The organism is Paenibacillus vietnamensis (assembly GCF_020169515.1).
In the GTDB taxonomy this organism is placed as follows: domain Bacteria; phylum Bacillota; class Bacilli; order Paenibacillales; family Paenibacillaceae; genus Pristimantibacillus; species Pristimantibacillus vietnamensis.
In genome coordinates this window covers 230,686-288,356 of record NZ_JAHMHW010000005.1, presented here as the reverse complement: position 1 = coordinate 288,356, position 57,671 = coordinate 230,686, and the positions used below count along the sequence as shown (strand labels likewise).

Sequence of the window (57,671 nt, the reverse complement as noted above, 5' to 3'; positions counted from 1 at the left end):
CGAAGCGATGACCCGGGAATGGCGGGAAACGGACGACAACAGCTTGAGCGAAAAGGATTTGAACGAGAAAAAATCGATGAACACCCACCTCCATATCATGGAAGCCTATACGAATCTGTACCGAGTATGGAAGTCGGAGCAGCTGCACGGGAAGCTGAAGGAGCTGATCGAGGTGACGGTCAAGCATATTGTTGACGCGGATACCGCGCACTTCATCCTCTTCTTCGACGAGCAATGGAGCGGCAAATCGGAGCATATTTCGTACGGCCACGATATCGAAGGCAGCTGGCTGCTTGTCGAAGCGGCCGAGGTGCTCGGCGATGAAGCGCTTCTGGAGGAGGTAAAAGCCGTCGCGCTCCGCATGGCGGAGGCAGCTTTGAACGAAGGCATCGACACGGACGGCGGCATGTTTAACGAGGCGGACGGTGACGGCACGCTAATCGATTCGCACAAGGACTGGTGGCCGCAGGCCGAGGCGGTCGTCGGCTTTTATAATGCCTATCAGATGACGGGCGACGCCAAATACCGCGAAGCGGCCGAGCGGTCCTGGCGTTTCATTGAAAGCTTCATCGTTGACAAGGAGTTCGGCGAATGGCATTGGAGCGTGACCCGCGACGGAAAGCCGAGCAGCAACGAGCAAAAGGTCAGCCCTTGGAAATGCCCGTACCATAACGGGCGTGCATGCTTCGAAATGCTTGAGCGCCTTGGCGGCGTGACGGCAGCACATTAAATCATAATGGAGGATTGGATTTCATGAGTCTATTTCAACAGCGCAAGCAGCAGTTGACAGAGCGCTACGAGGCGCTAATCGCCCGTAAAAACAAGCCGGCAGAGCTCGGAAACGGCATTTTCGACCGGTACGAGCATCCCGTGCTGACAGCGGGGCATGCCCCGCTGGAGTGGAAGTACGATTTCAACCCGGAGACGAACCCCTATTTCATGGAACGCCTTGGCGTCCACTGCGTCTTCAACCCGGGAGCGATCTTCCTGAACGGAAAATACTACCTCGTTGCAAGAGTTGAGGGCAATGACCGCAAATCGTTTTTTGCCATTGCCGAAAGCGACAGCGGCGTAGACGGCTTCCGGTTCCGGGATTTCCCGGTTCTTCTGCCCGAGACGAGCGATCCGGATATTAACGTTTATGACATGAGACTCGTTCAGCATGAGGACGGCTGGATCTATGGCTTGTTCTGTACGGAAAGAAAGGACCCGAATGCTCCGAAGGGCGATTTATCCAGCGCCGTTGCGCAATGCGGCATCGTAAGAACAAAAGATTTGAAGCAGTGGGAGCGTCTCGCGGATTTGAAGACGGCTTCGAACCAGCAGCGCAACGTCGTGCTGCATCCCGAGTTTGTTGGCGGCCAATATGCGTTCTACACCCGCCCGCAGGACGGCTTCATCGATACGGGCTCCGGCGGCGGCATCGGCTGGGGATTGTCGGCTACGATCGAGAACGCGGTGATCGAAAGCGAGACGATTATCGATGAGCGCCATTATCATACGATCAAGGAAGTCAAGAACGGCCAGGGTCCCGCTCCGATCAAAACGGATAAAGGCTGGATCCATATCGCTCACGGAGTGCGCAATACTGCTGCCGGGCTTCGTTACGTCCTGTATGCCTTCCTCTCCGATCTGAAAGAGCCTGACATGGTCACGCATCGCCCGGGCGGACACCTGCTTGCGCCGGAAGGCATCGAGCGGGTTGGCGACGTCTCCAACGTAGCGTTCTGCAACGGCGTCATCGCCAGAGAGAACGGAGACGTCTACATCTATTATGCGTCGTCGGACACCCGCTGCCACGTAGCGGTAACGACGGTCGGCCAGCTTCTTGACTATTGCATTAACACGCCGGAGGACCCGCTCCGCTCTTACGCCTGCGTGGAGCAGCGCATCGCTTTGATCGAGCGGAATATGTCTTTAACGGTTTAATCGTCCGAATATCGACGTCTAACTTATAAAAAGCGGCGGCCCAGGAACGGTCATGCATTCCTGGGCTTCCGCTTTTTTTGAGCTTATTGACCTTGTACGGCTTGTCCTGACATTTCTCTGCTGATGCCGGACATCAGGCCTTAGGCTATAGGACCAATTTGCGCTGCAATTCGATCCAATGCTTCTTGTACGGTCGTCGGATCAGGATCCACCCAGTTCGCCGGGTTGCCAGACGTATAGGCTAGTCCAAATGCATCGTCCACTCTAATTAGGGTAGTATTCGTGCCAGTGAGTATTACCCGGGAACGAATCGGAATCGAATCGACAGTCGCTCTGACTCTTGTGATTACGTTATTGACTCCATTTACGATAAGCTGCCCCGAATTCGGGAACGGGTTGAAAATATTTTCTGTAATCGCAAAGCTGGTTAGATTCAAAGGATCGATCGGAATATGGCCGGATTGAACGTTGATGATCACATTTCCGTTGATGCCGCCGCCGACCAGATTGACTTGAGCATCTGTCGTCGCTTGAGAGTTGATTACGATATTGCCGCTGGAAACAAAGGATGCGAACATAACCATGTTAATCCCGTTTTGCGTGTACCCGGAGGACAGCATGCAATCCCGGATATTGACTTGGTTGACGGAGGTCGTTAGAGCAGTAAAGGTCGGAGACGGTGTTATATTGACGCTGACAAAAAACAACTTGCCGCTAAAGCTGCTGGCTGTTACAAAGTTAAAGTCAAGCGGGCCTGTGAGCAGGGTCAGATCAACGAAGCCGGAACGGTTATCATTCACAAAGCCGGTTTCAAACCAAGTCGGATCGTTGATATCGAACGGAATAGACAATCTTGTCAATAAAGTGCTGGCTCCGACTAATTGAACGTTTGCTTTAAGATGAACCAGCGGTTCGGAATAGTTGCCGGGACCGATGACAATCGCATAACGCTTCGTTGGCGTAGCGTCCACAATGGAAGCCATCGCCGCCGTAACCGTCAGAAACGGATGGCATTCGGAGCCGTCTGCCGTCGCGTCATTACCCGCTTTATTGACATACACGATTTGAGTGGCGACAGGCGGCGGCTCTATACAGCCAGGTCCCGCCGGCCCTTGCGGTCCTTGCGGTCCGCGAAGTCCCCTTGGCCCTGCAGGCCCTTGAGGACCGACGGGTCCGCGCTTCCTCTTGCATTTCCTTTTTCCTTTAATCACCTTCTCGTGGAATTCCATCCTCATGATAGTCTTCTCGACTTCAACACTCTCTTCACATTTTTTGCAAATTTTTTTGTATGGTGCAGCATGAAGCTTCAGGTCTTTTAATTTGGATAAAACATTCTTTTTTTCATTAGGAGGAATACAATTACTCACTCTTAGCCACCTCTCCTTATAGGCTGGTCAATGTAAAGCTGACAGGAGCCTGCTGACTGATCTGTTCCCGTGTCCTACCATCATATATCTGCTAGGGCAAGAATGACTGCGCTCTTTCCTCAGGTACAAGCGCGCATTTATCGGCTATCGCCTATATTTTGTAAAAAAAGATAATATCATAAAAATTTCAATAAAGTCATATGCATATACTTGAAAATCGTATTTTGACCCGGAGGTATGCGCTATGGACTCTGTTTTTCCTGCATGTCCGCTGCCCTTCCCGGAAACACCGCAGGATACCTGGATTCCTCTCGTTGGATTGGAACAGATGGAGCGTACCCGGTATGACGTGCTGGTAGTAGGTACAGGTGCAGGGGGAGGCGCGGCGCTGTGGCGGCTGTGCAATCAATGGCGCGGAACCGGACGAAAAGTCGGCATTATCGATGCGGGCGGCTTGATGACTCCGGGACATGCATGGAACGTGCCGACATTGAACCGGGGCCGATGGTTTGACTACATCTATAACCCGCGCATATTAAGGCCGCTTGGGCTCACGCTTCCCGAATTTCCCGGTGCCCGGCAGCTGTTTGCGCTGGGCGGCAGAACCCTGACTTGGGGAACGGTCAGCCCCCGAATGCCAGCCTCCGATATGCGGCAATGGCCGATTCCGCTGCGGGAAATGCAGTTTTATTACAAGCTGGCAGAGCAAGCGATGCATGTTACGCAGGCTTATGCCGCCGGGTCTTCAATCACGCAAATTTTGCTGGAAAGACTATGGAATACGGGTTTTGACGATGCCGTGGAGATTCCGATGGCAGTTGATTTGACCGCAACCCGGTATGGCGAAGTCCGCTCGGATGCGTTTTTCAGTTCGATTTCCTTTTTTGCCGAGGCGTTAAATTTGATGTCTTTCGATTTTGCGGTTAAGGCGCGCGCCGTGCAGGTTCACGTCGAAAATGGCCAAGCGCTGGGCCTTACGGTCATGTCAAAGGATTTAAAACCGTATGCGCTCGAAGCAAAAAATATCATATTGTCCGGCAGCACCTTCGAGACTCCGCGGCTTCTTCTGAATTCGGGTATTCAAGGGCCGGCGATCGGCCGTTATTTAACGAACCATTCCAGTTTAACGGGGGTTTTAACGCTGAACGTCGAAGGGTTCCCGGAGGTGCTCGGCACGTTAGGCATTCTGTATCCGGCTTCGGAGGGGCGGCCGTTTCAGCTGCAAATCCAGGGGCCGGGATCGTTTGCCTGGTATCCCCAATATGAGCAAAAACCGGTCCGAGAGGATTGGGAGGTGCGTATTCTTAGTTACGGAAGGGTCGAATCGAGGTTTGAAAACAGGGTAATGCTGGACAAAAATCGGAGGGATCTTTATGGAGTTCCGGAAATCCAGGTTCAATTCTCTTATAGCGACAAAGACCGGGAAGTGATCGATCGGATGGCGGATTTCATCCGGCAAGCGGCAGCCGCCATTACGGGCAAATCTTCGTCGTTTATGCTCCCCCTATGCCTGTCGCTCCCGGGAAACGACAATCACGAGTCGGGAACGTGCCGGATGGGAGAGGATCCTTTGACTTCAGCGGTCGATCCTTTCGGCCAGCTCCATGGCGTTCGAGGTTTGTATGTTGCCGACAACAGCGTTCTGCCTTCAAGCGGTGCGGCGAACCCGACGCTGACGACCGTGGCCCTGGCTATACGCACAGCGGATTATTTGAGTGAGAGGATCGATGGATGACTGCGACTTAAAAAATTTCTCCGGCTACCATTACGTTTTCCGGGCTTGCGGCACTCTTTTCATAAACCGATCCGGTTCTCTTTGAAACTCAAACTGCTCATACAGCCCATGCGCATCCCTGGTTCCCAGAATACCGGTCATCCATTCAAATTCGGGAGCATTCGTGATGAACCCGATAAGTTCTTAGTAAACGGAAATTAATGTAAGATATAGATTCGCTATAGATTATGCTCCTCCTCTCAAACATCATAAAAAAGGCGCCTGTACCTCTACGAAGCGCCAATACCTATCCTTTCATTGACTCATAGAATGAGTATATGCAGCATTATGAATCTAATAGAGCCGATGAAAGGATTGCTGATGATAGATGGGATGCCAGATCGGAAGGATCATCATCGAAAACAACGAAGGAACGATTATTTTCGGCAATGTAGGCACGATTAATATTACTCAAACCACCGTTTCCTCCGGCGGAAGCGGCACATCCAGCGACAGCGGTTCATCCGGCGGCGAGAGCTCAGCCCGAAACGGAGCTAACGGCACGGATACGTCAATGGACAACGGCGGCGCTTCACCCGCCAAACGCCCCAATGGCAACAAAAACAAAAAACGATAGCGGCTGTTAGAAATTTGTAGCCTATTATGTAAGTTACTCACTATACGGTAGATTACAGGGAATGTTGTCCCTTTGCTGGTCAGCTAGAATGCACTTTTTGCAGCAGAATGTTTCTTTACCGTCTCGCCCACCTTCTACCATGCACTTTTTGCAGCAGATTGGGGGGAATTCCCCAGTTTTGGCCAGGTAAGAGTGGATTCCGGTGCATTTGTGCAGCAGAAGTCGCGGGAGTGCGCCTCATGTCAGGTTTCTGCTGCAGTTTCTACAGCAGAAGTACATTATGCAGATGAGCAGACCGCATGCAGATGAGCAGACCGCGGACGATCTAGCCTGAGAGAAATGTGGCTTCGATCGAGAGAGAAAGAATAGCTTATAGACATGCTAGAATGCACTTAATACAGTAGAATGTTAGTTTACTCTCCCGCCATCCTGCTGCCATGCACTTTTTGCAGCAGATTGGGCGGAATTCCCCAGTTTTGGCCAGGTAAGAGTGGATTCCGGTGCATTTGTGCAGCAGAAGTCGCGGGAGTGCGCCTCATGTCAGGTTTCTGCTGCAGTTTCTACAGCAGAATGGTTGCGGCAGCAGAAAGACTGCTTCCAGCAGACGGGTTGCGGCAGCAGAAAGACTGCTTCCAGCAGACGGGCTGTCGCCAGCAGACGGGCGGCGGCACTGCAGGGCAACTGCAGGGCGGCGGCGGCAGCCCCTATTCCTTCACCGGGGCTGTCGACTCCCTGTACAGAAGCTCGCCTGCGAGCAGCAGCTTCTCCATAGGGTCCGATTTGCTCGCGATACGCCCAAGCAGCCGCTCAATCGCTCGGCGGCCAAGCTGCTCCTTCGGCACGTGGACGGTCGTGAGCGCCGGTGTCATTCTGTAAGCGGAATCGATGTTGTCAAAGCCGGTTACCGAGACGTCGCCCGGCACCGAAATGCCGAGCCCCGCGAGCGCCTGCACCGCGCCGATCGCGATCATGTCATTGGCGCACAGCAGCGCCGTCGGCAGCGCTTGGAGCTTCTGTTTCTTGGCGGCCCAATTGCTGACCGACTCCTCGAATTGCTCGTGCGTAAGGCCCTCTACCGGAAGCAGCCAATCCTCCGCGCTGACGGCCGTCCCCTCTTCCTCCAGCGCGCTCCGGAAGCCGAGATATCGGTCCTTGAAGCTTCTCGAGTAGCTGATATCTCCAACGAAGCACAGCCGCTTATGGCCGTTCCCGATCAGATGTTTCGTAAGCCGGTACATCGATTCGTAATTGTTCGCGAACACCGTGTCGCTCGGGATCAGCATATCCTCGTGATCGACGAGAACCATCGGCAAGCCGATCCGGTGCACCTCCAGCAGCTGCGCGCTCGAAATTTCACCTACGCCGATCAGCCCCAAAATGCCGTTCGGATTCAACACATGCATAAAATGCTCGACACTTTGCTCGGATACGATGACCATGCCGAAGCCGTCCTCCTCCAGCCGGGCGGCGATTCCGTCGAGGATGCGTCCCCAATACGCCGACTCCTTCGTCTGAAAGCGGATGTTCGGCATAAGCACCAGCACGGATTGCTTGCCCGCCGCAGGCGCCGTTTGCAGCTGCTCCAGCTTCATCGGCTTGACATAAGCGTTTTTTTGCGAAAAATAACCAAGCTGGGACGCGGCCTGAATGACCCGCTCCTTCGTCGTCTCGCTGACGCCGCCTTTCCCCGACAGCGCCTTCGAAACGACAAACTTGGATACGCCGATATAATCGGCAATTTGCTGCATGGTTACTTTTTTGGACATGAGGACTCCACCTTAGCTTTCGGTAATGGTTCTTGCTTCCTTCCAGCGCTCGTTGTATTGATCAAAGATGGCCAACAGATCGGGAGCGGCGATCCAATCCTGAATATAATCGCCCGACCAGAAGGCGATCTGCGCCGCGGCGGAAATTTCCAGCAGCCTGTCGCTCGGTGCGCGCCGTTCGAGAAATTCGCTGTTGAAGGATAAAAACTGCTGAAACTGAGGCAGCTCCGGCTGCTTGTTCACGTCCACCGGCAGGAAGCCGGAATCGTCCACATAGCCTGACTCATGCACAAAGAACGAAACCCATTGCTCCGCAAGCACCTTGTTGCCGCTGAATTTGCTGACGCCGACGAACCAGTCGGGGCTTATCGGGGCGTAACGCTTGTCCGAATTGTCGTATGGGAACGGGAAAAAACCGATGTCGCCGGATTCCGCGCCCGCCGCGACAATCTGATTAATGACCCAGTTGCCCATCAAATACATCGCTGCCCTGCCGCCCGCCAGCTCCGTCTTCGACGTTTCCCATTGGTTAGTGAGGAGCTGCTTCTCGACATAGCCGCGGTCGATTAAGGTTTTGACGATAGAAATCGCTTGCCCCCATGCACCGTCGACGGTCCACGGCTCATCCGTATTCGCCATCTCGTTCAAGTATCCGGGATCGCCCGTCATATAGCTCACCAGATCCTCGCCCCACGACATGAGAGGCCATTGCGCCCCGTAGTTCAAATAGATAGGCACGATTCCGGCCTGCTTCAGCCGCTCGCAAGCCGCGTAAAATTCGTCCAGCGTCACAGGAACTTTCTTAATTCCGGCAGCCGCAAATGCCTTCTTGTTGTAGACGATGCCCGACGTCGAAGAGCCTGTCGCAATGCCGTAACGCTTACCCGAGAACGCTTTGAAATCTGCGAAGCGGATATGCTCGAACAGACGGTCGTCAAGCGGCTCGAAGTAATCCGGCAGCGCTTCGTTTTTAATATTGTTCGGAAGCAGCAGCACATCACCTAAATTCTGAGTCGACAGCCGGACCATAATATCGCTGGCGTAATTTTGTATGCCCTCGAACCGTACCGTAACCGACGGATGATCCTGCGCGAACCGGTCCGCATACGATTGAAAAACGCCGTTCTCGATCAGATCGATCCGGTTCGTCAGCACATAGAGCACGACGGGTTGTTCCGCACTGTCCGCGTTTTTCGCCGGCTCCGTTTCTGCCGGCTCGCCCGCCGGCCCCTTCTCGCAGCCGGCGGCAGCGACGGCGCAAACCAGACAGGCGAACAGAAGAAATCGAAGGATTTTGTTCATCTTGCTCCTCCTCCTGCCTCGATTGGAAGATGTAACACAACCTCGGTACCCTGACCGGGCACACTGTTCACCTTTAAGCCATATCCGTTTCCGAAGTGTAGCTTGATTCGTTCGTTCACGTTTTTCAGCCCGATTCCGCCGGTCTTCCGCTTTTCACCCGCATGAGCGTCCTCCGCGCCCGCAAGCTTCCGGCTAAGGCGCATCAGCGCCTCCTCGTTCATTCCGGTGCCGTTGTCCCGAATCCGAAGCAGCAGCGAGGTACGCGTCACTTCACTTTCGATCGAAATGAGCATTACCGGCTTGGACTCGTCCATTCCGTGATAAATCGCATTTTCCACGATCGGCTGCAGAACAAGCTTAATGACCGGATAGCGATGCAGCTCAGGAGCTACGCGGCTTTCCAGGCGGAACCGGTTCGGATAACGGTAATTCAGCATTTCCACGTAATTGCGCACATGCTCCAGCTCGTTCTCCAGCGTCACTTCCTCATGCAGGTCGCTAATGCTGTAGCGCAGCAGCTTCCCTAGAATCGCCAGCATATCGGCTGCGATCCGGTCATCGTTAAGCTCGGCCGCCATCCGGATCGACTCCAGCGTATTGTACATGAAATGAGGATTGATCTGGCTCTGGAGCGCATGCAGCTCCGCTTCCTTCTTCTTTGTTTCCATTAAATAAATATCCTGAATAAGCTGGTCGATCCGCACGATCATCCGGTTAAACTGATTGCCGAGCTGGCCGACCTCGTCGCGGTATTTCACCTGGAACTGGACGTTAAAATCGCCTTCCTGCACATTTTTCATCAGCCGCATCATTTTGCGCAGCGGATTCGTTAAGGCATACGAGAAAACGAAGGAAATCAGCAGTGCGACAAGTATCGTAACGCTCGTAGCGATCAGCGTCACGTTGCGGATAATGTCGGCATCCCTCGTCAGCACGCTGACGGGAATCGAGGTTATCACCTTCCAGCTCGTGTTCGGAGATGTCGTATAAATGTAGAGCCGGTTCACCCCGTCGCGCTCAAAATAAAAGCTGCCCTTCGCTCCCGCCGCCCGCACTATTTCAGGAGCGTCTTTAATATTCGTAGCTAGCAGAGCCCGCTCGCTGTCGTAGACGACATTGCCAAGCTCGTCTATAATAAGCGATTTGCCGCCCGTGACCTTGTCCAGCTCGCTAATCTGATCCTCGATGACGCTCACGTTAGCATCCACTGCGATCAGGCCGATCGGCTTCAGCGATTTGTCGATGACCTTCCTCACTACCGTAAAGGCATACCGCACGCTTTTCAAATTGCTCGTATATTTTTGCGTACTGAACAGCTTGGCTTCGCCGCCCGACGCGCTGACGCTCTCCACCCAGCTGTCGTAGCTTTCCTTCACGTTCAAACGGATGCCGCCGGCGCCAGCCGAGTAGTAACCGTTTCCGTATTGATCAAAAATATAAACCGAATTGGCCCCTCTTTTGATCGTGTTAATGAACGAGATGTTGCCCTCGATTCCCCGCTGGATCGACAGCAGCAAATTAAAATCCTCCGGAACCTGTGAGGCGCCTTCGCCCGGAGTGGACTGCCGCCTCTGTGCGTAATAGCTGTTGGAGCGGATCAAATTTTGCTTGATATCGTCCTGATAAGCGGGAATCGAGGAAATACGCACCATATCTTCGATATAATCGTCCACTCTCACCATCATGTTTTCGAGCATTTTGGTCGAGTAGACGATCGTTTTCTCCTCGATGGACCTGGAGTAGTTGCTGTAGGAAAGATACCCGATAAACGATAGCGGCAGCGTGATCAGAAGCAGAAAAACCAGAAACAGCTTTCTCTCCATTCTCATGCTGCCGATGGCCGCCCAAAGGCGCCAAAGCCGTTTTCTTGCGCCCATTGGCCGGTTGCTCCTTAAGGCTAAATAGCAGGCATGACGTTGCCGCCATTAACGGGAATGTAGGCTCCTGTGATAAAGCCGGCCAAATCGGACGCCAAAAAAGCAACGGCATTCGCGATATCCTGATCGGTGCCTCTGCGCTTCAGGGGAACGTTTTTCGAGTATGCCGCGTTCTCCTCCGAGCCTGCGGCCCGGTCGCGGTCGCTGATCGTCCAGCCCGGCGCCACCTGGTTCACCGTAATTTGATGCTCGCCGGCTTCCTTAGCCAGCACGCGGTAAATGCCGTCCATTCCGCGCTTGCCCGCCACGTAGGCCGATTGGCTGGGAGCATTCTGCATCGCGCATTCCGTGTTAATGCCGATCATTCTGCCCCATTTGCGCTCGATCATCGCGGGAACGAACGCTTTGGCCAAATAGACGTTTTGCATGACGCAGGACTCGAACTGGCTCACGTAATCCTCCGGCGCCTGCTGCAATATGCTCGTCCATTTATATTGAACGACCGCGTTGGCGACTACGATGCTGACATGACCGAGCTCCGCCTCCGCCTTTTCCTTCATTGCGGCGATTTCGCGCTCATTCGTAATATCGGCCTGCACGATAATCGCCCGTCTGCCGAGAGCCGTAATTTCCTGCTGCAGCTCCTTCGCTTTCGTTTCATTCCGAAGGTAATGCAGCACGATGTCGGCGCCGCAGGACGCCATCGTCCGCGCCATCACCCGCCCCAAATCTCCGGAAGCTCCGGTTATTAAAGCCGTTTTGTTGGACAAATCAATTTGCATGTCGGTATCACCCTTCTATGTTTATGGGAATGATTTCACAGGAAGCTTCATTCGTTTGAGTTGTTATATATTTTATTATTTATTATGCTACCAAAAAGTCAACTATTTTACATCTCCGATGTAAATTTCCTCGGAGGCTCCAGATGCATAACCAGGCTTCATACGACATCAGGGCTGTCCCAGTCATCGTCGATGACACTCGGGACAGCCCTGTTCTTACGGGTAAGTGTATGTTACTCCTTCTCCTCCGGAGGAAGCAGCACGATTTTCCCCTCGGCAAGCTCGACGCGGAGCTTGTTGGAATTTTTGACGCCGATCGATTCCAGATAACCCGCCGGCACTTGCAGCCTGCCCGCCTTATCGAGCACGGCGTATTCGACATGCGTGCCTTCCTCGTCCTCCTCCTGCTCCAGCTCGGCCAGCTCTTCGGCGTAGGAGCGCCTGCGCAGCATCTCCGAGGAAATTTTGCCGTCCCGGATCGCCGCAACGCGGTCTACCTTCTTCGCCAGCTCCGGATCGTGCGTGACGATGACGACGGTTATGCCGATCGACCGGTTCAGCTCGCGGAACAAATCAAGGATTTGGCCCGCCATGCGCGAATCGACCGAGCCGGTCGGTTCGTCGGCGAGCAGCAGTTTCGGATGGTTGGCCAGCGCAATCGCGATCGCGACGCGCTGCTGCTCTCCGCCCGACAATTCATACAGCTTGTTGGAGGCGCGGTGGCTTAGGCCGACCGCATCGAGAAGCTCCTTCGCCCGCCAGCGCTTGCGCGCTCCCGTCAGCAGAATCGGCAGCTCCACGTTCTCCAGTGCGGTCAAATACGGAATCAGGTTGCGGGCGTTGTTCTGCCAGACGAAGCCGACGCTCTCCCGTTTGTAGCGGACGAAATCGCGCTCCTTGAATTTCAGCATGTCCTTGCCGTCGACAATCAGCTTGCCTGCGGTCGGGCGGTCGAGGCCGCCAAGCATGTTCAGCAGCGTCGATTTGCCGCTTCCGCTGTTGCCGATAATGGCCATCAGTTCGCCGGTATCGATTTGGAGGTCCAAACCCTGCAGGGCAAACACTTCCAGATCCGCCGTTTTGTATATTTTGACTAATCCTTCGCAATGTATCATCCGTCAATCCTCCCCGAGCTTAATCGCTTGATGGATGCGAAGCCGCGACAGCATAAAGGCCAAAATGCCGAGTCCGGCCGCGAGCATAAATCCGACCAGCACGTAAATGCGCATGAAGTCCCCGGCTTCGAACATCACCTTAAACGGCGGCACCAGGCTGCTCGGATTAAAGGCGATTTGGAAGTTCGGCACATATAGCAGGCTGGCGGCGTTGCCGACAAGGATACCGATCAGCACCGCGACGCCGGAGGTGAGCAGCTGCTCGATAGCGAGCATTCCGATCAGCTGCTTTAGGGATAAGCCGACCGCCCGCAAAATGCCGTTTTGCAGCGTTCTTCCACGCAGCGACAGCACCCAGTACAGGAGGAAGCCGATAAAGCTCACCAGAATCGACAGGACGAAGCCTAACGTCAAAATCCCGTTCAGAGCCATGAGGAACGGATCGTTTTTGGCTGCGGTCAGCTCCTCTCGCGCGTTCGTAATTTCCGTAACCGGCAGCTTGGATTCGGCAAGCCCCTCGTAAAATTCGGCAGTCGTCGCTTCCGGCTTCAGCTTGATCCACACCTCGTAAGGCTCCAGCGCGAGCTGCACCTGGATCCGCGGGAGATGTCCGACGATCAGCATCGGTGCGTTCGAGGCCGATTCTTCGTCGCTCACATCGACGCTGCCGACCGCAGGATTCGGGTTAAAGGTCGGAAAATAATCGATAACGCCGTACACCTTGAACGGCTGCTGAGGGACGTCGTCCCACCCTACCCAAATCGTATCGCCGGCTTTTGCATCTTTCTGCTCGGCCAGCGTCCGCGAGATCAGCACCGCCTGCGGATCCGTTGCGATCAGATTCAGATAGTCATTGATCGGATGATCGAGCAGACTGTCCCGGAACCACGTCGTGGCCCCGAATTCATCGGTATCGATGCCGATGAGGGAAGCCGTGCCGTTGCCTTCGTTAATGCTGAAGCCCGCTTCCTTTTTGAACACTTTTGCAGTCGACTCTACGCCTGGAAGCGTGCGGAACGGTTCGAAAGCCGGCTCCAGGTAATGAATGACCGACGGAGCTTCGACCGTCTGCTCTCCGCCCGGCGCTCCCGGCATCGGAGGAGGCGGAGCATCGTTAATCCACTCTGACTTCAGCACGATATCTGCGCCGTTGCCGTAAAGGATCCGGTCCTCGGTATTATTGTTGATCGTCCGCGCGGCTGAAGCGCTGAACACGCCCGTCGCGATCGTCATGATGAGGAAAATCATCAGAAACTGATACTGCGAGCTTGAACGGCCGACCTGGATTAAAGTCGCGTAAACGGAAGGCGGCCACCAATTTTTCCCGATCCAATAGACGAGTCTAAGAATCCATGGGTACAGCCTCAGAAGCAGCAGGCCCGCTCCCATCACGAACAATGCCGGGATAACGAACTGCAGCGGGTCGATGTTCAGATCCATTGCGTTAAGCCCCAGGCTTTGCAGGTCCTCCATCCGCTTTCTGAAGGTGTAGAGCCCGTATATCGCCAAGGCAAGCGCGAGAACATCGAGAAACATTTTGTGCCAAAGCGGCGTTTTCAGCAATCTTGCCAGCTGCTGCTTATGTCCGACGATGGTAACCCGGGTCGCCATTACGATCGGGATCAGCATAATGATGAAGCAGACGCCTGCTGCGATCGCGCCGTAACGATAGGCCTCCGCCGTCAGCCGCACCGGCAGCCGCACACGCTGCACGAACTCCAGGAAACCGTTCGAAGCGCCAAGCACCTCCGTAAGCAGAGCTCCGAGCAGCGGTCCGATACCAAGGGCAAGTCCGCACAGAAAAAGTCCCTCAACCGCATAAGAGGTGACGACCTGCCAGCGCGCGGCGCCCCGGCTGCGCAGCACGGCAATTTCGTTTTTCTGGCGGTCTGCGATCAGGTTGGACACCATGAACATATAGAAGCCAAGCATAATCAGAACCGGCACGTTCAGGGACCACATCAGCGTTCTCAGCTGATCCGCCCGCTCCAGATAGGACGAGATCGTGTCCAGCGCAGGCGTCTCCGACACGGACTGATAGATCGTGACATAATTCAGCAGCACGTTGTGGATTTTACTCGTCGTCGTAACAAAATCGTCCACAAACCGCAGCTCCAGCTTCGAGTAATCAAGCACAAAAAACCATCCAATGGAAACTAGCGGAATTTGCCCTTCCTGAAGGAGCCGCTGCCTCGCCGTCTGATCGCTGATGACGAAGCTGCCCGACAGCTCGCTCAGATCGGTATCCTTGAAGTAGGGATCGTCATCCTCCTTTTTCTCGAAAACGCCGACCGGTTTGAGCTTTATTTCCCCGGCAATTTTATTGTCGCTGACAACAAATTCCGAGCCGATCACCGTTTTGTATTGAATGAGCGCCCGCTCCGTGACGAGCACCTCGTATACGCCGTCCACAGGCTGCGTCTCGGCCGGCATTCTGCCGTCCGTCAGCTTGATATGGTCCTCCAATCCGCTGAAGGAGCGGAGCGAAACGGTTTTGACCGACCTCGTCGAAGTCGGATCGGGGTCGTTCACCGGTCTGATTTTCATCGTTCTGGATTGAAAATCGGTGACCAGCTCCTGAACCGGAATTTGAAAATTGCCCGAAGCCGTGCCTTTTATATAGCCGTCCACCTTCGAATAAATCTCGCTCATCCGCTCCGGCGTTTCTTTGGTGAAAAACAGCTTGCTGTATTGGGAGCCCGGATAAACGCTGCTGTTCTCCTGCATCTTCTCCAAATCCTTGACCAGCATCCGCGACAAGACGGCTTCCGAATAAATCGGCATGCTGCTGACCAGGGCGACCGATATCGAGAGTCCGATAAACAAACTGGCGACCAGCCATTTGTTCTGCATCATTTTGCGAATAATCATGACAAACAAAGCCACGCGAAAACCTCCCAAGCTTATTGCACCATGCTTTCTATTGAAGCACGACGACGGCCCCTTCTTCCAAGCCTTTCGTTATTTCGATATCGGTAGAACCTTTGATGCCGGTTTCCACGTCGATTTCGCGGACTTTATTGCCGTCCTCCAGCGTCCTTACGAACGTCCTGCCGAGGAAGCTGCGCACGCCGCTGCGCGGAATGGTCAATACGTCCTCACGCTTCTGCAAAATGATTTTGACATCGGCGAACGAGCCGATCTCAGCGTCCGCCGGCACCTTCGGGACCTCGATGTAAAGCGTCTTGGAGTAACGCTCCTGCAGCTGCTCGTTCATAGTGGCCGGAGCCGACGAAGGCGTCTGAACGACTTTGCCTTCCAGCTCGCTCTGCCCGAACGTCACCAATGCGGGAAAACCGACATCGACGCCGCTGATTTCGGCGGAGTTCTCGACGCGAAGGGCAACCCGCAGCTTCGAAGGATCCGAGATCGTGACAAGCGTCTGATACGGCTCCACGAAATCCCCTTCCTTCAGATCCTCGACGAACGTCACCTGGCCGTTCATGCCGGCGACGAGCTGCTTGCTGTTGAAGGTCGTCATCAGCCGCTCGAGCTTCAGGTTCTCAATATCCAACTGCAGCTGGGCGATATTTACCGCATCGGCGTCGCCTGCGCCTTTGGCCTGCTTGAGCGCCAGCTTCGCGCGGGCCACCCCAAGCTGCTGCTCCTTCAGCTGAATGTCCAGACCGTCTACGTTCAGCTGGACGAGCACGTCGCCCTTCTTCACCGTATCTCCTGCGGTGACGAGCATTTTGGCAAGGCGTCCGCCTTGTCCCGTGAACTGGGCCATCTCCCATTCCGTCGATTCCAGCGAGCCGTTCCCCTTAATTTCCTGTGAGATGGTGCCTTTTTCTACCGTTACCGTACGGTAGTTTTCCTGAGCGGGCTTGACCAGCGGGGGCTTCAGGGCGTTCTCCTCCGCAGGAAGCAGGGAGCAGCCTGTGAGCGAAGCTCCGAGCAGCAGTGCGAATGACCAGCCTAATATCGGTTTAAGCTTGTGAGACAATTTGTCCATCCTCCAATTCATACACTTGGTCAACGATCTCCATAATGGCGGGATCATGCGTGGTCATAACGATCGTCATGCCGGTCGTTTCCACCAAATCCCGAAACACCTTCATAATCTGAAGGCCCGTCCGGCTGTCCAGCTCGGCCGTCGGCTCGTCTGCAAGCAGCAGCTTGGGCTGATGGGCGATCGCTCTGGCGATGGCCGTCCGCTGCTGCTCGCCGCCGGAAAGCTCGAACGGGCGGTGATGCATGCGGCTCTTTAACCCGACCTGCTCCAAGGCCTGGACCGCCGCATCCTTGCGGCCGCTCCCCGCGGCTCCCGCCACTCGCAGGATGAACTCTACGTTCTCGTAAGCGGACATAAGCGGAATAAGCGCAAAGGATTGAAAAATAAGGCCCATCTCCTTGCGCCGCACCTGATCTCTCTCTTTGCCCGTCAGCGCCGTCAAATCTATGCCGTCAAACATAATTTGGCCTTCGGTCGGCCGGTCCAGCGCGCTCAGCAGGTTGATCAGCGTCGTTTTCCCCGAGCCGGACCTTCCTTTTAAAGCGATGAGCCGTCCCGATGAAATGGACAAATCCACTCCCTTCAGCACCGTCACGGCGGCGGCACCCTTTCCGAATGTTCGTTTTAAAGCGCTTGCACGAATGATTTCGCGCTCACCCAGCTGCATGCATCTTCCCCCTCCGTTCCTAGTCAAGCAGCACTAAAAATCTATCTTTGTTAATCGCTTTCATTCATGCCTTTTTTCATTTTAACCCCGACTCTATCGATGTACAAGCATTATTAATAGCCAAAAACAAAATTAAATAAGGGAAATGTTAATCAATTGCAAATGATGTCTGCATCCTCGCCTCCAAGCTCTCTGCTAAAGCAGCGGAATGAATCCGGCCGCATAACGCAGCGAAGGGCCGCTCTCTCGCTTCTGCAGCGAGGGCGACCCTTTAAGGCAATTAGATGTCCAGCCGGAGGAAAAAGATAACCGCCGTCACCGTCAATATGCTTACGATCGTCGAGACGAATACGGACTGGGAGGCGAATTCCGCCTCGTTGTCGAACTCGACGGCCAGCAGTACGCTGCTGAGCGACGTCGGAACCGCGGACGACACGATGAGCGCGGCGGCCGTCAGCTTGTCCATCCCGAGCAGCGATACGATCAGCCAGGCGAGCAGCGGACCGGCGACGAGCCGCAGCGTGGCGGAGATGCTGACATCGATCAGAAGCGAGCGTTTGATTTTCCACTCCATATTGCCGAGCTGTACGCCAAGCGTAATCAAAGCCGTTCCGATGAAGGCGTTTGACAAATACTCGACCGGCGTCATGATCGACTGGGGAATCGGCACTTCTAACGCTCTTAGCGACAAAGCGACCGGTATGACATATATGACCGGCATCGACGAAATCGTCTTCATGATCGCCCGGAAATCGGCCTTATGCGCGTTGACGTTGTAGATGCCATAGGTGTTCGGCACGAGCGACTGCACCATCATAACGACGATCTGAACGGCCAGCGTCGCCGTGTTGCCTGCGAATGCCAGCTGGTTCAGCGGGATGCCGTAATTTGCGCTGTTGTAGAAGAGCACGCTGTTGCGCATCGCGCTTTTCATCCCCGGGCTATAACCCCGCAGGCGAATGACGAGCTCTACGACGATGTACTGCAAAATCATAAACAATAGGACAAAAAATAAGATGTTCCCGATCACCGATGCCGAAATGCTCGTATTGTACAATAAATCGAACATGATTGCCGGCGAAAACAAATAGAAGTTCATCTTCGAAAGCGTTTTTATATCCAGCTTGAAGGCCCGCTGAATGGTGACGCCGATCCCGATCATAATACCCATCGGCAGCACGTTGTTCAACAAAATATGAAAAAAAATACTCATTGCTGCATCTGCTTCTTTCTATTATCAATTAATAGAGCCGTCGCGGACTCTATCGGGTCATCATCTCATTTTAGATTCAGTCGTCAAATAAAAGCAACCCTTTTTCCGCCCGCGCCCGGTACATGATGCACCTGCTTAGGGGAAAAAGGGCGAATGGTGGCGAATCACTAACGAATCCCAGTCACTCTATCACCGAGAAAATGGCAGCCGTTCTACTCTAACGATCTTCAACGGCTTTATAAGGCTGCCGGCAGCTCAAACAACGGCCAAAAATCGGTAATAGCGCCAGTGGAGTTCGTTAAACTTTCAAAACCGCACATTTAGAGCATATAAGAGTTACTGAGTTCGTTAGCCGAATGCGCCGCGTGATAAGTTGCTATGTCCGTAATCCGAATGAGCGCGCGATAAGTTACTGATTGCACAATCCGTACATTCCAGCGAAGGTCCATACCGCAGCCGCAAGCCTCCTTCAGCTGCAGCAGCTACAACTGCTGCTCCTGCTGATAAAGCACGGTGGACAAATACCTTTCCCCGTTACTCGGGATGACTGCCACGACACGTTTGCCCGCTCCAAGCTTTTGCGCGAGCTGAATCGCCGCATGGATAGCCGCGCCCGAGGAAATGCCTCCGAGGATGCCCTCCTCCTTCGCGACCCGCCTTGCCAGCTCGAACGCCTCTTCATTGCTGACCTGAATAATCTCGTCGTAAATGTCCGTATCCAGTATGGACGGCACGAAGCCCGCACCGATGCCCTGAATTTTGTGCAGTCCGGGCGAACCGCCGGAAAGCACCGGCGACGAAGCCGGCTCGACGGCTGCAATGCGGATGTCCGGATATTGCTGCCGCAGCACCTCGCCCGCTCCCGTAATCGTGCCGCCTGTCCCGACCCCGGCGACGAAGCCGTCAAGGCCTCCACCCAGCGACTCGATCGCTTTCACGATTTCAGGACCGGTCGTTTCGCGGTGGATCTTGACGTTCGCCGGATTATCGAACTGAAGCGCCTGAAAATATTCCGGATGCTTCTCCGCCAGCTCCTGCGCCGTCCTGATCGCCCCCTTCATCCCTTCGGGCCCCGGCGTCAGCACCAGCTCCGCGCCGTATGCCCGAAGCAGATTGCGGCGCTCCAGACTCATCGTCTCCGGCATAACCAGAATCGCTTTATACCCTCTGGCCGCCGCGACCAAAGCGATCCCGATGCCGGTATTGCCGCTTGTCGCCTCGATAATCGTATCGCCGCGCTTCAAACGGCCGTCCTTCTCCGCCTCCTCGATGATGCTGATCGCGATACGGTCCTTGACACTGCTGCCGGGATTAAAAAATTCCAGCTTCAAATAAATCTCGGCGCTGTCCGGGGGAACGACGTTGTTCAGTCGGACGAGCGGAGTGCCGCCTATCAGATCTGTAATGTTGTTAACGACCAAGCTCATACTCCCAGCCTCCTTGTCTCTATATAAAGTGTCCTTGCGGCACGTGCCGACTATTGGTGCGGGAGCTTATCGCGGCTACACCGCGACATGCCCCTGCGAATGCTCGTAAAGCTCGCGGTAATGACCGCCGCGCTCCAGCAGCTGCCGGTGATTGCCCTGCTCGACGATTTCGCCGCGGCTCATGACGATGATCCGGTCGGCGTTCATAATCGTAGACAGCCGGTGCGCGATGACGATCGTTGTACGATTCTTAGATACAATATGGAGCGCATTTTGAATCAGCTGCTCCGTCTGGGAATCGAGATTCGCGCTGGCCTCATCGAGGATGAGCACCTTCGGCTTGAATACGATAATTCTCGCGAAGGAAATCAGCTGGCGCTCGCCTGCGGACAGCCCGCTGCCCCTTTCGGAAAGCATCGTATCATAGCCGTCCGGCAGCTTCTTGATAACCGAATCGGCGCCGACGAATTCGCATGCCTGGATAACCTCTTCGCGGGTGATCGTCTCGTCGAACATTCTTACATTTTCAATGATGCTGCCCGAATAAAGGTACGGCTCCTGCTGGACAAGGCCGACGACCCGGTGCAGCGTCGCCTGCGGGAAGTCCTTCACGTCCGTCCCGTCGATCCGGACGCTTCCTTCCCGCACGTCGTAGAAACGGCAGAGCAGACTGATGAGCGAGCTTTTGCCCGCGCCTGTCGTGCCGACGACGCCGATCATCTCCCCGGCCTTAATATGAAGATCCAAATTGCGGATAATCGGAATGCCCTCTTCATAGGAAAACGAGATTTCGTCGAAATCGATGCGTCCCTTGATCTTGTCCGGGCTGATCGCCTTCAGCTCATGGTCGGATTCGCTGTCGGTAACATCCGGCTTGCTGGCGAATACCGACCAGATCCGGGTTACGGCAACGGTTGCCGACTGCAGCGTGTTCCACTGCTGGGTGATCGTATTGATCGGCTGGAAAAACTGGCGGATGTAAGTAATGAACGCGTACAGCACCCCGAACTCCAGATCCTGGCCAAGCACCGCTCTGCCTCCGATCCAGGTCACAAAGGCGATGGACAAATTGCTCAATATATCAAAGGTACGGCCAAACAGGACGTTCGTCCGTATTTCTCTCAAATTCGCTTTAAAGTAAAGCCCGTTCCGTTCGTCGAACTGCTTCTCCTGCTCCTTCTGCTGATGAAACACCTGAACCAGGTTCATGCCCGACAAATTTTCGGCGACAAACGCGACCATCCGCGACAATCTCGTCCTGGCGAGCTGATAGGTAGCCCTCATGAACGAGCGGAACGCGATGGCGATCAGGAAGATGATCGGCAATAAGATCATGCAATACAGCGCCAATTGCGTATCGAGCTGGAACATCAGCACGATGATGAAGACGAGTGTTAGGCCGTCGCGGAACAGACTGAGCAGCACCTGATTGAAAAATTGGTTCAGCGCCTCGGTATCGCTGGACACGTGCGTAATGAGGCTGCCGCTCGACATCCGGTCGAAATACCTCATCGACTGCTTCAAAATGTGGCCGAACAGCTGCTTGCGGATGCGGGCAACGATGCTTTGGCCGATATTTTGCAGCAAATTGTTCTGCAGGTAAGTGAACGCGAAGCTGGACACCGACAGGCCGAGATAGACGGCGCATATGGTCAGCAGGCCCTTGTAGTCGTTTTTGCCCGCCAGCAAATTGTCGTCAATTGCGATTTTCATCAGGAACGGCTGCAGCAGATCCGATAAAATCGCAATGACGGTACAGCAAAGCACGCCGACGAACGCCCAAATATGCGGTCTTACATAGCCCGACAAGGCCCGGAAGGCCGAGACGTATTGCGGCTTTTGATCGGCCTGGCTAAGGTCGGACTTCTGGTCCGCCTGCCAGTTATGAATGGCTTGTGCCGGTCGCATGCTGACTTCCCTCCTCTTGTATGGCATGGAGCTCGGCATAAAGACCCGGCTCCTCAAGCAGCTCTGAATGTGTGCCGCGCTGAACGATCGTGCCGCCATCCAGCACGATAATTTCGTCCGCATGCTTGATGGCGCTGATCCGGTGGGCGATAATAATCGTCGTTTTGCTTTTGCGCTCCTTTTGGATCGATTCGATAATTTCCTTCTCCGTCACGGCATCGACCGCGCTGACGCTGTCGTCGAGGATCATGACCGGAGCGTTCTTGATGAGGCCGCGAGCCAGGCTTGTGCGCTGGCGCTGCCCCCCGGAAAGCGTCAAGCCGCGCTCGCCGAGCCTCGTTTCGAATTTTTCCGGCAGCTCTACGATATTGTCATAGATCCGGGCATTGCGCGCGGCGGTCTCGACCGTCTTAAGCTCCGTATCGCGCTTGTAGAAGGCGATATTTTCCCGGATGGTTGTGCTGAACAGGAAGCCGTCCTGCGGAACGTAAGCGATCTGCTCGCGCAGGCTTTCGAGCGTCAGCTCCCTGATGTCCGTACCTCCGAAGCTAATCGTGCCCGGCGGCGGATCGCATGTACGCAGCAGCAGCTTCATTAAAGTTGTCTTTCCGCTTCCCGTCCGGCCGATGATGCCGAGCGTCTTGCCCGGCTGAAGCTCAAGGCGGATATCCTTCAGCACTTTATTGGACGAATTTCCGTAGGAGAAGGACAGGTTTTCAATGCGGATAGCCGCCGTGCCGAAATCGGCCTCCTTCGCATTGTCCAGCTCCACGATATCCGACTGCTGGGACAAAAGCTCGTTCAGCCGCTGCAGGGACGCCCTCGAGCGCTGAATCGAATTGATGACGTTGCCGATCTGCTGAAGAGGGTTCATCAGCATCCGTACATAAAGTGTCAGCGCAACGAAATTACCGAGCGACATCTGCTTCGCAATGGTCAAATAACCGCCGAAGGCCAGTGCGATAATAAGTGCGATAGTACCCAGAAACGGAATGAGCGCCTGGAAAAAGGAAGACACCCGCACCAGCCGAAGCTGGTTCCGGCGGATTCGCTCAACCGTATTCCCGAACCGCTCGTTCATAATGTCCTCGACCGCGAATTTCTTCGTCACGCGGATGCCGCCGAACTGCTCCTCCGCCGTTTCGGTCATTTTGCCCAGCGCCTCCTGCACCTCAAGCGAGCGCTTTCTGATAATAGGCCCCAGATAAACGACGATGAACGGGATCAGCAGCAGCGGGAGCACCGACGCCAGGATCAGGTAATAAGGAATGCCGCTTACGATCATCATCGTCATAGTCGCCACCAGCAGCATCGAGGCGTTCGCCGTCTGGTTAAAGCCCATGGAGATCGACTCCCGGACGGCCGTCACGTCATTCATGAAGTAGCTGAGCAGCTTGCCGACGCCGTTTCTCGAATAAAATCTCTCGCTCATTTGGGTGAAGTGGCGGAACAAGCCCCCGCGCACGAGAAATTCGAATCTCCTGCCCACGTACATGACCAGATATTGAGCAGCTCCGTTGAAGAGGACATGGCCGACGCCGATCATCAGCAGCAGCAGGCTGTAATCGACAATCAGGCTGCTCGTCAGCTCTTTCAGCTGCAGCTTATCGGTGAACTGCCCCAGCACCTTCGGGTAAAACACGTTGATCAGGTTCGAAATCAAATGAAATAAGAGCGAGAACATATAGATGTACCACGTTTTGCGAAAAAAATCGGTTAATATGCGTTTCGGTTTCAAGCAACGATCACTTCCATTCGTGATAGTCTGTCATCCCGCCGCTTCCGTCTGCGGAAACTGCAATTCGTAGAGCTGGCTGTAGCGGCCCTGCAGCCTCAGCAGCTCCTCGTGCGTTCCATGCTCTTCGATACGGCCGTGCTCGAGCACATATATTTGATCCGCCTGCTGAATCGTCGAAAGCCGGTGGGCGATGACGAGACAAGTGCGCCCCTTCAGCAGCAGCGACAGCGCTTCCTGGATATGCTGTTCCGACTCGGTGTCGAGGGAAGCCGTCGCTTCATCGAGAATGATGATGCGGGGATTTTTCAAGATAGCCCTTGCTATGGAAATGCGCTGCTTCTGTCCGCCGGACAACTTGACGCCGCGCTCGCCGATCTGGGTGTCGTAGCCGTTCGGGAAGGACTCGATGAACTTGCTGGCGTTCGCCGCCTTCGCCGCGGCTCTCACTTCCTCATCGGTGGAGCCAGCGCTTCCGTAACGGATGTTCTCCGCAATCGTGCCGTTGAACAGAAAGATGTCCTGAGACACGATCCCGATCTGCTCCCGGAGCGAAGTGAGGGTGACATCTTTTATCGAGTGGCCGTCGATCGTAATATCTCCGGCCTGCGCATCGTAAAACCTTGGAATCAGATGCGCGATCGTCGATTTGCCGGAGCCGGAGGAGCCGACCAATGCCGTCACCTTGCCCGCTTCCAGCTCCAGGCTGAACTGCGACAGCACCTCCGAGTCCTTCGAATACGCGAAGCTGACATGATCGAAATGGATGTGCCCGCGTACCGGCGGCAGCGTAACCGCGTCTTTCTTCTCCGTAATTTCGGCCTTTGTGTTCATGACCTCCATAATCCGCTCGTATGCGGCTGCCGCTTGCTGAATCGTATTCAAAATGCGGCTGAAATGGCGAACAGGATTTTGCAGAAGGCGCAAATACGCGATAAAAGCGACGATCGTTCCTACCGTCATTTGATCCTTCATCGCCAGCCATGCTCCGAATACGAGCACGATCGCAAGTCCCAGAAAATTCAGAAAATCGATAATAGGCTCATAGGCTGCCCGCAAGCGGACGACCTGAATATTCGCATCCATATTTTTCTGCGTGCGCTCGGAAAAGCGGCCGGACTCGTAACCTTCCGCCGTAAACGACTTTATGAGCCGGATGCCGGTGAGCGCGTTCTGGAGATGGTCGCTGACATCCGCTACCGACTCCTGCACCTTGCGGAAGGAGGCGCGCATCCGTTTGCCGAACAGCCTCGTCGTCATAATCATAAAAGGAAAGGTAGCAAGCAGAAGCACCGTCAACTTCCAATCGATCCACAGCATATAAATGGCGATAGACGTGAAAGTGAAAAAATCGGTGAACAGCTGCATCATGCTGGAAGAAATCAATTGCTGAAGAATGCCTACGTCGTTCGTGACGCGGGACATTAAATCCCCCGTGCGGTTGCGGTCGAAAAAGGAGACGTCCATGCTTTGCATATGCCGGTACAAATCGTTGCGAAGATTGTAGAGCACTTTCTGCCCGATAGCGGCCATAAACGTCGAGCTGACATATTTCAGCAGTCCTAGTGCGATTGCCGAGCCAAGAACGCCGGCTCCGATCCATGGCAGCAGGCTGAAGCGTTTATCGGGAATGAGGTGGTCAATCGTGTAGCGGGTAAGCTGCGGCACGATAAACTCAAGCAGCGAAACTGCGGTGATGCAGACAAGAGTGATGACAAGTGAAGGCCACTCCATCTTCGCATGAGAGTATATTCTTGCGAACATGCCGTAAATGCTGGCCGGCTTTGCTTTTTCCCCGGTGCCGAATTTTTTCATGCCGCCCATCCCGCCGCCCGCTCGTACGGTACCGGCCGGATTATAGTTATCGCTCATTTCCGCTCTCCTTCCCTGGCGCGCATTCCTGCCCCTCCGTAAGCTGGAGCAGCGATACCCGAAGCTGTCCGACGATTTCCCTCAGCTGTACGGCTTTATCCGCATCGGCGAGCGCCGCGCGTTCCGCCGCCTTCAGCAGATGCAGCAGCTCCTTGCCCTTAGGCGTCAGCCTGCGGTTCCGCTTTACGCCGCCCGGCTGCGCGCCCTCCTCCTGGCCCTCCGGCTCCTGCTCCGGTTCCGGCTCAGCTTCGGCCGACTCCGGATGCTCCTTCTCTTCCTTCAGGTATTCGCGGCCTGCATCGGTAATATTGAAGATCTTCTTTCCTTCGATCTTGCTGGCTTCAACGAAGCCCTGATCGCGCAGCATCTGAAGCGTCGGATAAATGGAGCCCGCGCTCGGCTTATAGGTGCCGCCGGACTGCTCCTCGAGCGCCTTCATCATCTGGTAGCCGTGCATGTTCTCCTGTTCCAGCAGCTCGAGAAGCGCAAACTTTACGCCGCCGCGGCTGAAATACCGCCGGCCCGAGCCAAGTGTCTCCCTCTCGTTGCCGAGATGCAGAAACAACCGCTCCTCCTGCTGCCACACTTTTTTCATTCCATAACCGCCTCCTTTAACGATATATCGTATTGTAATTTATTCTATACGATATATCGTTAATTGGCAACGACCGCAAAAAAATATGCTTGCGAATCCCTGTTTTTTTCAACAAAAAAACCAGTAAATGAACGTCCTTTACTGGTCATTTGTATGAAAGGATTATTCGCGATCAGAACCCGGCTCTTACAGGAACCGGATTATTGTCGATAATTTCCGATATACGCTGAAGCACATCGGCATCCAGGTCGATCCCCGACGCCTTTACATTTTCCTCCACCTGCTCCGGACGGCTTGCTCCTACGAGCGCGCTCGATACGTTCGGCTGCCGCAAAATCCAGGCGAGCGCAAGCTGACCCACCGTTATGTCCAGCTCGGCGGAGATACCCTTCAGCCGCTCGACCTTAGCCAGCTTTTCTTCCGTTATTCTGTTTTTGAAATTTTCGTGCTTGGCCGCGCGCGAATCCTCCGGAACTTGGCCGTTCGCCGTATATTTCCCGGTAAGCAAGCCCTGCGCAAGCGGCGAGAACACGACTTGTCCAAAGCCCTTTTTCAGGCCGAGCGGAATAATTTCCTTTTCGATATAACGGTCGAACAGATTGTAGACCGGCTGGTTAACGACAATCCGGTCCAGCAAATATTTATCGGCAATGGCGAAGGCTTCCGTAATTTGGGCTGCCGTCCATTCGCTGACGCCAACGTAAAGCACCTTGCCCTGCCGCACCAAATCCTCGAACGCGCGCAGCGTTTCCTCAAGCGGCGTTTCCTGGTCAAAGCGGTGGCTGTAGAACACATCGACGTATTCCAGTCCCAGCCGCTTCAGGCTTGCGTTCGCCGATTCGATAACGTGTTTGCGGGACAAGCCGCGGTCATTCGGACCGTCGCCGATTTTGCCGTATACCTTGGTGGCCAGCACATAGGATTCGCGCGGATAGGCACGCAGCGTTTCGCCTACAACCTTCTCCGCTTCGCCTTTGGCGTAAACGTTGGCCGTATCGAAAAAATTCACGCCCAGCTCATACGCCTTTTGAATGGATTGCACGGCATTTTCGCGCTCCACGTAGCCGCCGTAGGTCAGCCAGCTCCCAAGGCTGATCTCGCTTACTTTCAAACCGCTTGCACCTAATTGTCGATATTTTACGGACATTTTCATTTCCTCCTCTAATGGCCCGACGGGACCTGCTTTTCTTCTTTTCTGAGCGCCCAAATCGCTTTGTTTTTATTTTCCGGCCGGGCGAGGCCGAGGTTTTCACGCAGCGTCTTTCCTTCATATTCCGTACGGAACAGGCCGCGGTTCTGCAGCTCCGGAACAACTTTATCGACGAAGGTTTCAAGCCCGCTGAAATAAATATGAGGCAAAATATTAAAGCCGTCCGCCCCGTTCTCCTTGATCCACTTCTCGATAAAATCAGCGGTTTGCAGCACGGAGCCGGTGAAGGACACATGGCCGTGCCCGGCCGCGCTTCTGGCAATGAACTGGCGGATCGTCATCCGGTCGCGGCGTGCCGCGTCAACGACCACCTCCTGCCGGCTCGTGATGCCTGTCGTGATCGTGCCGTACGGCTTGGCTTTGTCGACCGGCACCAGATCGTCGAGGTCATATTCGGTCAAGTCTACCGTAAAATAGTTCGACAGCCTGCGCAGCGATTGCTTCGTGTTCAGCAGCGAGTTGAACTCGTCCTCGATATCCCTGGCTTCGGCTTCGGTATCCCCGACGATCGGGCTGAGTCCCGGCATAATCAACAGCTGATCTGGCGTGCGCCCGTACTTCTTCAGCCTGGACTTGACGTCGGTATAAAACTCCTGCGCGGCGCCCAGCGTCTGCTGCGCCGTGAAGATCACCTCCGCCGACTTCGCAGCAAGCTCCCGGCCGCCCTCCGATGAGCCCGCTTGTACGAGCACCGGGTAGCCCTGCGGAGGCCTTGGAATATTGAGCGGCCCCTTCACGGAATGGTATTGGCCCTGGAAATTGATTTCGTGCACCTTGCTCGATTCGATCGTTACCTCGCGTTCCCTGTCGTAGACCAGGGCATCCTCTTCCCAGCTGTCCCACAGCTGCTTCGTAATTTCCACGAATTCGTCGCCGATCTCATAGCGCTTCGACACCTCGGGATGCTCCGGCTTGCTGAAGTTGCCCGCATCCGCCTGCGAATGTCCCGTCACGATATTCCAGGCCGCCCTGCCTTTGCTGATATGGTCAAGCGAAGCGAATTTTCTCGCCACATGGTAAGGATCGTTGTAGGTCGTGCTGACCGTGGCGATCAGCCCGACATGCTTGGTCAGCGCTGCAAGGCCGGATAGCAGAGTGAACGGCTCCAGCCTTCGGCCGAGACCCGAATAGTTATCCGCCGTGAACAGCGAGTCGAACAAACCCCGTTCCGCGATCTTCGCGATTTCCGCATAATAGTCGAGATCCAGATCATCCTTCGGATTCGAATCGGGATGCTTCCAGGCGGCGGAATGATGCCCGGCCCCCCTCAGGAACACGTTAAAATGAGCCTTCTTGTTTGTCGGTAAGCCGCTCATGCCCTTCACCTCGTTATCGTTGTATTTGGCTCGCCGCCAGCTTGCGCTCCTGCCACTTTCTTCGGAAGACCGGAAGCAGCGCCTTGCCGGAGGCCGACGCTTCCTCCAGATTGGGATAACCGGACAGAATGAAGGAAGTAACGCCCAGCTCCGTATACTCGAGCAGCCGGTCCGCCACTTGCTCGGGGGTTCCGACGAACGCCATCGCGCCTCCTCCTCTGACCTGCGCCAGCCCCGCCCAAAAATTCGGCCCGATGACGTAATCGTTGGCCTCCGCCAGCTTACGCAGCTCGTTTTGCCGCTGCTGGCCCGCCGACAGGTTATAGAACAGCTGCCCCTCCAGCCCCTGCTTCAGCATGGGATCGATCCGGCTTACGATATGCCTTGCCGCAGCCCAGGCTTCCTCCTCCGTGTCGCGGATGACGACCTGCGCGCGCAAGCCGTATCTGATCGTACGGTCGATCCCCTGCAGCGCCCGCAGCTCCTTGCGGTGATGCTCGACCTCCTCGATCTGCTCCTTGATCCAGTCGAGCGGCTCCGCCCACATCAGATACACGTCGGCAATTTCCGCCGCGGTTCGTTTGGCTGCCGGGGAGCTGCCGCCAAAGTAAAACGGCGGATGCGGCCTCTGCACGGGCGGCGGATAGCTGACGCCGCCTTCCAGCTGAAAATATTTGCCCTCGTGGTCGAAGCGCTCGATATGCCCCAGGGCGTCATGCGCCGCCAGCAGCCGTTCTCCCTGCGCCGCCGCCGAGTTCAGCCATAATTGCTTGACAATCTTGATATATTCCAGCGTCCGTTCATAGCGGGCCTCCTTGTCAAAGGCCAGCGGATCCCCCATCGCCTTCATGTCCGCCGCCGAGCTGCCGGTCACGATATTGATCAGCGCCCGGCCTCCGGTCACCTCGTCAAGGGTTGCTCCCATCCTCGCGGCCAGCGCCGGCGCGATCAAGCCCGGCCTCATCGCCACAAGGGGCTTAAACGTCTTCGTGTGGGCCGCCAGCGTAGCTCCGACCAGCCAGGCATCCGAGCAATTGCCTCCCGTCGGAATGAGGGCGAACGTATAACCCGCTTCCTCGACTGCGTGGGCGACCTTGATATTGTAGGCGATGTCCACCACCCGCTCCGACTTCACCCCTACATACGGTCCGTCTCCCCTTGTCGGCATGTACCAGCCGAATTCAGGCTCTATTTCGTAATTGTGACTCATGCCGAATCCCCCGTTCACCCGATTTGTATGACCTCCAGGCCTGTACCCGCCGCTTACTTCAGCTCGAAGCCGCGACCCAGCAAAAAGTCGTGCATATGGCCGCGAAGCCGATCCTTGTTGAACCTTTTGAGCATTTCCTTCGACCATTTCGTTTCCTGCTCCCCGCCTTTTCCGCCGCCTGTGCGGGTTGCATAATAATGCCGTGTAATTTCGTCGTAAGCCTCGATCTCCTTCACAAGGTTTTCCTGCCTGTATACCTCACGGTGATAGACCGCCGCCAGCGGCAGGCGCGGCCGGATGTCCGGCTCCTGATTGGGTACGCCGAGGCACATGCCGAACACCGGATAGACAAGCGGCGGAAGCTCCAGCAGATCGGTCGCTGCCTGCGGATTATTGCGGATGCCTCCGATATACACCGTTCCGTAGCCAAGCGATTCGGCGGCAACGGTCGCATTTTGGGCGGCCAATGCGGCATCAATCGTGGCGAGCAGGAACAGCTCCACGTTCTGCTTCAGCTCAATATCCTCGTGCAGGCGCACTGCCGTTCTAATTTTGTTCAAATCCGCCAGCCAGACGAGAAATACCGGACTTTCCACAATTTGCTGCTGGTTGCCCGCCAGCTCGGCGAATTTCCGCTTGCGCTCCGGATCGGTAACCGCCACGACACTGTATGCCTGGATGTTCGAGGAGGTCGGTGCGGCCTGCGCCGCCAGCAGGATTTCCGTCAAGTGCTCCTCAGAAATCGCCGTGTCCTTATATTTGCGTATGGAACGGTGTTTTTTTAACAAGTCAATCGTTTCGCTCATCTCGTTTTCCCCCTGTTCCTTGGCATAAAAAAAACCGGAGACACGCGTTGCAAGTGTCTCCGGTTGACCGGTAGCCGATTAATTCCGATTAATCCAAGGAATTTAATATGAAAAATGTCATTCAAAATTTATCATGGAATACGAAAGTTGTCAACACGCTTCATGAACCGATTTTCATTGCAATTCAAAGTTTACCGAGTATAATTCTTGGTATATTTGAATGAACCGTTATTCGGGAGGGATTTATATGACTGATTTGATTATTATCGGAGCCGGCCCCTACGGCATTTCGCTTGCCGCTCATGCGCGGGCAATCGGCCTTTCTTACGTTTTGCTGGGCGAGCCGATGCATTTCTGGAAGGAACAGATGCCGCAAAATATGTTTATCCGGACCAACCCGCGTTATATCAGCTTGTCCGACTATGCCGGCGTGCTGACGATTGAACGCTATAGCGAGGAGACGGGTACTCCGCTCGTGTCACCCTTTCCCCGCCCGGACTTCGTTGACTACGCCTTCTGGTTCGCACGTCATGCCGGTGTCGTCTTTACTCCTGAGCTCGCTGCCAGTGTCGACTATTCCTCCTCGGGCTTCACGGTAACGACAAACGCCGGAAAACAGCTCGCATCCCGCCATGTCGTCGTCGCAACGGGTCTTCAGCATTTCAGCTATATTCCCGATGTCTTGTCCGGCTTGCCTCCTTCCCTTGTCACGCACACGTTCGGCCAAACCGGCTTCGAACGTTTCCATGGGCAAAGCGTCGCCGTCATCGGCAGCGGGCAAAGCGCATGGGAAGCCGCGGCGCTCCTGCATATGGCGGGAAGCCGGGCCGAGCTGCTGTTCCGGCGGGAAGCGGTGCAATATGCCGGTGAAGATAATACGGCGTCCGGTCTCAAGCTGATTGAATCGGCGGAGCAGTTTTACCGGCTTCCGCCGGAGCAGAAGCAGGAGCGGTGGAACACCCCGCGCCAAGGCAGCGTCGCTTTATTTTTGAAGCCTTATGTCGAAGGCAAGGTGAAGGCTACCGGCCATGCACGCATTGAAAAGGCCGAAGCGGCGGAGGGCGGCAAGGCGCTTCTTACGCTGTCGGGCGGCGAAACGCGGGTCTTCGATCATGTCATCGCGGCTACCGGCTATCGGATCGATCTGGATCTGGTCCCTTTCCTTCCCCGCTATTTGCTCGCTACGATCGAACGCGAGAGGGGCGGCTTCAGCCGGTTTCCTCTGCTCAGCGAGCATTTCGAAAGCAGCGTTCCCGGGCTGTTTTTCGCTGGCCCTTTGGCCAGCCACACTCATGGCCCGGCATTCGGCTTCGTCGCCGGTCTCCGGCAAGCCTGCCGCTCCATTATTTCTTGCTTGGTTACCGCATAGAGTTACTCCTTCATGCAGCAAAACAAAGGGAGAGGCAATTGCCCTCCCTTTGCTGCGTTCTAATTAGATTTGTCCACCTTTATCCTGCTTGCGTTTATTCAGCCAGGTCCTCCCCTGCGGCATGCGTGACGGCTGCTGTAGAAAGTGCAGCAGAAACCTGACATGAATAAGGCTTTGCCGTGCCGGACTGTACTTCTGCAGCAGAATCGTCCGCATACAGCTCGATACAGCCATGCAGACACGAATCTGCTGCATTAGATGCAGCAGAACGACGTGCCGCTCCCATTCATCCCCTCTCTGCTGCACAAAATGCAGCAGAGCAGCTCACGGAGACATAAGTGTGTATGCTGTCCTCCCCGGTTCGTGTTGCCCAGTTCGGTGCAGTCCAGTCAGCACGATCAAGTTAGCACAACCAAGTTAATCTAGCCAGTTTCCTGCTTAAGGGGTTCCCAGCGTCGTTCTAAGCGTCTCGACGTCCTTGTTAATCGCGTCGGTCGCCTTGCGGATCGCGGAATTGACGTCGAGCCCTTTGACGGCCATATCCTCGGCGGCTTCGGTCAGCCTCGTCGTAATTTCGAGCTCGTACGGATGAATATAGTGCTCCTGAAGCGGCTCGCCGATAAACACGTTTTGCACCGATTTGCCCTGCAGCACCGGAATGTCGAGGCCATACTCCTTCTCCAGCTCCGGATTAATAATAGCCGGCACGCGGCCGTTGCGGGCCAAAATGCGCTGACCGTCGTCCGACAAAATTTCGGCGATAACCTGGAACGCCTCATCCTTATGCTTGCTTTGGCTGTTCACGGACAACGAGTGAATTTGCGCCTCTCTCGTCTTGCCGAGCTGGTCCTCAAAGTTAGGGGCCGGCGCGATATCCCAGTTAAACTCCACGCCCTGCTGGCGCAGCTCCTCGAGAGGTCCGACCATGTTAGCCAGCCAGGTGACGCGCATAGCAATGTTCTGATCCTTCATGAACTGGTCGCGTCCCCAGTTCCAGGTTCCGTCCGGTGTGACGTAGCCTGGAATTTCGAAAATCCGTTTGTTCAGCTCGAATATACGGCGCCATTCTTCCGTATCCAGAGCAGCGTTGCCCGTTTCCCGGTCAAGGTACGGCAAGCCTAGCCCTCTCGCAAGCCCTGTCAGGTTGTCTACGGATAAACCGATATAGTTGACGCCGTTTTCGGTACGGGTCAGCTTCGCTGCAATATCCAGCACTTCATCCCATGTCAGCTGCTTATCCGTCGGATACTCCACGCCGAATTTATCGAAAATATCCTTGTTGTAATAAAGCACGTGCTGGTTCGCGTTGAATGGTATTGCATAAATCTGGTCGCCCTTGCCCTTCGTCATATCCTTGATGTAATCGTACAAAATCGGCTTGATGCGGCTTTCGTCAAAATGGTGGCGCTTGATCAGCTCCCGCAAATCCTCGTACGCGCCGGTACGGATAATTTTCTGGTGCGAGGAGGAAGAGGAATAAATGATGTCTGGTACATGCGTAGACAGCACCTCTTCATTCGTCGTCGTTGCTGCAGGCGTAATCCGCTCAATCGTTACGTTAGGGTATTTCTTCTTGATCGGATCGGCAATCAGCGTCTGAAATTCAACGTCCGGGAATGTGCCGCTCGTGTTAAAAAACGTCAGCGTAAGCGGCTCGTCGCCAAGTTTTTTGAAATTTGCTTCTTCTGCAGCCGGAGATTCGGCGTTCGTCGAATCGGGAGTGCTGCCTGTAGAGCTTCCGCCCCCATTTCCCCCGCCATTTCCGCTGCTTGCGCATGCCGTCAAAAGAGCCAGCAGTAATAAAAACGTAACGCCTAGTGTGAGCTTTTTCATGATCGTAATCTCTCCCCTGATTAGTTGTGCATGTATGTGGTCTTACAATACAGCCTTCGTTTGGCGAAGTGCGTTCTCCGGTCTGGCGAGACCAAGGTTTTCCCTTAGCGTCCTGCCTTCGTACGAGGTCCGGAACAATCCCCTGTTCTGCAGCTCGGGAATGACCTTATCCACAAAAATTTCGAGCCCGCTCGGATAAATTTGCGGCATGACGTTAAAGCCGTCCGCAGCGCCGTTCAAAAACCAGGTCTCGATAACATCCGCGAGCTGTAGCGGCGTACCCGTGAAGGTAAAATGCCCCCTTGCCCCGGCCAGCCGGTTCACCAGCTGCTTCAGCGTCAGGCTCTCGTTCCGGATCAGGTCGAGGATGAGCTGGTGGCGGCTTTTGTGTCCGTTCACCTCGTCCGTTTCCTTGACTCCTTCCAGCGATAGAGTCTCGTCAAGCGGATGCCCCGACAGGTCGATGCCAAGCCGCTCGGACAGCCTTCTGATGGCCCCATCCTTGTTAACGAATTCGAACAGCTGATTTTCGAGCTCCTTCGCTTCTTCAATCGTATCTGCGAGGATCGGGCTGATGCCCGGCAATATTTTCAGCTGGCCGGCTTCTCTCCCGTACTTTGGCAGTCTGGACTTGACGTCCTTGTAGAACGCTTGGGCGCTCTCGATGCTTTGATGAGCCGTAAAAATAAGCTCCGCCGTTTTCGCCGCAAACTCCTTACCGCTCTCTGACGAGCCGGCCTGCACCAGCACCGGATAACCCTGCGGCGGCCTTGCAATGTTAAGCGGCCCCTTCACAGAGTAATATTTGCCTTTGTAATCGATCGTGTGCACCTTGTCCTGATCGATATGGAGTCCTGCAGCTTTGTCGTTCACGACCGCATCATCCTCCCAACTGTCCCAAAGCTGCTTGGCGACCTCCGTGAACTCGTCCGCCTCCTCGTAGCGGAGCGCATGCTCGGGATGCCTCTCCCTGCCGAAGTTATGGGACGCGTCGCCCGCTCCGGTTACGATGTTCCAGCCCGCCCGGCCCTTGCTGATATGGTCGAGCGAAGCGAATTTGCGGGCGACGTGGAACGGCTCGTTGTAGGTTGTGCCAACCGTCGCGATCAGGCCGATATGCTTCGTCCGGCTCGCCAGCGCGGAAAGCTCCGTGAACGGCTCCAGCTTGTTCGAGCGCCCGGAATAACCGTCGGCCAGAAACACGGAATCCATCAGCCCGCGTTCCGCCGTCTGCACGATTTGCAGCACATGGTTAAACTCCAGATTTCTCTCCGGCGCGGCTTCAGGCAGCCGCCACGACGCCTCGTGGTGACCGGTTCCGTACAGAAATGCGTTAAGGTGAAGCTGACGCCTTTTATTGCTCATTTGTTATCCCCTCCCAATTTGATCTGCCAGAAATGAAAAAGAAAAAAGCCGGAGCTGCCCATAGGCAATCTCCGGCTTTCCGGTCGATATCCAAGTAATGTTATAGGATTATACGTATTACTTCTGTGAATGAATTTATCACTTTTCGATTGTTTTTGTCAATGATGTTTTTTACACTCCTGATGAATTTCGCTCTCCCTACTGTCCCAGAGTCGTTTTCAGCGTTTCGACATCCTTGTTGATCGCTTCCGTTGCCTTGCGGATCGCCGAGTTGACGTCGAGGCCGTTCACCGCCATATCCTCGGCCGCCTCGGTCAGCCTTTTGCTGATTTCCGCTTCATACGGGTGAACGTAATGATCCTGAAGAGGCTCCCCGATAAACACATTTTGCACATTTTTGCCCTGTAAAACCGGAATATCCGCACCGTAATCCTTATTCAGCTCCGGATTGATGATCGCCGGGACGCGGCCGTTTTTGGCAATAATTCGCTGGCCCTCATCGGATAAGATTTCGGCAAGCACCTGAAACGCCTCGTCCTTGTGAGCGCTTTGACTGTTAATCGCAATCGCGTGTATTTGGGCTTCCCTTGTTTTGCCAAGCTGGTCTTCGAAGTTCGGAGCTGGCGCGATGTCCCAGTTAAACTCGACGCCTTGCTGCCTTAATTCCTCAAGAGGCCCTACCATATTCGCAAGAAACGATACCCGCATGGCAATGTTCTGATCCTTCATGAAATGGTCCCGGTTCCAGTTCCAATTTCCTTCCGGAGTCACATAACCATGCGTTTCGAATATTTTCTTCTGGAGCTCGAATACGCGCCGCCATTCCGGCGTATCGATCGCGGCCTGCCCGGACTCCCGGTCCACGTACGGCAAGCCGAACGACTTGGCCAAGCCGGTCAGATTATCGACCGCAAGGCCGATGTAGTGCACGCCGTTTTCCGTACGCGTCAGCTTCGCGCCAAGCTCAACCGCTTCCTCCCAGGTCAGCTGCTTCTCCGTCGGGTAAGGAACGCCAAACCGGTCGAATATTTCTTTGTTGTAGTACATAATGTGCTGATTCACGTTGAAAGGAAGCGCAAAAATTTCCTCTCCCTTCCCTTTAGTAAAATCCTTGATTTGCTCGATGGCGACCGGCTTAAGCCGGTTCAGATCGAAGTTATGCTTCTCGATCAGTCCGCGCAGATCCTGGTAAGCGCCCGTCCTGTATACGTTCTGGCGCACCGCTCCGAACAAAATATCCGGAACGTGGGTGGATAACACTTCCTCCACCGTTGTTGTGGCGGCCGGCGTAATGCGCTCAATGGTCACATTCGGATATTTGGCATGTATCGGGCCTGCAATCATCGCTTCGAACTCAACATCCGTAAAGGTAGCGCTTGTTACGTAGAAGCTAAGCGTAAGCGGCTCATCGCCCAGCTTTTTGAAATCGCCCGCAGGAGCGCCTCTTGAGGCAGATGCATCGGGTTTTCCGTTATCCGCAGGCTCCGAGGTGCCGGGAGCCTGATTACCACCGCCGCAAGCTGCGGCAAAAACAAACAACATCACAATATGGATTAATGCCAGCTTCCTAATCATCCTATCCATCTCCGTTTCTTTGACTTTCTCACTCAAATAGCCGGAGCTGCCTATTGGCAATCTCCGGCTATCGGGTCGATTTTTCATCCGAGCAACGTTATGACAGAACGAACCTTTTTTCTCCTTGACTCCAATCCTCTATTTCTATTTCTATTTTTTCGCTAGCCCAGCTGATCTGCGGCCACAAATACCGCATTCGCCGGTCTTGCCAGGCCGAGATTTTCCCTCAGGGTGGCTCCTTCATATTCAGTCCGGAACAAGCCGCGGTTCTGCAGCTCCGGAATGACCTTATCCACGAAAATATCCAGCCCGCCGGGATAAATTTGCGGCATGACATTAAAGCCGTCCGCAGCCCCGTTCAGGAACCACAGCTCGATCGCATCGGCCAGCTGAAGCGGAGTACCGGTAAAGGTAAAATGCCCCCTTGCTCCGGCCAAACGGTTAATTAGCTGCTTCAGTGTTAAATTTTCGTCGCGAACAAGGTCCAGTATGAGCTGATGGCGGCTTTTGTTGCCGTTAACCTCCTCCGTTTCGCGGACTCCGGCAAGCGACAACGGCTTATCGAGCGGTTGCTCCGACAGGTCGATGCCAAGCCGCTCGGACAACCGTCTGACAGCCCCGTCTTTATCAACCAGCTCAAACAGCTGCTCTTCGAGCTCTCCGGCTTCTTTCAACGTATCCGCCAGAATCGGGCTAATGCCCGGCAATATTTTCAGCTGATCGGCCGTTCTCCCGTATTTCGGGAGCCTGGACTTCACATCTGTGTAAAAGGCCTGTGCGCTTCCAATGCTTTGGTGGGCGGTAAAAATAACCTCAGCCGTTTTCGCCGCAAACTCCTTGCCGCTTTCGGACGAGCCGGCCTGCACCAGCACCGGATAACCTTGAGGCGGACGCGCGATGTTCAGCGGCCCCTTCACCGAATAATATTTTCCTTTGTAATCGATCGGCCGAACCTTGTTCTTTATAATTCGGGTGCCGGAGGCTTTGTCGTTAATGACCGCGTCATCCTCCCAGCTGTCCCACAGCTGCTTCACGACGTCGACGAATTCCTCCGCTTCCTCATAGCGAAGAGAATGCTCGGGATGCTCCTCCCTGCCGAAGTTGTGCGCGGCCGAGCCGGCCCCCGTCACAATGTTCCAGCCGGCACGGCCCTTGCTGATATGGTCGAGCGAAGCGAATTTCCGGGCGACGTGGAAAGGCTCGTTGTAGGTCGTTCCGACCGTTGCAATTAATCCGATATGCTTCGTCAGGCTCGCCAGGGCCGACAGCTCCGTGAACGGCTCAAGCTTATTGGAGCGGCCCACATAACCGTCCGCGAGGAAGACGGAATCCAGCAAGCCGCGTTCCGCCGTTTGCACAATTTGCAGCAAATGGTTAAAATCCAGGTTGCGTTCGGGCGCCGCTTCCGGAAGCCGCCAGGAAGCTTCATGATGGCCGGTCCCGAACAAAAAGGCGTTAAGGTGAAGCCTGCGTTGCTTAGAGCTCATTTCACAATCCCCTCCAGCTTTCGATTAATATTGCCCCAAAGTCGTTCTCAGCGTTTCGACGTCCTTGTTAATCGCCTCCGTTGCTTTGCGGATCGCCGAGTTAACGTCGAGACCCTTCACCGCCAAATCTTCTGCCGCCTCGGTCAGCCTTTTGCTGATCTCGGGTTCGTACGGATGCTGGTAATGCTCCTGGATCGGCTCCCCGATAAACACGTTCTGGACGGTTTTCCCTTGCAGCACCGGAATGTCGGCTCCATACTCCTTCTCCAGCTCCGGATTGATAACAGACGGAACGCGGCCGTTTCTCGCAATGATACGCTGGCCTTCATCCGACAAGATTTCCGCGAGCACCTGGAACGCTTCATCCTTATGCTTGCTTTGGCTGTTGATGGAAATGGAGTGGATTTGGGCTTCCCTCGTTTTCCCAAGCTGGTCGCTGAAGTTAGGTACCGGCGCGATATCCCAGTTGAACTCGACGCCCTGCTGGCGAAGCTCCTCCAGCGGGCCTACCATGTTGGCCAGCCAGGCGGCGCGCATGGCGATGTTCTGGTCCTTCATGAAGTTGTCGCGATTCCAATTCCAGGTGCCGTCCGGAGCGACATAACCCGGAATTTCGTAAATTTCCTTCAGCTGCTCGAACACTCTCCGCCATTCCGGCGTATCGATAGCGGCATCTCCGGTCTCGCGGTTCAAATAAGGCAGCCCGAGCGACTTGGACAAGCCTGTTAAATTATCGACGACCAGCCCGATGTAATTGACGCCGTTTTCCGTCCGGGTCAGCTGCTTGCCGAGCTCGACGGCTTCATCCCAGCTCATCTGCTTCTCCGTAGGGTATGGGACGCCAAACTTATCGAATATATCCTTGTTGTAATACAAAACGTGCTGGTTGACGTTGAACGGCAGCGCATAAATTTGATCGCCTTTTCCTTTCGTTATTTCTTTGATGTAGTTGTAAGCGATCGGCTTGAGCCGGCTTTCGTCAAAGTTGTGCCTCTTGATCAGCTCTCGCAAATCCTCGAACGCCCCCGTCCGGACAAGACGCTGCGACACGCTGCTGAACAGGATGTCGGGCACGTGTGTGGACAGAACCTCTTCCGGCGTCGTCGTTGCGGCCGGCGTAATGCGCTCGATCGTAACATTCGGATATTTTGCGTGAATCGGACCTGCGATCATCGTTTCAAATTCAACGTCCGTAAAAGTAGCTCCGTTGCTGTAAAAGGTCAGCGTGAGCGGCTCGTCGCCGAGCTTCTTGAATTCTCCCGCCGGAGCGTCCGCATCCTTCGCCGGTGCTTCCGTGGAGTTGTTAGCGGCTTTGTCCGTCTCTGCGGGTGCCCCGTTTCCGCCTCCGCAGGCGGTGGCAAATAAAGTTAACAGGATGATGGCTGAAGCTAGACGTTTCTTTCTCATCGTATCCCCCTCGTTTCTTCTTTCTTTGCACAAAATTTGTTGCTCGGCCGGAAGCTTCCGGTGAGGCTGCAAAATAACTGGAATTCCTACAGCAAATCCCGATGATTCGCCTTGCACTCAAAAAATAGCTGGATTTTCTACATCTAATTTATGGAAAACAGCTGGTTGAGGAAAAAACGATCGAATTAGACACATTAAATCCATCCATTTCCAGAATCATGCGATTTTCGCATTAAATAAAAGCATTGAATCCAGTTAAAACAGCAGCGATGCCTCTTACTCAGGTTAAGATGCTCGAAGAGCAGCTCTTTCTCCGCAAAGTTAGTGAATACTCTGTGTGCAGCTCTTTCTCCGCAGTTCGGCGGATGCTCTAAGGGCAACTCTCTCTCTCCATACTTTAAATGTTCTGCAAATGCCGCGTATTCGCACGGCGCTTGAGTCCGAGGCTATCGCGAAGCGTCGTTCCTTCATACTCGGTCCGGAATAACCCGCGGTTCTGCAATTCGGGAATGACCTTGTCCACGAACGTTTCCAGCCCGGTCGGAAACAGCTGCGGCAGCACGTTGAAGCCGTCCGAGGCATGGTTTTTGACCCACTTCTCGATCAGGTCGGCCGTTTGGAGCACCGAGCCGGTAAAGGTGATATGCCCGTGGCCTCCGTTGCTGCGGTACAGCAGCTGACGGATCGTGAAGCTTTCGCGGCGGGCGGCGTCGATAATAACCTCCTGCCGGCTTCGTATCCCGTTAAACTCCTCAGCTGGCTTCGCTTTGTCGAGCGGCACCGGGTCATCCAGGTCATAATCGTTCAAATCCACCGTAAACCGCTCCGACAGGCTGCTGAGCGCTTTTTTCGTATCCACCAGCGAATGCAGCTCCTCCTCGATATCGCGCGCCTCCGCTTCCGTATCGGCGACGATCGGGGCAAGCCCCGGCAGAATTACGAGCTCGTCGGCGGTTCTGCCGTATTTGGCCAGGCGCCCTTTGACGTCGGCGTAAAACTCCTGGCCCGCAGCGAACGTCTGCTGCGCCGTGAAGATCACTTCGGCCGTCTTGGCTGCGAGCTCCTTGCCCTGCTCGGAAGAGCCTGCTTGCACCAGTACAGGATAGCCCTGCGGCGGACGCGGAATGTTAAGCGGTCCTTTGACCGAATAGGTATGGCCCTGAAAGTTGATTTCGTGAACCTTGCCCGGAGCGACCAGCCTGCCGCCTTTCTTGTCGTATATGAGCGCGTCATCCTCCCAGCTGTCCCACAGCTGCTTCACCACTTCCACGAACTCCTCGCCCGTCTCGTAGCGCTCCGCATGCTCGGGATGCTCCTCCCTGCTGAAGTTGTGAGCCGCGGAGCCCGCTCCCGTCACAATATTCCAGCCGGCTCTGCCGCCGCTGATATGGTCCAGCGAAGCAAACTGCCGCGCGACGTGAAAAGGATCGTTGTACACGGTCCCTACGGTCGCGATCAATCCGATATGTTTGGTCACGGATGCAAGCGCCGACAGCAGCGTGAACGGCTCCAGCTTGCTGCCTCCGCCGGCATAACCGTCCGCCAAAAACACGGAATCCAGCTTGCCCCGCTCCGCGATTTGCGCCAGCTTTGCCAAATATTCAATATCCAGCTCCAGCTCCGGATGGGAATCGGCATGCCTCCAGGCTCCTGCATGATGCCCGGTAGCCCGCAAAAATACATTTAAATGTACCTTTCGATTTGTTTCGCTCATCATTAAAGCACCTCTTTTTTCAAGTTAAGTGGGAATAAAAAACAGCCGGAGCTGCCCTAAGGCAATCTCCGGCTGTCCGGTCGGTAATATCCAAGTAAATTCATAAGTTTTATGAGGATTACTTGAATATGAATTTAGCACTCTCTTACATTTTTGTCAACGGTATAAATGTTTCACCTCGTTCGCCAAATTGCTGCACTAACTGCATCAGAAACACGTGTTACTCTCTCACTCCACCATTCACCAGCATTAACTGCATCAGAACCGGATCTCGCCGCTATCTCCCCATTCCGCTGTACAAAACACATCAGAAACCTTACATGGTGACCGTCAAGCTGGAGCTGGATGCACATTTGCAGCAGAATAGGCCCCAGACGATCGAAATCAGCCCCCGTAGCACAAATCTGCTGCATGAACTGCATCAGAAACACATGTTACTCTCTCACTCCGCCATTCACCAGCATTAACTGCATCAGAACCGGATCTCACCGCTATATCCCCATTCTGCTGCACTAACTCAGCGGAACTGCAGAACTCCCGCCGTGCTACTCCACCAAGCCCGTACGCTCCACGCCCTCGATGAACCAGCGCTGGGCAAACAAATAGACGACCAGCAGAGGCATAATGATGAGGAAAGATGCCGCCATCTTAATCGCCTCCGCATAGACGGTAATTTCGCCCGCCCCTGCGGCTTGCGCCATCTCCCCAGCCATCCTGGCCAGCGTAATGGACAGCGGCACGTTCTCGGCCGTGAACATGAACAGAGACGGGAAATAGAAGTCGTTCCAGTTCCATACGAACGAGAAAAGAACGACGACGACCGTCGCCGACCGGGCAATCGGGAACATCACGCGGAAAAACATCCGGAAAGGCCCTGCGCCGTCCATTCTGGCCGCCTCGTCAAGCTCCTTCGGCAGCGTCGAATAAAAGGAGCGGTAAATAATGACGAATAGCGCACCCTTCAGCCCATGGCCGAACAAAGCCGGCACGACCATCGGCAGAAACGTATTAAGCCAGCCGAACTCCTTGAACAGCATGATCGACGGCAAAATCGTCACCTGCGGCGGCATGATGAAGGTAAAGAGCAGCAGCGCCCCCCACAGCTTTTTGAACGGAAAATCAAGCCTCGCAAACGCGTAGCCCGCAATCGCGCAGGAGAACACCTGCAGAACGGCCACCGAGGACGCGAGACCGATGCTGATCAGGAGACTTTTCCCGTAATTCAGCATATGGGCCGCCTCCTGCAGATGACCGAGATAAATCGTCTTCGGCACCCAGATGACCGACGGGTCGAGAATGTTTCTGGCATCCTTGACCATCGTCGTGACCATATACAAAATCGGCTTAATATAAATAAACGCAACGTTAATCAAAATAATATAAACCAGCGTTTTAAACAGCAGCCCTTTGTCGATCTCGGCGCCCAGCACGCGGTACCGGAGCAGCTCCAGGCCTCCCCGGAGCTTCGGATCCTCCTGAAGCCTTGCGGCCAGATCATTACCTCTTTCGACTATTTTCACCGGAACCCCACCTTCCCCTTATTTTACCGTCTGCCGGAAATCGCTTTGTCCACTCTGCTATACAGCCACAAGGTCAGCAGGACAAACGAAAGAATAATCGAAAAATAAATCCAGGCCAGCGCGCTGGAGCTTCCGTAATTCGTCGTATTGACCCGGCTGACGATCGGATTGGACGGAAAGGTGAACAGGTCGACGACCGTATACATCAGGTTCAGGAAAATATACGGAACGAGTCCCGGCAGCGTAATTTTCCAGAACGTATTCCACGGACCCGAGCCGTCGATGCGCGACGCTTCATAGACCGCCGCGGGAAGCGTCTGCCTGCCCGCGAGAAAGATCAATATCTGCACCCCGGAGTACCAGAGGACAAGGACGAAGGAGCCCATGACCTTCTGAATGGGCCCCGCCCAGGCTCCCGGTACGTATTCCTGCAAATAATAGTCGATCCGCAGCGTCTCCATAATGCTGAGCGAGCCTTCGCCCTGCGCGATAAACTCCTGGACGATTTGTCCGGAGGAAAAAATGACGGGCAGGAAAAAAATGACCCGGAACAGCGTTCTCCCCGGAAACCGCAGATTGAGCAAAATCGCGACCAAAAGTGAAAATACCAGGATGATCGGAATCATCATGGCCGATTCCCTGAGAAACGGAAGCAGCTCTTCGTAGAGCAAGCTCCCGTTGGCGACGAGTATTTCCCGGTAATGCTGAAAGCCGATAAACGTGTAGTTGACCGTATTGACCGTAATTTTCACCTGATGAAAGCTCATGTACAGCGAATAACCGAGCGGAAACGCGACAAAGGTCAAAAATCCGAACACCCATGGCGCGATGAACAAGGAGCCTTCAATCTTCCTTAGCGTGTTTGCCTCCAGTCTGCGGTTCCATTTCATCCCGCCGTTCCCCCTTTTATGACCGCGAAGTCTTTTGCAGGAACGGTTACGCCGTCCTTGCTGTAAAGCTCCTCATTATAATTGACGATAATCCGGTAATCGCTGCCGTACACCGTTTCCTTGACGCCCGGCGCAAGCGTGCGGTGAGCGGTAATGAAGCGGTCCTGCACGGCGGAGAGCGCCTCGTTCGTGCGCCCGTATTCCTCCGCGATCCGGTCGGTCCAATCCTTGTAATTCAAGCTGTAATACCATACCGAATAGGCCCGCTTCAAGTCGTCCGGCCGGTCTCCGCTGAGCACGTAGGCCGGATAGGCGCCGTATTCGATGCTTCTGAGAAACTCGTCGTCCCCTTCGTCGCGGAGGTTGGACCATTCCAGCGTATAGGTACGGAGCCCGTGAAGCACGATTTGCGCAAACGGAATCTCTTCGGTCACGAACACGTCGTAGGAATAATCCCCGGTGAGCCTGTGAACGTGGTCGATCGGGCCAAGCGCGTAAAAGTTCGCATTATTTGCGATGACGGATCCGAGCTCCTCCTTCGATTGCCGCAGCAAGCTGCTCTGAATGGCCACGACATCCTCCCGGTTCGCCTTGTAGCGCGAATTAAAGTCGGTATTGACCTGCTGCCCGATTCCATCCTCGAAATAGATGCCGTCGGCGCCAAGCGACTTGAATTCATCCAGATCGGCCATTACCGTTTTCGCATAAAATTTCGGGCTGACGAATACGCTCGCGTCCTGATCGGGATTTTTCACATCCTCCAGCACGGTGCCCGCCAGATTGCGGAGACCGTCCCTTCTCCACCAGAAGCCGTCGTCCCCGTTTGTGTTAAACGTGTAATTCGCCGTCAAGTAGACGGGAACGCCGAGCGAATGCGCGAACGAAATAAACCGCTTCATGCCGCTGTTTCCGCCAAGCCGTTTATCAACCGGGAAATAACCGCCGTGCGTGCTGTAGCCGTCCTGCTGCCAGCCCGAGTAATGGACCTGCAGATTGCGGATGCCGAGCCCGTAAATATCCTTGACAAGCGAGGAGGCTTCCTCTGTTGTCGTTGCCTTCAAATAAGAATCGAAGAACAGGCCTTTCTCGATATCCGCCCCGACGATATCCAGGAATAACGGCACATCCTCCTTAGTTTTCCCTGTCGGCTGAACCCCCTGCTCGGAAATCAGGTAATTGCGGTATACCTCCGCCATTCCGGCGTAATCGCTTTTGTCCGGGGCAAGGGGATAATACCTCGTTGCCCTTCCTTCCGCCAAAAACTTATCTCCGCTATAGGTGTAGAAGCCTTCGCCCGTGCTTTTGCTGACGCTCTGGAAAAACCGCTTGCGGTACTGCCATTCCGTCGTTACCCAGTTGGAGCTGCCTACCGCGCCCGACGGAGCGGCGTAAACATTGGCGAATTCCTCCCCTTCCGCGATGAGCGCAACAAATGCCTGATCGCCGGATTTCAGCCCGTATACGGGCATTGCGATCCGCTGTCTTCCCGTATTTTCGTTGTAGTAGGACAAATCCTGCCCATACACGCTTTCATTATAGGTCAGCTGCTGCATGATCCGGTCCTTCTGGAAACGGATCAGCGATCCGGAGCCGTCAGGCAGCAAAATGTAGCCCTCCTGCCCGGCCGACGGCTCGGCCCCGAATAACGGATACAGCTTCACGTTCAATAAGCTCAATTCACCTTCGACGATGCCTGAGTCCACTACCCTCGTCTCGACATAATCCGGATGAATCGACACTTCTACCGGAATTTTGAACTGCGACTTCGGAAACGCAAACGTGACGGTAAACCCGCTGCCGGTCGTTTGAAACTGCTCCAGGTAACCCTGATTTTCGATCAGTCCGGCTGTCACCGAGGACGATTTGTAGTTTTTGGCGTTGACATACTCGAGCAGAATAGGAGACGTCAGATGGTTTTTCCACGTTCCCGTCGCCGTCTCGTCCGCCCAGTGCTCCGGATTCGGATAGGAGCGCCATACGCTGCCGGTCGCCTTATCGACGACCTGAAAATGCGCGGTAGCCCGGTCGGCCAGCAGCAGGAACGCTTCGTTCTCCGCGACGGTCTCGAAGCGGCTCTCATCCGGCAGCCCCGCTTTGTACGGTGCCGCCCCATTTGCGGAGAATAACGCCGCGGCATTCACCGCTTCCGTCTCCGGCTTGCTCCAAGGGCTCCAAATCTGCAAAGCGATCCATCCCAGGAGGACTAGCAAAATGGCCGTTACCGTTGTTTTTAGAATAAAAGAATAGCTGATGCTGCGGCCGGTCATCGGATGATCACCTCCTGGTACAAGGAATTAAAGAAATTGACCAGCTCATTGCTTAGGCTGATAAAAATAAAAATCAAGATGACGATCATCGTCAGCACAAGCAAGGATAGCAGAATAATAAACAGCGCCTCGATAAAGGTATAATTGTGAATCCCCTGCACCATCCAAATGAACAGCAGCCCGATCCAAATGTAGATCGCCAGCTTCAGGAAGCTGAATATAGCCAGCTCGTTCAGCGTCAGCGCATTCGACAGCAGTGTTACCGGTATTCCAATGAGAATAATCGGAAATAAGGCATAAGAGCTGCTGAAGAAGACGTCGCGGAACCGTCCTTCGCCTCTCAGCAGCGAGCTGACCAGGTAATTCGATACGACCCAGCCGAGCCATATGCCGACAAATTGAACCGTAACCGGCAGCAAATCGACTCCGACATGGACTGCCGGATTAAATACGAAGCTCGTGCCGGACTGCATGTAGCCGAATGCCGCAATGGCCAGGACGAGCAGAATCAGGCTGCTTACGACGCCCGCCTTGCCCTCGTATCTGATCGCATAGAAGCCGTCGACCGGATGCTTGATCAAATAAAACACATGCTTCAGCCGTCCCGGCAGCGAATGCCGGGGACGGAAGCGGAAGCCCCAGCCCTTCTTCGGGAGCAGCTTGCCGGACAGCCTGCTCCATAGGAGATAGACGATGCCGACCGCCAGCACGATATTCATGAGCAGGCCGAAATGGCTCTGGAACCATTTCAGGCGGTTTTGCCAGAACGATTCGGAATAGCCGCCGACAACACCCGCCTTATAGAACAGCTCCTCCGCCCGCTTGTAATCCTCCTTTTTGTATGCCGCCTTGGCCAGGCCGATCAAAGCCGGCGTATAGTTGGCGTTCAAGCGGTACACCTCTTCCCAGAGCGGCTCGCTTTCCTCGTAGCGCCCCTCCTGGGTCAGCGCGTTGGCTTCATGTACCAGCGCTCCGAATCGGGAAGGCCGAAGCACTTGAATCAGATTGTTTGTGCCGTCGAGCACCAGCAGCTCGCCTTTGGAATTGCCCGCAATGGCCGCAGGCGTTTTGACGACGCCCGTTTTCGATGTGGCCGTAATGTCGTCCCCGCCCCAGAAAAACAATAAATTGCCGTTTAGATCATATTGGCTGATCATATTCCAGATCGAGTCGACGACCGTCATATTGCCCGAGGCATCGACGGTAATATCGCTTAGCTGCGGGTTTACTCCGCGCTGCCAGTGATGGATCGTCTCCCCGTAGGTGCGCTCGTCCTGCAGCGCGGCAAAGTCGCCTTTTCCGTCCAGCTGGTCAAGACCCGCGATATTCAACTTCTTGATCTGGCCGGACGCGATTTCCTTCGTCACCGTATAGATGAAGCCATCCTTATCAATCGTCGAATTCGCAATCGCTCCCGGCAGCTTTTTGAGCTCCCGCTGGTACATCTCCCTCGTATAGACGAACCGTTTGAAGGCGTCGAACAAAGTGAAGGCAACCCGGTTAGGCCCGAAGAAGCCGATGAAGCTGCCCTCCGGATCGAGCTGAACGAGACCCTGATAAGCCCCGAGCGTCGTGATGTAAAGGAAGCCGCGTTTATCGACGACCAGATTGACCGGATCGTATTTGAACGATTCCGGCAAGTAGCCGGATTCCGGGCGGCCGAATTCCTTCAGCAGCTTTCCCTCCGCATTCAGGCGGACTACCCGGTTATTGCCCGTATCCGCGATATAAATGTCTCCCTGCTTGTCGACGAATACGCCGCTCGGCTTGTTCAGCGGGCTTTCGCTTACCGAAATTTCACGGACATACTGCCCGTTCTCGTCAAGCTGCACGATCCGGTTATTGCCCGTATCGGCAATGTAGACGTTGTCCTTCCCGTCGACGAACAAATCCTTCGGCTGGTTCAGCAGCACCTTCGCCGGCCCCTCGGACTTCTCCGGGGAAGCCGCTCCTTCCTCCGCCGGGATTTCCACGTTGTATCCGATAATCCCCGCGGGAATATAGGCGGCCTGCGTCTTCACGAGCTGGCCGAACCCGTCTTTGTAATACGTATCGTAAGGCAGCTGCGAGGCGAAAGCCTGCAAGCTCGGCCACGCGGCGTAAATCGCAGCCATGATGGCTATCGTTAACGGAACAATCCGCAGCCTCCTGTTCTTCAAGCGGTTTCCCCCCATTTTATTTAATCCCCGAATGCGCCATCGTAGAGATGACTTTGCTTTGCAGAATAACGAAAAAAATCAGGTTCGGCACAAGCATGATGAGCGCCGCGACCGCCGCCGCCCCTTGCCTGGCCACGTTGTTGGCCAAATTATTCGTGAGCGTGGAGAGGAAAAACGGGAAGTTTTTCATTTCGTCGTCCTGCATGAACAGCTGCGACGTCTCGGTATTGCCCCATGAATTTTGAAATGCCAAAATCGCGACGGTGGCGATCGCAGGCATACACATCGGAATAATAATCCGCGCAAAGACAATCAGCTCGTTCGCCCCGTCGATCCGCGCCGCCTCCAGCAGCGAATCCGGTATTTGGTCCACAAACTGCTTAAGCAGAAAAACGCCTACCGGCAAAGCAAGCACCGGCAGCAGATGGCCCAAATACGTATTCATTATCCCCAGGTGGCTCACCACCAGATAACGTGGAATTTGAATGACCTCCGGCGTAAACATCAGCATAAGAATAATGGTCGAGAAAATGACCTTTTTCCCCGGGAACGGCGTCTTCGACAGCGGGTAAGCGCAAAGCGCGCTCACCGCCGTTACGCCGACGACGCTCAAAAACGAGATGAGCAGGCTGTTGAACAAATAACGCGACACCGGAACGATTGAATTCGACGTCACCCAGAACAGCTCCACGAAATTTTGAACATTCGGCTCCTGCACGAAAAAATTAGGCGGGTATACAAACAGCTCATGATAGGGCTTGAACGCATGGTTAAAAATATAGATGATGGGCAGGATCATGACGACCGACAAAATAAGCATAAAAGCGTTAAAACTGATCCTTGCCGCCAGGCTCGACTTTTTCAGGCTCTATTCCTCCTTTGCGCCGAACAATCCCCAGCTAAGCTTGTTCGCGAAATACATTAGTAGTAGAAGAAACACGGAGACCGTCGCCGCATAGCCCATTTCAAAACGGATAAATCCGTAATCGTTAATGTGATTGACGATCAAATGACCGGCGTATTCCGGCGTCGGGTTTTGCCCGGACAGCTCGGTTCCGATCGCCCCGGTCTTAAAGGTCGTGACGATGGCCATAACGGCGCCGAACAGCATTTGCGGCTTCATCGACGGAATCGTAATGAACCAAAGCTCCTGCAAGCTGTTTTTGATACCGTCGATTTTGCCCGCCTCGTACAGCGTCGTATCCACGTTAAGAATGCCGGCCAGCATAGCCAGAAACCCGACGCCCATGCTGGACCACAGCGTCACTGCGATCATGGAATTCATAAGCAGGTCCGGATTCGTAACCCACAGCTTCGGAACGTCGATCAGGCCGAGCTTCAGCAGAATGCTGTTCAAGTACCCGATCCGGTCGCCGGACAATAACGGCAGCCAGATGATCGTCATCGCGATGCCGATCGTAAGCGACGGCGTATACATGGCGAGCGCCACCCACTTCCGGTATCCGCCGCGCAGCCGCGATATGAGCCAGGCCAGCAGAAAGGCCGCCGCATAACCGCCCGGGCCGACGATGACCGCGAACTTGAACGTATTGGGCAGGGCATACCTCAGAAACAACAGGTCCTGTGCGACCAAATACTGAAAGTTGCTCCAGCCGATAAAGCGCGGCGCCTCTATTCCGTTATAGTAAGTAAAGCTAAGCCCGACCGCCGCAACGATCGGGATGACGATAAACAGCGTAAAGCAGATTAAGAAGGGCGCTACGAATAAATACGCCGTGCGGTACGACCACATCCTACTCCACATATGGATCAATTCCTTCCCAAGGCTTGTCGACGACCGGAATATCCAATTCCTTTACGCGGTTGCCCGATTCGTCGATAAAACCGAATTCCTGCTGTTTGCGGAGAAGCTCGCGGTTAATATCCCGCACCGTCTGCTCCAGCGACGACATGTAATTGTCGGTCCTGACGACCGACCGGACCCAGGCGTTATTCGTTTCACGCTCGAGGAAATAGCCGCCAGGCACATTCGGAATGTCCTTGTACCACTTCCACTGCTTCAGAATGACGTCAGCATCCTCCTTCTTCCACGGAAGGTTCGCGAAGGCTTCGACGTTGGACGTATTCCAGCGGAAGGCGACCCCGTTCACCGCCTCCAGATCGGAGCCGTACTGCTCCTGCACCTCTGCCGAGAGCCACCATTTCATGAAGCGCCAGGCTTCTTCCTTTTTGTCCGACTTGTCGAAAATAACGCCGGTCCGCTGGCCGCCGCCCGCCCATCGGCTGATCGTGCCGTCCGCCTGTTTCGTGCCCGGGATAAGCGCGATGCCCCAGCGTCCGCTGAGCTCAGGCGCTGCGGCCGACAGCTGGACGTACATATTGTAGTCCGAGATGCCGATCGGCATCGTGCCGCTCCGGAAATGCTGGTAGAAGCTCGGCACTTCCCGCTCGACCGCGTACGTATTGAACAGATCGGTCCACTGCTTGAACGCCTTGTATGCTGCGGGAGTGTCCAGGCCCGATTTCACGCCGCCCGGCTCGTAGAACTCAACTCCGTTCTGATAGAAGTAATAAGTGAATTCCTTCGGATTGACGTAAAAGTTCATGAAATTTTGCTGCAGCGCCGGCAGCAAATCGTAGACGTCATCCCACGTTTCCGGTATTTTGGCGCCGAGGCGATCCATAATGTCCTTCCGGTAATAAAGCACCTGGAACGACTGGGTTTCCGGCACGCCGTAATAACCTCCGTCATAATGCAGCGGCAGCCACGAGCCCGGACTGAATTGCCCGTAAAGCTCCTCGAAGCCTTCCAGCTTCGACAAATCCTGAAGCGTGCCCCTGATCGCATAGTCGACGGGCAAATCCTGCGTCAGGCCAAGCGCGATATCCGGCTGCACGCCGGCTGCGTTAGACATGAGCAGCAGCTCCGGATTCGGCAGCAGGTTGACCTTGACCTCGATGCCCGTCTCCGGCGTAAACGACTCGTCCGCCAGCTGCTGCAGCTGGTCGACGTAATCGCGCCCCCTCTGCACCCAAATGTTCAGCTTTGTGTCATCGAGATTTTTCAGGCTGTCCCGCGCGTCGAAGGAGTAGACGAAGTTTTCTGCGCTGCCCCATATCCGTTTGAAGAAGCCCGCTTCCATATCGGGCGCGTCCGCATCCGCCGGAATGACATATACCTCGTCAAGCTGAAGCGACTGCTTCATCAGCGTATCGATAAACGTGCCGAACTTCTCCCGCATAGACGAAATTTCGTCGATATAATACGGAATTTCCTCCGGCTTATGCAGCAGCGACCGCAAATCCTTTGCCGAGGTTTCCAGCCCTTGGCTAATCGAATCCTTGCCGCCGTTCGCTTCGGCCACCCGCTTCGACAAATCCTCCATCACATCCGCCGCAAGTCCGATCCGGCCGGTAAGCCCCGGAAAATCCTGCTCCATATTCCATGTGCGGTTGCGGTCCAGCGTTCTCTTGCTGTTCGAGCCGGTGACCGAGCGCAAATCCCAATCGATCGTGTCGAGGTGGGCAATCAGCTTCTCCACGTCGACGATGACCGATTTGACCGGCGCCTGCGTCACGGCAAGCGAAAGCGTATGCTCGCCTTTCTCCAGCTTCACCAGATAAGGCTCATCGCTCTCGTTCTGCAGAATGACGCCGTTCCAGCCCGGTGAAAAGGGAAAGCCGTATGCCTGAAACTCCCGGAACGGAACCTCGCCGTCGATTCTCACCGTTCTGTATGACGTTTTTTGTGCGATCGTATTTTGCAGCGCGCGGAACCCGAGCTTATACAAGCCGGTTTCCGGCACCTCGAATTTCCAGGTAACTTCCTGATTCTGCTCCAGCCACCTGAGACCGCCGACCGTGTTGTATTTGATCCGGCCTTCGTACCGCGGCACCGTCCGGACGTTTTTGTCGGAAAACAGCTTAATGGCCGTATCGTTCTTGTAGGCGAAACCCTCGGCTTGCAGCGTCAGCACCTCGCCTCCGGCCGCAGGCACTCCGGCGTATGCGGCCGAAGCCTCCTCATAAGCGGGAATGTCCTCCCTCGGCGCAAGCGCGATGCTTTCAATTGCGATGGGCTCGTGTCCCTGAACGCGGATCGTATGCGTTCCCGCCGAGAAGTGCCATTGCAAAGGCTGCGCGTATGCACCGCCGGAATCCACAAACGGCTTAACGCTCCATTCGGAGACATCTGCCGATCTCGGCCGAATTTCGTCGCCGTCCGAGTTTTTCAGAATCGGACGGGCATCCTGCCAGGTGCGGTACAAAGCGATGGAGGAAGATTCGCGGAAAGGCGTCTCTCCGTCTATCGTCACGCCCCATTGGATCGCTCCCTTACCGCCCTCATCCTTCAAAGGAAGATAAGAGACGTGAATTTCATACAGCGCACTCTCTGCAACGTCAACTTTATATTCGACCCACCCGGTATTTTCCGTATTCCATATCAGCACATTTGATTTGCCGCCGTACTCCCCCGTACGGATCCGCTCCGTATCGGACACCGCCGACGGCTCCGCCCCTTCCGCGTAAATCGGGGATGACGCATCCTTTATTCCCTGCTCCCGCCACTTCGCGAGCGCCTCGCCGAAGTACGGGGCCGTTTCATATTCGAACGAGGCCGTAAGCTTCCCGTAGTCGGCCCTGCCTGCGGCGACTGTTGCGGCTGCCGGCCCGGCCGTCCCGCAGGACGAAAGCAGCATCGCTCCGATCACGGCGCTTGCCCCCAGCATCAACCATTTCCTTGCTCTCTTCATGATGGAATGCCGCCTTTCTTCTATACCGAAATCCATACCTTACTTGAACCGATCTCCCGAATCCTTATGGAAGAAATGAGCCTTGGACAGATCAAGCTCCACCTTCACCTTATCGTTTTCCGCAAACCGGTTATCCGGATCAACGCGGGCGATAAGCGGCTTCTCCTGCCCGATGTCCAAATATAGAAAACGGTCTGCGCCCATCAGCTCGTTCTCCTTGTAAATGCCGGTTATAATCGTCTCGGAGAACAAACCCTCCAGCTTAACGTTTTCCGGCCTAATTCCTAATATGACCGATTTGTTTACTTGGTTATTTTTCCGCAAAATATCCTCCGCCGTCTCATGAAGCTTCAGCTGAAAGCGGTTCGTGTGAAACTCCAGCCTGCCCAGCGGATTTTCCTGCACCTTGCCGTTGATGAAGTTGATCTGCGGCGAGCCGATAAAGCTGGCGACGAACGTATTGGCCGGCTTTGAATAAATGAGCTCCGGCGTGTCGCACTGCTGAATGACGCCGCTCTTCATGACGACGATTCTGTCGGCCATCGTCATCGCTTCCACCTGGTCGTGCGTGACGAAAATAAAGGTCGTGCCTAATTTTTTGTGAAGCTTCGTAATTTCCATCCTCATCGTCACGCGGAGCTTGGCGTCCAAATTCGAAAGCGGCTCATCCATCAGGAACAGCTTCGGATTACGGACAATAGCCCTCCCGAGCGCCACCCGCTGCCGTTGTCCCCCGGACAGCTCCTTCGGTTTGCGGCTCAGGTAAGGCTCGATTTCCAATATGCGGCTTGCGTTTTTCACCGCCAAATCGATTTCGTGCTTCGGAAGCTTCCGCATGCGGAGACCGAACGCAATATTCTCATATACGGTAAGGTTCGGGTAGAGGGCGTAGTTCTGGAACACCATCGAAATATCCCGATCCTTGGGAGCTAGCTTATTGACCAGCTGATCCCCGATGTAAATTTCGCCTTCGGAAATGTCCTCCAGCCCCGCGATCATACGGAGCGTCGTCGATTTTCCGCAGCCGGAAGGCCCGACGAACACGATAAATTCCTTATCCTTGATTTCCAGCTGGAAATCCTGCACGACCGCATGCTTGTCTTTGCCGTATCTTTTGTACAAATGATTGATTCGAACGCCTGCCATGCCGCAGCCTCCCATCGTTGCCATATGCAAAATAAAAATGAGGATATCAAAGCCTGCTCTGATATCCTCCATTGGTAAGGTAGAATGTATGCGGTTATCGGACTAGCTAAGCACCGTTTCCCGGTTCCCGATGTTCAATGTAGCCTCGTCTACCTTGTCCAGCTCTTCCGCGCTCAAGCGTTCGTTCCAGGCTTTTGCCGCTTCCGTAATATGCTCGGGCTTCGAAGCCCCAAGAATAGCCGACGTAATGCCCGGACGGCTCAGCACCCAGGACAGCGCGTATTGCGCAGGGGCGAGACCGCGTTCCTCCGCAAGCGGCCGGACGGCGTCCGCAATCGCGATCGCGTTTTTCTTGAGCAGCTGCTCCAGCCGCGGCTCTCCCTTCGCCAGGCGCGAGTCGGCTGGCGGAGCTTCTCCTGCGCGGTACTTGCCGGACAGAACGCCTCGTCCGAGCGGGCTGTAGACGATGACGCCCACATTCTCCGACTGGACGAACGGAATAATCTCCTTCTCGATTTCCCGCGAGATGATGCTGTACTCCGGCTGCAGGCTCTCGAAGCGGTGCAGGCCGTGCAGCGCGCTCACGCCATGCGCCTTCGCCAGCTGCCAGGCGGCATAATTGGATGCTCCTATGTATCTGACCTTGCCTTGGCGGACCAGATCGTCCAGTGCGCGCAGCGTTTCCTCGAGCGGCGTGTTCGGATCGAAGCGGTGCACCTGATACAAATCCAGATAGTCGGTTTTCAGCCGCTTCAGGCTGTCCTCTACCGCTTTGAAAATGTGGTAACGGCTTTGGCCCGAATCGTTTACCCCTTCGCCTACACGTCCGTGAACCTTCGTCGCCAGCACGATGTCGCGCCTTCTTTCCTTCAGCAGGTTGCCGAGAATCGTCTCGGATGCTCCTTCACCGTATACATTTGCCGTATCGACGAGATTAATGCCGCTGTCCAGTGCAAGATCCAAAATTTCAGCCGACGCCTGCTCGTCGATCCAGCGTCCGAACGCCATCGTACCCAAGCTTACTGCCGACACCTTCAAACCTGTTCTGCCAAACTTCCGATATTCCATGAATGATTCCTCCAAATAGTCGTTTTAATAGGCTGCCAGCGCTTTTCTCGGACGAGCAGCTTCCTGAGCCGCCGCGAAGCGGCTCAATTCCACGATCAGATTGCCTTTCCCGAACGATAAAAATTTACGTTTACCGGCCGGGTCGGGCTGCGCCGTCTGATCCAGAAAAGCAACGATCAGTTTCCGCCTGCGCCTGATTTCCGTATAGCCGTTATCGAACAGCCATTGGTCGATCGTATTGTAAATGCCGCGATTTAACTGATACACCTGCAAGCAATAATGATGAAAAGCGAGATCGGGCCATTCGTATAAAGTGGAGTTTGCGGTTTTCATCATTCAGCCCCCTTACCCGGCAGCAGGTGCAGCGGCGGCGGAAGCCCTGGCCGCCAGCTCCTCGGTCAAGCGCGCAACCGTATTGTCGAGGCGCCCGGCGACGTCGGCGGCCAGCTCGAAGGATCCGTCCTCTTGACGGCTCACCGACTGATCCACCGCGTATACGCCGCCTAATATATTTGTTGCGCCAAGCGCCGATAGGACCGGTTTAAGCGCATAGTCGATCGCGAGCAAATGGGCGATTGAGCCGCCGATGAACAGCGGCAGCAGCACTTTGTTCTCCAGCCCCTTCTGCGGAATCAGATCCAGGAACGTTTTCAGCACGCCCGAATATGCCGCTTTATAGACCGGGCTTGCCACGATGACCGCATCGGCTTGCTCCACAAGCGCCAAAGCTTCCTTCACGGGAACGCTGTCCCAATTCGCTTTGATCAAATCCTCGGCCGGCAGCTCCGAAATCTCGACGAGATTTACCACAATGCCCGATTGCAGCAGCTTCTGCTGACTGTGCCGGATCAGCCCGCTCAATCTCGAGCTTTTATTCACGCTTCCCGATAAAATAACGACCTTCGCCATTCATTTCCACTCCTTATGCGTTATCTTGGTTTCCTAACGGGGGACGGGGCTTTAACCGCATCGTAGCGGCTTCGTTCCGTGCGGTCGATTTGCACGATTTGGCCGTTATGGATCGTAATTTGGACGGTTCCGTATTGGACGCCCGTTACTTGCTCCTTTATTCGTTTCAGCCATACCTCAGCAGTCTCTAATGCTCGGGACATAATCAACACCCTTTCCAAAGTGATGTGCCGGCTTAAAAAAGAAAGGAGACGCACGGTCTCCGAATGTAAATTCGAATGCCATGCGCCTCCAGTTTTCTAGCGGGCGCCAAATTCATTTTTATTTCCGACTAAATCAATAGGATAAATCCAATTTAACATGATGTTTCCTATTCGTCAACACAAAAAATGAAACGGAGTTACCCTTCGCGCCTCAGCCAATCAAACCGGCGCTTCTGCGTAAGCGGAGCGCGCAGCGTACTGCTCCTGAAGAACCTGTAAGCAATACCGGACAGCAGCCAGATCAGCCCCATCGTCAGCGCCGTTTTGTCCAGCAAAGTCAAAAGCCATAGGGTGAAGCCCGCGCCGATCAGCGGCAAGACCAGATATGTGCACGTTTCCTTCGGGGAGCGGCGTCTTTCCTTCATGAATAGCTGGGCAACGACCGAGGCGTTCACGAAGACGAATGCCGTAAGCGCCCCGAGGCTGACGAATTTGATCGACGTTTCCAGACTGAGGCATAACGCCAGCAGCGAAATGGCGCATACGACAATGATGCTGTTCACCGGCGTTTTGAACCGCGGATGCAGACGGCCGAAAATCCGTTTCGGCAGCGTCGAATCGCTCCCCATCACATGCAGCAGGCGCGAGGCGCTCGTTACCGCAATCACACCCTGCGTGAATACCGACAGCAGCAGCACCGTCATGAAAATAGCCTGCAGTCCGGCTCCGCCGGCCAGCTTGACGAGCTCGTAGCCGGCGGAATCCGCGTTCGCGAACGACAACACCGGGAATGCAAGCTTCGTCAGAATGGAGATGAGGATATAGAGCGCCGAGGCGATCAGCACGATCCATAATATAGCCTTTGGAATCGTACGCCGGGCGTCGATCGTCTCATCGGCGAGCGTCGTCACCGTATCGAAGCCAAGGAAGGAGAAGCAGACGAGCGAGGCGCCGGCCAGCACCGCCGATACGCTCCACCCGGGCAGCACCGGCAGCGCCTGAGCGGCAGACACCCCTCCGGGAGCGAGAATCGCCTTCAGCAGAAACAGGCAGAACAAGCCGACAAACGCGATTTGCGCAATGACGAATATTTTGCTGAGCCCCGCGGAAAAACGGATGCCGACGATATTCAGCGCAGCGAAGATGACGCTTAGCGAGACGATCCAGACCGAAGCCGGAATTTCAGGGAATTGCGCATGCATATACAGACCGAAGGTAAGACAGGAAATGACCGGTGAGAAAATATATTCGAGCAGAACGACCCAGCCTACCAAAAATCCGGCGTACGGATGAATCGCCTTTTTGACGTACGTATAGGCGGAGGCCGAGGAGGGAAACGCCCTGGACATCGCGATGTAGCTGAGCGCCGTAATCAGAATGGCCGCTGCCGCGACGATATAAGAGCTTGTCATCAGTCCGTGTGAGCTTTCATACGCAATGCCGTACACCGTAAAATAAATCATAGGGGACATCCACGCGAGTCCCAAAGCCACAACCTGGAACAGCGTCAGCGTCCGTTTAAACGTCACCTTTTCTTCCACAATCAACACCTGCCGTCTCTTATTTGTTATGCTGCGTTATGTTTTAAAACAAATAAAAAGCCCGGGAGGTATCGTTTTTCGATATCCTCCCGGGCTTTTA

General features: G+C 54.8%; 43 protein-coding genes and 1 riboswitch (2 of these 44 only partly in view). Of the genes, 5 read left to right on the top strand and 38 right to left on the bottom strand.

Annotated elements, in window-relative coordinates:
* Together KP806_RS13645 and KP806_RS13640 are read left to right on the top strand one after the other, a co-directional pair.
* Positions 1–730: the 3' portion of an AGE family epimerase/isomerase gene (locus KP806_RS13645; protein ID WP_224724242.1), read on the top strand. 479 nt of this gene lie to the left of the window's left edge; the window shows 730 of its 1,209 coding nt (coding positions 480–1,209); its start codon lies beyond the left edge, outside the window; the stop codon is at positions 728–730.
* 23 nt (positions 731–753) lie between these two features.
* Complete coding sequence (locus KP806_RS13640) at positions 754–1,929, top strand: glycoside hydrolase family 130 protein (protein WP_224724241.1); 1,176 nt, start codon at positions 754–756, stop codon at positions 1,927–1,929.
* A gap of 140 nt (positions 1,930–2,069) precedes the next feature.
* On the opposite strand, the gene KP806_RS13635 is transcribed toward KP806_RS13640, so the two are convergent.
* The gene (locus KP806_RS13635; protein ID WP_224724300.1) at positions 2,070–3,158 is read right to left on the bottom strand and encodes a collagen-like triple helix repeat-containing protein; all 1,089 of its coding nucleotides are present in this window, start codon (positions 3,156–3,158) and stop codon (positions 2,070–2,072) included.
* A gap of 382 nt (positions 3,159–3,540) precedes the next feature.
* Between KP806_RS13635 and KP806_RS13630 the strand changes: the two genes are divergently transcribed.
* Together KP806_RS13630 and KP806_RS13625 are read left to right on the top strand one after the other, a co-directional pair.
* Positions 3,541–5,031, top strand: a complete 1,491-nt coding sequence (locus tag KP806_RS13630) for a GMC oxidoreductase (protein ID WP_224724240.1) — start codon at positions 3,541–3,543, stop codon at positions 5,029–5,031.
* Positions 5,032–5,398: 367 nt separating this feature from the next.
* Complete coding sequence (locus KP806_RS13625; RefSeq protein ID WP_224724239.1) at positions 5,399–5,647, top strand: hypothetical protein; 249 nt, start codon at positions 5,399–5,401, stop codon at positions 5,645–5,647.
* Positions 5,648–6,351: 704 nt separating this feature from the next.
* On the opposite strand, the gene KP806_RS13620 is transcribed toward KP806_RS13625, so the two are convergent.
* The 18 genes from KP806_RS13620 to nfsA all read right to left on the bottom strand — a co-directional run bounded on the left by KP806_RS13620 (position 6,352) and on the right by nfsA (position 30,403).
* Positions 6,352–7,413, bottom strand: coding sequence for a LacI family DNA-binding transcriptional regulator (locus tag KP806_RS13620; protein WP_224724238.1), 1,062 nt, complete (start codon positions 7,411–7,413; stop codon positions 6,352–6,354).
* A gap of 12 nt (positions 7,414–7,425) precedes the next feature.
* Complete coding sequence (locus KP806_RS13615; RefSeq protein WP_224724237.1) at positions 7,426–8,715, bottom strand: ABC transporter substrate-binding protein; 1,290 nt, start codon at positions 8,713–8,715, stop codon at positions 7,426–7,428.
* Entirely contained in the window at positions 8,712–10,592 is a 1,881-nt protein-coding gene (locus tag KP806_RS13610; RefSeq protein WP_224724236.1) for a cache domain-containing sensor histidine kinase, read from the bottom strand. The genes KP806_RS13615 and KP806_RS13610 overlap by 4 nt, the downstream gene beginning before the upstream one ends.
* 20 nt (positions 10,593–10,612) lie before the next feature.
* Positions 10,613–11,374, bottom strand: coding sequence for an SDR family NAD(P)-dependent oxidoreductase (locus tag KP806_RS13605; protein ID WP_224724235.1), 762 nt, complete (start codon positions 11,372–11,374; stop codon positions 10,613–10,615).
* Positions 11,375–11,607: 233 nt separating this feature from the next.
* Positions 11,608–12,489 carry an ABC transporter ATP-binding protein gene (locus KP806_RS13600; protein WP_224724234.1) on the bottom strand — a complete coding sequence of 294 codons (882 nt, stop codon included), beginning with the start codon at positions 12,487–12,489 and terminating at the stop codon, positions 11,608–11,610.
* Between the two features lie 3 nt (positions 12,490–12,492).
* Positions 12,493–15,375, bottom strand: coding sequence for an ABC transporter permease (locus KP806_RS13595; RefSeq protein ID WP_224724233.1), 2,883 nt, complete (start codon positions 15,373–15,375; stop codon positions 12,493–12,495).
* Between the two features lie 34 nt (positions 15,376–15,409).
* Complete coding sequence (locus tag KP806_RS13590; protein ID WP_224724232.1) at positions 15,410–16,435, bottom strand: efflux RND transporter periplasmic adaptor subunit; 1,026 nt, start codon at positions 16,433–16,435, stop codon at positions 15,410–15,412.
* Positions 16,419–17,111 carry an ABC transporter ATP-binding protein gene (locus tag KP806_RS13585; protein WP_224724231.1) on the bottom strand — a complete coding sequence of 231 codons (693 nt, stop codon included), beginning with the start codon at positions 17,109–17,111 and terminating at the stop codon, positions 16,419–16,421. The genes KP806_RS13590 and KP806_RS13585 overlap by 17 nt, the downstream gene beginning before the upstream one ends.
* 280 nt (positions 17,112–17,391) lie before the next feature.
* On the bottom strand, positions 17,392–18,324 hold the full coding sequence (locus tag KP806_RS13580; RefSeq protein ID WP_224724230.1) for an AEC family transporter: 933 nt from the start codon (positions 18,322–18,324) through the stop codon (positions 17,392–17,394).
* Between the two features lie 482 nt (positions 18,325–18,806).
* Positions 18,807–19,751, bottom strand: coding sequence for a cysteine synthase A (cysK, locus tag KP806_RS13575; RefSeq protein ID WP_224724229.1), 945 nt, complete (start codon positions 19,749–19,751; stop codon positions 18,807–18,809).
* A gap of 75 nt (positions 19,752–19,826) precedes the next feature.
* Positions 19,827–21,659 carry an ABC transporter ATP-binding protein gene (locus KP806_RS13570; protein WP_224724228.1) on the bottom strand — a complete coding sequence of 611 codons (1,833 nt, stop codon included), beginning with the start codon at positions 21,657–21,659 and terminating at the stop codon, positions 19,827–19,829.
* On the bottom strand, positions 21,634–23,397 hold the full coding sequence (locus KP806_RS13565) for an ABC transporter ATP-binding protein (RefSeq protein WP_224724227.1): 1,764 nt from the start codon (positions 23,395–23,397) through the stop codon (positions 21,634–21,636). Before KP806_RS13565 ends, KP806_RS13570 begins: the two co-directional genes overlap by 26 nt.
* Before the next feature lie 30 nt (positions 23,398–23,427).
* Complete coding sequence (locus KP806_RS13560; protein ID WP_224724226.1) at positions 23,428–25,266, bottom strand: ABC transporter ATP-binding protein; 1,839 nt, start codon at positions 25,264–25,266, stop codon at positions 23,428–23,430.
* Positions 25,256–25,861, bottom strand: a complete 606-nt coding sequence (locus tag KP806_RS13555) for a PadR family transcriptional regulator (protein WP_224724225.1) — start codon at positions 25,859–25,861, stop codon at positions 25,256–25,258. Before KP806_RS13555 ends, KP806_RS13560 begins: the two co-directional genes overlap by 11 nt.
* A 172-nt stretch (positions 25,862–26,033) precedes the next feature.
* Positions 26,034–27,008: an aldo/keto reductase family protein gene (locus tag KP806_RS13550; protein ID WP_224724224.1), complete on the bottom strand. Its 975-nt coding sequence runs from the start codon at positions 27,006–27,008 to the stop codon at positions 26,034–26,036.
* Between the two features lie 14 nt (positions 27,009–27,022).
* Positions 27,023–28,387, bottom strand: coding sequence for an LLM class flavin-dependent oxidoreductase (locus KP806_RS13545; RefSeq protein ID WP_224724223.1), 1,365 nt, complete (start codon positions 28,385–28,387; stop codon positions 27,023–27,025).
* Between the two features lie 13 nt (positions 28,388–28,400).
* Positions 28,401–29,597 (bottom strand): LLM class flavin-dependent oxidoreductase, encoded by a 1,197-nt coding sequence (locus KP806_RS13540; protein WP_224724222.1) that lies wholly within the window; start codon positions 29,595–29,597, stop codon positions 28,401–28,403.
* 53 nt (positions 29,598–29,650) lie between these two features.
* The gene (gene nfsA, locus KP806_RS13535) at positions 29,651–30,403 is read right to left on the bottom strand and encodes an oxygen-insensitive NADPH nitroreductase (protein WP_224724221.1); all 753 of its coding nucleotides are present in this window, start codon (positions 30,401–30,403) and stop codon (positions 29,651–29,653) included.
* Positions 30,404–30,650: 247 nt separating this feature from the next.
* On the opposite strand from nfsA, the gene KP806_RS13530 reads away from it, so the two are divergent.
* Complete coding sequence (locus KP806_RS13530) at positions 30,651–31,772, top strand: NAD(P)-binding domain-containing protein (RefSeq protein WP_224724220.1); 1,122 nt, start codon at positions 30,651–30,653, stop codon at positions 31,770–31,772.
* A gap of 438 nt (positions 31,773–32,210) precedes the next feature.
* Here the strand turns inward: KP806_RS13530 and KP806_RS13525 are convergent, their stop codons facing one another.
* From KP806_RS13525 to KP806_RS13435, 19 genes are all read right to left on the bottom strand, one after another.
* Positions 32,211–33,605: an ABC transporter substrate-binding protein gene (locus KP806_RS13525; RefSeq protein ID WP_224724219.1), complete on the bottom strand. Its 1,395-nt coding sequence runs from the start codon at positions 33,603–33,605 to the stop codon at positions 32,211–32,213.
* A 42-nt stretch (positions 33,606–33,647) separates the two neighbouring features.
* Entirely contained in the window at positions 33,648–34,970 is a 1,323-nt protein-coding gene (locus KP806_RS13520) for an LLM class flavin-dependent oxidoreductase (RefSeq protein WP_224724218.1), read from the bottom strand.
* A gap of 198 nt (positions 34,971–35,168) precedes the next feature.
* Positions 35,169–36,545 (bottom strand): ABC transporter substrate-binding protein, encoded by a 1,377-nt coding sequence (locus tag KP806_RS13515; RefSeq protein WP_224724217.1) that lies wholly within the window; start codon positions 36,543–36,545, stop codon positions 35,169–35,171.
* Between the two features lie 161 nt (positions 36,546–36,706).
* The gene (locus KP806_RS13510) at positions 36,707–38,032 is read right to left on the bottom strand and encodes an LLM class flavin-dependent oxidoreductase (RefSeq protein ID WP_224724216.1); all 1,326 of its coding nucleotides are present in this window, start codon (positions 38,030–38,032) and stop codon (positions 36,707–36,709) included.
* 24 nt (positions 38,033–38,056) lie between these two features.
* The gene (locus KP806_RS13505; RefSeq protein ID WP_224724215.1) at positions 38,057–39,439 is read right to left on the bottom strand and encodes an ABC transporter substrate-binding protein; all 1,383 of its coding nucleotides are present in this window, start codon (positions 39,437–39,439) and stop codon (positions 38,057–38,059) included.
* A 397-nt stretch (positions 39,440–39,836) separates the two neighbouring features.
* Positions 39,837–41,153, bottom strand: a complete 1,317-nt coding sequence (locus KP806_RS13500; protein ID WP_224724214.1) for an LLM class flavin-dependent oxidoreductase — start codon at positions 41,151–41,153, stop codon at positions 39,837–39,839.
* Between the two features lie 545 nt (positions 41,154–41,698).
* Complete coding sequence (locus KP806_RS13495; RefSeq protein ID WP_318153621.1) at positions 41,699–42,673, bottom strand: carbohydrate ABC transporter permease; 975 nt, start codon at positions 42,671–42,673, stop codon at positions 41,699–41,701.
* Positions 42,674–42,696: 23 nt separating this feature from the next.
* Complete coding sequence (locus KP806_RS13490; RefSeq protein ID WP_224724213.1) at positions 42,697–43,563, bottom strand: carbohydrate ABC transporter permease; 867 nt, start codon at positions 43,561–43,563, stop codon at positions 42,697–42,699.
* Positions 43,560–45,830 (bottom strand): DUF5696 domain-containing protein, encoded by a 2,271-nt coding sequence (locus KP806_RS13485; RefSeq protein ID WP_224724212.1) that lies wholly within the window; start codon positions 45,828–45,830, stop codon positions 43,560–43,562. The genes KP806_RS13490 and KP806_RS13485 overlap by 4 nt, the downstream gene beginning before the upstream one ends.
* The gene (locus KP806_RS13480; protein ID WP_224724211.1) at positions 45,827–47,989 is read right to left on the bottom strand and encodes a YIP1 family protein; all 2,163 of its coding nucleotides are present in this window, start codon (positions 47,987–47,989) and stop codon (positions 45,827–45,829) included. The genes KP806_RS13485 and KP806_RS13480 overlap by 4 nt, the downstream gene beginning before the upstream one ends.
* Before the next feature lie 16 nt (positions 47,990–48,005).
* The gene (locus KP806_RS13475) at positions 48,006–48,854 is read right to left on the bottom strand and encodes a carbohydrate ABC transporter permease (protein WP_397376401.1); all 849 of its coding nucleotides are present in this window, start codon (positions 48,852–48,854) and stop codon (positions 48,006–48,008) included.
* A gap of 3 nt (positions 48,855–48,857) precedes the next feature.
* Complete coding sequence (locus KP806_RS13470; RefSeq protein ID WP_224724209.1) at positions 48,858–49,754, bottom strand: carbohydrate ABC transporter permease; 897 nt, start codon at positions 49,752–49,754, stop codon at positions 48,858–48,860.
* Positions 49,744–52,704, bottom strand: coding sequence for an extracellular solute-binding protein (locus tag KP806_RS13465; RefSeq protein ID WP_224724208.1), 2,961 nt, complete (start codon positions 52,702–52,704; stop codon positions 49,744–49,746). Before KP806_RS13465 ends, KP806_RS13470 begins: the two co-directional genes overlap by 11 nt.
* A gap of 39 nt (positions 52,705–52,743) precedes the next feature.
* Positions 52,744–53,850 (bottom strand): ABC transporter ATP-binding protein, encoded by a 1,107-nt coding sequence (locus KP806_RS13460; protein WP_224724207.1) that lies wholly within the window; start codon positions 53,848–53,850, stop codon positions 52,744–52,746.
* A 102-nt stretch (positions 53,851–53,952) separates the two neighbouring features.
* Complete coding sequence (locus KP806_RS13455; protein ID WP_224724206.1) at positions 53,953–54,918, bottom strand: aldo/keto reductase; 966 nt, start codon at positions 54,916–54,918, stop codon at positions 53,953–53,955.
* Between the two features lie 24 nt (positions 54,919–54,942).
* Positions 54,943–55,251 (bottom strand): hypothetical protein, encoded by a 309-nt coding sequence (locus KP806_RS13450; RefSeq protein ID WP_224724205.1) that lies wholly within the window; start codon positions 55,249–55,251, stop codon positions 54,943–54,945.
* Positions 55,252–55,263: 12 nt separating this feature from the next.
* On the bottom strand, positions 55,264–55,827 hold the full coding sequence (gene ssuE / locus KP806_RS13445) for an NADPH-dependent FMN reductase (RefSeq protein ID WP_224724204.1): 564 nt from the start codon (positions 55,825–55,827) through the stop codon (positions 55,264–55,266).
* A gap of 20 nt (positions 55,828–55,847) precedes the next feature.
* Entirely contained in the window at positions 55,848–56,030 is a 183-nt protein-coding gene (locus KP806_RS13440; RefSeq protein WP_224724203.1) for a YezD family protein, read from the bottom strand.
* 197 nt (positions 56,031–56,227) lie between these two features.
* A complete protein-coding gene (locus KP806_RS13435) occupies positions 56,228–57,571 on the bottom strand; it encodes an APC family permease (RefSeq protein WP_224724298.1) in 1,344 nt (447 codons plus the stop codon).
* Between the two features lie 84 nt (positions 57,572–57,655).
* Positions 57,656–57,671, bottom strand: a riboswitch (guanidine-I (ykkC/yxkD leader) (it continues 83 nt past the right edge of the window).

Bases quoted from the DNA above. Each gene is read 5' to 3' on its own strand.
- KP806_RS13570 (WP_224724228.1), bottom strand. From the start codon at position 21,659: ATGCGACCGGCACAAGCCATTCATAACTGGCAGGCGGACCAGAAGTCC.
- KP806_RS13500 (WP_224724214.1), bottom strand. From the start codon at position 41,153: ATGAGCGAAACAAATCGAAAGGTACATTTAAATGTATTTTTGCGGGCT.
- KP806_RS13615 (WP_224724237.1), bottom strand. From the start codon at position 8,715: ATGAACAAAATCCTTCGATTTCTTCTGTTCGCCTGTCTGGTTTGCGCC.
- KP806_RS13545 (WP_224724223.1), bottom strand. From the start codon at position 28,387: ATGAGCGGCTTACCGACAAACAAGAAGGCTCATTTTAACGTGTTCCTG.
- KP806_RS13505 (WP_224724215.1), bottom strand. From the start codon at position 39,439: ATGAGAAAGAAACGTCTAGCTTCAGCCATCATCCTGTTAACTTTATTT.
- cysK (WP_224724229.1), bottom strand. From the start codon at position 19,751: ATGAGCTTGGTCGTTAACAACATTACAGATCTGATAGGCGGCACTCCG.
- KP806_RS13550 (WP_224724224.1), bottom strand. From the start codon at position 27,008: ATGTCCGTAAAATATCGACAATTAGGTGCAAGCGGTTTGAAAGTAAGC.
- KP806_RS13440 (WP_224724203.1), bottom strand. From the start codon at position 56,030: ATGTCCCGAGCATTAGAGACTGCTGAGGTATGGCTGAAACGAATAAAG.
- KP806_RS13610 (WP_224724236.1), bottom strand. From the start codon at position 10,592: ATGGGCGCAAGAAAACGGCTTTGGCGCCTTTGGGCGGCCATCGGCAGC.
- KP806_RS13620 (WP_224724238.1), bottom strand. From the start codon at position 7,413: ATGTCCAAAAAAGTAACCATGCAGCAAATTGCCGATTATATCGGCGTA.
- KP806_RS13465 (WP_224724208.1), bottom strand. From the start codon at position 52,704: ATGAAGAGAGCAAGGAAATGGTTGATGCTGGGGGCAAGCGCCGTGATC.
- KP806_RS13525 (WP_224724219.1), bottom strand. From the start codon at position 33,605: ATGAAAAAGCTCACACTAGGCGTTACGTTTTTATTACTGCTGGCTCTT.
- KP806_RS13640 (WP_224724241.1), top strand. From the start codon at position 754: ATGAGTCTATTTCAACAGCGCAAGCAGCAGTTGACAGAGCGCTACGAG.
- KP806_RS13635 (WP_224724300.1), bottom strand. From the start codon at position 3,158: ATGGAATTCCACGAGAAGGTGATTAAAGGAAAAAGGAAATGCAAGAGG.
- KP806_RS13530 (WP_224724220.1), top strand. From the start codon at position 30,651: ATGACTGATTTGATTATTATCGGAGCCGGCCCCTACGGCATTTCGCTT.
- KP806_RS13605 (WP_224724235.1), bottom strand. From the start codon at position 11,374: ATGCAAATTGATTTGTCCAACAAAACGGCTTTAATAACCGGAGCTTCC.
- KP806_RS13560 (WP_224724226.1), bottom strand. From the start codon at position 25,266: ATGAGCGATAACTATAATCCGGCCGGTACCGTACGAGCGGGCGGCGGG.
- nfsA (WP_224724221.1), bottom strand. From the start codon at position 30,403: ATGAGCGAAACGATTGACTTGTTAAAAAAACACCGTTCCATACGCAAA.
- KP806_RS13455 (WP_224724206.1), bottom strand. From the start codon at position 54,918: ATGGAATATCGGAAGTTTGGCAGAACAGGTTTGAAGGTGTCGGCAGTA.
- ssuE (WP_224724204.1), bottom strand. From the start codon at position 55,827: ATGGCGAAGGTCGTTATTTTATCGGGAAGCGTGAATAAAAGCTCGAGA.
- KP806_RS13510 (WP_224724216.1), bottom strand. From the start codon at position 38,032: ATGAGCTCTAAGCAACGCAGGCTTCACCTTAACGCCTTTTTGTTCGGG.
- KP806_RS13540 (WP_224724222.1), bottom strand. From the start codon at position 29,597: ATGAGTCACAATTACGAAATAGAGCCTGAATTCGGCTGGTACATGCCG.
- KP806_RS13600 (WP_224724234.1), bottom strand. From the start codon at position 12,489: ATGATACATTGCGAAGGATTAGTCAAAATATACAAAACGGCGGATCTG.
- KP806_RS13580 (WP_224724230.1), bottom strand. From the start codon at position 18,324: ATGAGTATTTTTTTTCATATTTTGTTGAACAACGTGCTGCCGATGGGT.
- KP806_RS13585 (WP_224724231.1), bottom strand. From the start codon at position 17,111: ATGCAGCTGGGTGAGCGCGAAATCATTCGTGCAAGCGCTTTAAAACGA.
- KP806_RS13460 (WP_224724207.1), bottom strand. From the start codon at position 53,850: ATGGCAGGCGTTCGAATCAATCATTTGTACAAAAGATACGGCAAAGAC.
- KP806_RS13555 (WP_224724225.1), bottom strand. From the start codon at position 25,861: ATGAAAAAAGTGTGGCAGCAGGAGGAGCGGTTGTTTCTGCATCTCGGC.
- KP806_RS13485 (WP_224724212.1), bottom strand. From the start codon at position 45,830: ATGACCGGCCGCAGCATCAGCTATTCTTTTATTCTAAAAACAACGGTA.
- KP806_RS13470 (WP_224724209.1), bottom strand. From the start codon at position 49,754: ATGTGGAGTAGGATGTGGTCGTACCGCACGGCGTATTTATTCGTAGCG.
- KP806_RS13625 (WP_224724239.1), top strand. From the start codon at position 5,399: ATGGGATGCCAGATCGGAAGGATCATCATCGAAAACAACGAAGGAACG.
- KP806_RS13520 (WP_224724218.1), bottom strand. From the start codon at position 34,970: ATGAGCAATAAAAGGCGTCAGCTTCACCTTAACGCATTTCTGTACGGA.
- KP806_RS13490 (WP_224724213.1), bottom strand. From the start codon at position 43,563: ATGAAATGGAACCGCAGACTGGAGGCAAACACGCTAAGGAAGATTGAA.
- KP806_RS13630 (WP_224724240.1), top strand. From the start codon at position 3,541: ATGGACTCTGTTTTTCCTGCATGTCCGCTGCCCTTCCCGGAAACACCG.
- KP806_RS13515 (WP_224724217.1), bottom strand. From the start codon at position 36,545: ATGATTAGGAAGCTGGCATTAATCCATATTGTGATGTTGTTTGTTTTT.
- KP806_RS13450 (WP_224724205.1), bottom strand. From the start codon at position 55,251: ATGAAAACCGCAAACTCCACTTTATACGAATGGCCCGATCTCGCTTTT.